Annotated in this window: 51 protein-coding genes, 4 pseudogenes and 1 other annotated feature (1 of these 56 cut by a window edge); of the genes and pseudogenes, 24 read left to right on the forward strand and 31 right to left on the reverse strand. The window is 60.2% G+C overall.

What is annotated here, in order from left to right; all coding sequences use genetic code 11:
- Window positions 1–31: 31 nt before the first annotated feature.
- Window positions 32–280, forward strand: a pseudogene (locus C1T17_RS15705) (SDR family oxidoreductase); the annotation flags it as partial.
- Window positions 281–581: 301 nt separating this feature from the next.
- Here C1T17_RS15705 and C1T17_RS15710 read toward each other — a convergent pair.
- Entirely contained in the window at window positions 582–1,367 is a 786-nt protein-coding gene (locus C1T17_RS15710) for an alpha/beta hydrolase (RefSeq protein ID WP_104954246.1), read from the reverse strand.
- Window positions 1,368–1,395: 28 nt separating this feature from the next.
- Window positions 1,396–2,223, reverse strand: a complete 828-nt coding sequence (locus C1T17_RS15715; protein ID WP_104954247.1) for an alpha/beta fold hydrolase — start codon at window positions 2,221–2,223, stop codon at window positions 1,396–1,398.
- 125 nt (window positions 2,224–2,348) lie between these two features.
- Between C1T17_RS15715 and C1T17_RS15720 the strand changes: the two genes are divergently transcribed.
- A complete protein-coding gene (locus C1T17_RS15720; RefSeq protein WP_104954248.1) occupies window positions 2,349–3,338 on the forward strand; it encodes a GlxA family transcriptional regulator in 990 nt (329 codons plus the stop codon).
- A gap of 449 nt (window positions 3,339–3,787) precedes the next feature.
- Here the strand turns inward: C1T17_RS15720 and fixJ are convergent, their stop codons facing one another.
- Window positions 3,788–4,453, reverse strand: a complete 666-nt coding sequence (fixJ, locus tag C1T17_RS15725; protein WP_223262643.1) for a response regulator FixJ — start codon at window positions 4,451–4,453, stop codon at window positions 3,788–3,790.
- Window positions 4,389–5,936, reverse strand: coding sequence for a sensor histidine kinase (locus tag C1T17_RS15730; RefSeq protein ID WP_104954250.1), 1,548 nt, complete (start codon window positions 5,934–5,936; stop codon window positions 4,389–4,391). Before C1T17_RS15730 ends, fixJ begins: the two co-directional genes overlap by 65 nt.
- A gap of 79 nt (window positions 5,937–6,015) precedes the next feature.
- Here C1T17_RS15730 and C1T17_RS15735 point away from each other — a divergent pair, with 79 nt between their 5' ends.
- The 6 genes and pseudogenes from C1T17_RS15735 to C1T17_RS15760 all read left to right on the forward strand — a co-directional run bounded on the left by C1T17_RS15735 (window position 6,016) and on the right by C1T17_RS15760 (window position 9,856).
- Window positions 6,016–6,705 (forward strand): alternative oxidase, encoded by a 690-nt coding sequence (locus C1T17_RS15735; RefSeq protein WP_104954251.1) that lies wholly within the window; start codon window positions 6,016–6,018, stop codon window positions 6,703–6,705.
- A gap of 25 nt (window positions 6,706–6,730) precedes the next feature.
- A complete protein-coding gene (locus C1T17_RS15740; RefSeq protein ID WP_104954252.1) occupies window positions 6,731–7,090 on the forward strand; it encodes a histidine kinase in 360 nt (119 codons plus the stop codon).
- Window position 7,091: 1 nt separating this feature from the next.
- Window positions 7,092–7,474 (forward strand): annotated as a pseudogene (locus tag C1T17_RS21755) (group III truncated hemoglobin).
- Entirely contained in the window at window positions 7,471–7,764 is a 294-nt protein-coding gene (locus C1T17_RS15750) for a DUF1971 domain-containing protein (RefSeq protein WP_223262644.1), read from the forward strand. Before C1T17_RS21755 ends, C1T17_RS15750 begins: the two are co-directional and overlap by 4 nt.
- A gap of 62 nt (window positions 7,765–7,826) precedes the next feature.
- Window positions 7,827–8,276, forward strand: coding sequence for a globin domain-containing protein (locus C1T17_RS15755; protein ID WP_104954253.1), 450 nt, complete (start codon window positions 7,827–7,829; stop codon window positions 8,274–8,276).
- A 461-nt stretch (window positions 8,277–8,737) separates the two neighbouring features.
- On the forward strand, window positions 8,738–9,856 hold the full coding sequence (locus tag C1T17_RS15760; RefSeq protein ID WP_104954254.1) for an amidohydrolase family protein: 1,119 nt from the start codon (window positions 8,738–8,740) through the stop codon (window positions 9,854–9,856).
- A 225-nt stretch (window positions 9,857–10,081) separates the two neighbouring features.
- On the opposite strand, the gene C1T17_RS15765 is transcribed toward C1T17_RS15760, so the two are convergent.
- Both C1T17_RS15765 and C1T17_RS15775 read right to left on the reverse strand, forming a co-directional pair.
- Window positions 10,082–11,563 carry a SulP family inorganic anion transporter gene (locus C1T17_RS15765; RefSeq protein WP_104954255.1) on the reverse strand — a complete coding sequence of 494 codons (1,482 nt, stop codon included), beginning with the start codon at window positions 11,561–11,563 and terminating at the stop codon, window positions 10,082–10,084.
- Between the two features lie 64 nt (window positions 11,564–11,627).
- Window positions 11,628–11,683 (reverse strand) — a sequence feature (sul1 is cis-regulatory element that is thought to sense ions involved in sulfur or methionine metabolism; They are found in Alphaproteobacteria).
- Window positions 11,684–11,964: 281 nt separating this feature from the next.
- Complete coding sequence (locus tag C1T17_RS15775) at window positions 11,965–12,750, reverse strand: hypothetical protein (RefSeq protein ID WP_189338373.1); 786 nt, start codon at window positions 12,748–12,750, stop codon at window positions 11,965–11,967.
- Window positions 12,751–12,924: 174 nt separating this feature from the next.
- On the opposite strand from C1T17_RS15775, the gene C1T17_RS15780 reads away from it, so the two are divergent.
- Entirely contained in the window at window positions 12,925–14,241 is a 1,317-nt protein-coding gene (locus C1T17_RS15780; protein ID WP_104954258.1) for an SLC13 family permease, read from the forward strand.
- 456 nt (window positions 14,242–14,697) lie between these two features.
- Here the strand turns inward: C1T17_RS15780 and C1T17_RS15785 are convergent, their stop codons facing one another.
- Window positions 14,698–15,423, reverse strand: a complete 726-nt coding sequence (locus tag C1T17_RS15785) for an SDR family oxidoreductase (RefSeq protein ID WP_104954259.1) — start codon at window positions 15,421–15,423, stop codon at window positions 14,698–14,700.
- A gap of 146 nt (window positions 15,424–15,569) precedes the next feature.
- Here C1T17_RS15785 and C1T17_RS15790 point away from each other — a divergent pair, with 146 nt between their 5' ends.
- Window positions 15,570–16,466, forward strand: coding sequence for an AraC family transcriptional regulator (locus tag C1T17_RS15790; protein ID WP_104955286.1), 897 nt, complete (start codon window positions 15,570–15,572; stop codon window positions 16,464–16,466).
- A gap of 618 nt (window positions 16,467–17,084) precedes the next feature.
- Entirely contained in the window at window positions 17,085–17,339 is a 255-nt protein-coding gene (locus C1T17_RS15805; protein WP_104954260.1) for a hypothetical protein, read from the forward strand.
- Window positions 17,340–17,558: 219 nt separating this feature from the next.
- Here the strand turns inward: C1T17_RS15805 and C1T17_RS15810 are convergent, their stop codons facing one another.
- Window positions 17,559–17,960 carry a hypothetical protein gene (locus C1T17_RS15810; protein ID WP_104954261.1) on the reverse strand — a complete coding sequence of 134 codons (402 nt, stop codon included), beginning with the start codon at window positions 17,958–17,960 and terminating at the stop codon, window positions 17,559–17,561.
- 8 nt (window positions 17,961–17,968) lie between these two features.
- Complete coding sequence (locus C1T17_RS15815; RefSeq protein ID WP_104954262.1) at window positions 17,969–18,787, reverse strand: TIGR02587 family membrane protein; 819 nt, start codon at window positions 18,785–18,787, stop codon at window positions 17,969–17,971.
- Between the two features lie 385 nt (window positions 18,788–19,172).
- On the opposite strand from C1T17_RS15815, the gene C1T17_RS15820 reads away from it, so the two are divergent.
- Both C1T17_RS15820 and C1T17_RS15825 read left to right on the forward strand, forming a co-directional pair.
- Window positions 19,173–20,054 (forward strand): diacylglycerol/lipid kinase family protein, encoded by an 882-nt coding sequence (locus tag C1T17_RS15820; RefSeq protein WP_104954263.1) that lies wholly within the window; start codon window positions 19,173–19,175, stop codon window positions 20,052–20,054.
- Window positions 20,051–20,884 carry an inositol monophosphatase family protein gene (locus tag C1T17_RS15825; RefSeq protein WP_104954264.1) on the forward strand — a complete coding sequence of 278 codons (834 nt, stop codon included), beginning with the start codon at window positions 20,051–20,053 and terminating at the stop codon, window positions 20,882–20,884. The genes C1T17_RS15820 and C1T17_RS15825 overlap by 4 nt, the downstream gene beginning before the upstream one ends.
- A gap of 324 nt (window positions 20,885–21,208) precedes the next feature.
- Here C1T17_RS15825 and C1T17_RS15830 read toward each other — a convergent pair whose 3' ends face one another.
- Complete coding sequence (locus C1T17_RS15830) at window positions 21,209–22,309, reverse strand: App1 family protein (protein ID WP_104954265.1); 1,101 nt, start codon at window positions 22,307–22,309, stop codon at window positions 21,209–21,211.
- Window positions 22,310–22,600: 291 nt separating this feature from the next.
- Here C1T17_RS15830 and C1T17_RS15835 point away from each other — a divergent pair, with 291 nt between their 5' ends.
- A complete protein-coding gene (locus C1T17_RS15835) occupies window positions 22,601–23,104 on the forward strand; it encodes a ferritin-like domain-containing protein (RefSeq protein ID WP_104954266.1) in 504 nt (167 codons plus the stop codon).
- A gap of 192 nt (window positions 23,105–23,296) precedes the next feature.
- Here the strand turns inward: C1T17_RS15835 and C1T17_RS15840 are convergent, their stop codons facing one another.
- The 4 genes from C1T17_RS15840 to C1T17_RS21760 form a co-directional block, all read right to left on the reverse strand.
- On the reverse strand, window positions 23,297–25,987 hold the full coding sequence (locus C1T17_RS15840) for a PAS domain-containing sensor histidine kinase (RefSeq protein WP_104954267.1): 2,691 nt from the start codon (window positions 25,985–25,987) through the stop codon (window positions 23,297–23,299).
- A 336-nt stretch (window positions 25,988–26,323) separates the two neighbouring features.
- On the reverse strand, window positions 26,324–29,728 hold the full coding sequence (locus C1T17_RS15845) for a glycosyltransferase (protein ID WP_104954268.1): 3,405 nt from the start codon (window positions 29,726–29,728) through the stop codon (window positions 26,324–26,326).
- An 851-nt stretch (window positions 29,729–30,579) separates the two neighbouring features.
- Window positions 30,580–31,422, reverse strand: coding sequence for an alpha/beta hydrolase (locus tag C1T17_RS15850; RefSeq protein ID WP_223262948.1), 843 nt, complete (start codon window positions 31,420–31,422; stop codon window positions 30,580–30,582).
- The gene (locus C1T17_RS21760) at window positions 31,341–31,700 is read right to left on the reverse strand and encodes a hypothetical protein (protein ID WP_223262645.1); all 360 of its coding nucleotides are present in this window, start codon (window positions 31,698–31,700) and stop codon (window positions 31,341–31,343) included. Before C1T17_RS21760 ends, C1T17_RS15850 begins: the two co-directional genes overlap by 82 nt.
- A 618-nt stretch (window positions 31,701–32,318) precedes the next feature.
- Here C1T17_RS21760 and C1T17_RS15855 point away from each other — a divergent pair.
- Both C1T17_RS15855 and C1T17_RS15860 read left to right on the forward strand, forming a co-directional pair.
- The gene (locus tag C1T17_RS15855) at window positions 32,319–32,684 is read left to right on the forward strand and encodes a DUF6152 family protein (RefSeq protein ID WP_104954269.1); all 366 of its coding nucleotides are present in this window, start codon (window positions 32,319–32,321) and stop codon (window positions 32,682–32,684) included.
- Between the two features lie 4 nt (window positions 32,685–32,688).
- A complete protein-coding gene (locus C1T17_RS15860) occupies window positions 32,689–33,159 on the forward strand; it encodes a hypothetical protein (protein ID WP_104954270.1) in 471 nt (156 codons plus the stop codon).
- 86 nt (window positions 33,160–33,245) lie between these two features.
- Here the strand turns inward: C1T17_RS15860 and C1T17_RS15865 are convergent.
- The 3 genes and pseudogenes from C1T17_RS15865 to C1T17_RS15875 form a co-directional block, all read right to left on the reverse strand.
- Window positions 33,246–33,751: pseudogene (locus tag C1T17_RS15865) on the reverse strand (AIM24 family protein); the annotation flags it as partial.
- 38 nt (window positions 33,752–33,789) lie between these two features.
- The gene (locus tag C1T17_RS15870; RefSeq protein WP_104954271.1) at window positions 33,790–34,101 is read right to left on the reverse strand and encodes a hypothetical protein; all 312 of its coding nucleotides are present in this window, start codon (window positions 34,099–34,101) and stop codon (window positions 33,790–33,792) included.
- Window positions 34,102–34,105: 4 nt separating this feature from the next.
- Window positions 34,106–34,603, reverse strand: a pseudogene (locus tag C1T17_RS15875) (heme NO-binding domain-containing protein); the annotation flags it as partial.
- 502 nt (window positions 34,604–35,105) lie between these two features.
- On the opposite strand from C1T17_RS15875, the gene C1T17_RS15880 reads away from it, so the two are divergent.
- Entirely contained in the window at window positions 35,106–36,896 is a 1,791-nt protein-coding gene (locus C1T17_RS15880; RefSeq protein ID WP_104954273.1) for an EAL domain-containing protein, read from the forward strand.
- A gap of 831 nt (window positions 36,897–37,727) precedes the next feature.
- Here the strand turns inward: C1T17_RS15880 and C1T17_RS15885 are convergent.
- On the reverse strand, window positions 37,728–38,462 hold the full coding sequence (locus C1T17_RS15885) for an SDR family oxidoreductase (protein ID WP_104954274.1): 735 nt from the start codon (window positions 38,460–38,462) through the stop codon (window positions 37,728–37,730).
- A gap of 130 nt (window positions 38,463–38,592) precedes the next feature.
- Between C1T17_RS15885 and C1T17_RS15890 the strand changes: the two genes are divergently transcribed.
- Entirely contained in the window at window positions 38,593–38,904 is a 312-nt protein-coding gene (locus C1T17_RS15890; protein ID WP_104954275.1) for an ArsR/SmtB family transcription factor, read from the forward strand.
- A gap of 457 nt (window positions 38,905–39,361) precedes the next feature.
- Here C1T17_RS15890 and C1T17_RS15895 read toward each other — a convergent pair whose 3' ends face one another.
- From C1T17_RS15895 to C1T17_RS15950, 13 genes are all read right to left on the reverse strand, one after another.
- Window positions 39,362–39,682 carry a MerR family DNA-binding protein gene (locus tag C1T17_RS15895; RefSeq protein ID WP_223262646.1) on the reverse strand — a complete coding sequence of 107 codons (321 nt, stop codon included), beginning with the start codon at window positions 39,680–39,682 and terminating at the stop codon, window positions 39,362–39,364.
- Window positions 39,683–40,073: 391 nt separating this feature from the next.
- Complete coding sequence (locus C1T17_RS15900; RefSeq protein WP_104954277.1) at window positions 40,074–40,403, reverse strand: hypothetical protein; 330 nt, start codon at window positions 40,401–40,403, stop codon at window positions 40,074–40,076.
- A gap of 3 nt (window positions 40,404–40,406) precedes the next feature.
- Window positions 40,407–40,787 carry a hypothetical protein gene (locus C1T17_RS15905; RefSeq protein ID WP_104954278.1) on the reverse strand — a complete coding sequence of 127 codons (381 nt, stop codon included), beginning with the start codon at window positions 40,785–40,787 and terminating at the stop codon, window positions 40,407–40,409.
- 140 nt (window positions 40,788–40,927) lie between these two features.
- Window positions 40,928–41,101 (reverse strand): hypothetical protein, encoded by a 174-nt coding sequence (locus C1T17_RS21380; protein WP_189338374.1) that lies wholly within the window; start codon window positions 41,099–41,101, stop codon window positions 40,928–40,930.
- Between the two features lie 112 nt (window positions 41,102–41,213).
- Complete coding sequence (locus tag C1T17_RS15910) at window positions 41,214–41,513, reverse strand: hypothetical protein (RefSeq protein ID WP_189338375.1); 300 nt, start codon at window positions 41,511–41,513, stop codon at window positions 41,214–41,216.
- 246 nt (window positions 41,514–41,759) lie between these two features.
- The gene (locus C1T17_RS15915) at window positions 41,760–43,061 is read right to left on the reverse strand and encodes an aminotransferase class V-fold PLP-dependent enzyme (RefSeq protein WP_104954280.1); all 1,302 of its coding nucleotides are present in this window, start codon (window positions 43,059–43,061) and stop codon (window positions 41,760–41,762) included.
- 46 nt (window positions 43,062–43,107) lie between these two features.
- Window positions 43,108–43,572, reverse strand: a complete 465-nt coding sequence (locus C1T17_RS15920; RefSeq protein WP_104954281.1) for a RidA family protein — start codon at window positions 43,570–43,572, stop codon at window positions 43,108–43,110.
- Window positions 43,573–43,581: 9 nt separating this feature from the next.
- Window positions 43,582–44,313, reverse strand: coding sequence for an amino acid ABC transporter ATP-binding protein (locus C1T17_RS15925; protein WP_104954282.1), 732 nt, complete (start codon window positions 44,311–44,313; stop codon window positions 43,582–43,584).
- Window positions 44,310–45,305 (reverse strand): amino acid ABC transporter permease, encoded by a 996-nt coding sequence (locus C1T17_RS15930; RefSeq protein WP_223262647.1) that lies wholly within the window; start codon window positions 45,303–45,305, stop codon window positions 44,310–44,312. Before C1T17_RS15930 ends, C1T17_RS15925 begins: the two co-directional genes overlap by 4 nt.
- 83 nt (window positions 45,306–45,388) lie before the next feature.
- A complete protein-coding gene (locus C1T17_RS15935; protein ID WP_104954284.1) occupies window positions 45,389–46,510 on the reverse strand; it encodes an amino acid ABC transporter permease in 1,122 nt (373 codons plus the stop codon).
- The gene (locus C1T17_RS15940; protein ID WP_104954285.1) at window positions 46,510–47,550 is read right to left on the reverse strand and encodes an amino acid ABC transporter substrate-binding protein; all 1,041 of its coding nucleotides are present in this window, start codon (window positions 47,548–47,550) and stop codon (window positions 46,510–46,512) included. Before C1T17_RS15940 ends, C1T17_RS15935 begins: the two co-directional genes overlap by 1 nt.
- 4 nt (window positions 47,551–47,554) lie before the next feature.
- On the reverse strand, window positions 47,555–48,739 hold the full coding sequence (locus tag C1T17_RS15945; RefSeq protein ID WP_223262648.1) for a trans-sulfuration enzyme family protein: 1,185 nt from the start codon (window positions 48,737–48,739) through the stop codon (window positions 47,555–47,557).
- Between the two features lie 71 nt (window positions 48,740–48,810).
- Window positions 48,811–49,704 carry a LysR substrate-binding domain-containing protein gene (locus C1T17_RS15950; RefSeq protein ID WP_104954286.1) on the reverse strand — a complete coding sequence of 298 codons (894 nt, stop codon included), beginning with the start codon at window positions 49,702–49,704 and terminating at the stop codon, window positions 48,811–48,813.
- Between the two features lie 174 nt (window positions 49,705–49,878).
- Here C1T17_RS15950 and C1T17_RS15955 point away from each other — a divergent pair, with 174 nt between their 5' ends.
- The 6 genes from C1T17_RS15955 to C1T17_RS15980 form a co-directional block, all read left to right on the forward strand.
- Window positions 49,879–52,503: a TonB-dependent receptor plug domain-containing protein gene (locus C1T17_RS15955; protein ID WP_104954287.1), complete on the forward strand. Its 2,625-nt coding sequence runs from the start codon at window positions 49,879–49,881 to the stop codon at window positions 52,501–52,503.
- Window positions 52,504–52,511: 8 nt separating this feature from the next.
- On the forward strand, window positions 52,512–53,963 hold the full coding sequence (locus tag C1T17_RS15960; protein ID WP_189338376.1) for a M20/M25/M40 family metallo-hydrolase: 1,452 nt from the start codon (window positions 52,512–52,514) through the stop codon (window positions 53,961–53,963).
- Window positions 53,960–54,337 (forward strand): hypothetical protein, encoded by a 378-nt coding sequence (locus C1T17_RS15965; RefSeq protein ID WP_104954289.1) that lies wholly within the window; start codon window positions 53,960–53,962, stop codon window positions 54,335–54,337. The genes C1T17_RS15960 and C1T17_RS15965 overlap by 4 nt, the downstream gene beginning before the upstream one ends.
- A 48-nt stretch (window positions 54,338–54,385) precedes the next feature.
- Window positions 54,386–54,721 carry a hypothetical protein gene (locus tag C1T17_RS15970; RefSeq protein WP_104954290.1) on the forward strand — a complete coding sequence of 112 codons (336 nt, stop codon included), beginning with the start codon at window positions 54,386–54,388 and terminating at the stop codon, window positions 54,719–54,721.
- 66 nt (window positions 54,722–54,787) lie between these two features.
- A complete protein-coding gene (locus tag C1T17_RS15975) occupies window positions 54,788–56,029 on the forward strand; it encodes a TolC family protein (RefSeq protein WP_104954291.1) in 1,242 nt (413 codons plus the stop codon).
- Window positions 56,030–56,033: 4 nt separating this feature from the next.
- Window positions 56,034–57,052, forward strand: partial view of an efflux RND transporter periplasmic adaptor subunit gene (locus C1T17_RS15980; RefSeq protein ID WP_104954292.1) — the 5' portion only. 169 nt of this gene lie beyond the right edge of the window; the window shows 1,019 of its 1,188 coding nt (coding positions 1–1,019); it begins with the start codon at window positions 56,034–56,036; its stop codon lies beyond the right edge, outside the window.

Raw genomic sequence — 57,052 nt, forward strand, 5'->3', positions numbered from 1 at the left:
TAGTCTCTAAAATGTTTGGTCGCTCACCTCGTTTACGCGCGGACTATCGCGCGAGCTCGGACCGAACGGCATCACCGTCAATCTCGTGCAGCCTGGATCGGTCGACACCGACGCCAATCCGGCGGACGGCCCCGCGGCAGATTTTCAACGTAGCCTGACCTCCCTGGGGCGTTACGCCAAGCCGCGCGAAATCGCGAATGCGGCGGCTTTTCTCGCAAGCCCGGCCGCGAGCAGCATCACCGGTGCGACGCTGACCGTCGACGGTGGCGCCATCGCCTGATCATGGGCGCAATGAGGATAGCGTCTTGCTACCGAGATCGGGCACTCCCTTATCCTAGATGGACGGCCGTCCTCGTGACCGCTTGCCGGCTTCGACTTCGAGATCAAGGTCATCGCCCGCATACCAGATGGTCCGCTTCATTATCACGGAAGTCGGCTCTTTTCCGTCTAAGACGTTCGCATCGGCCGGGCGAACGTCTTGATTTGGTCGCCTGCTGCCGGTTAGCGGACGGACCGCCTCTAGGAACGTAAAATAGGCAGCTGAATGGCGACAAAGGGTCGGTTTGGCCTAGCTGGCTAGACTATCGCTGATGGCGTTCCGCCCAATCCAGGGCGAAATCCGCCACCTCTTCCCAACCGGCATCCAGCAACGTCCAGTGTGACCGGTCCGGAAATTCGCGATATTCGGTGAAAGATGGCGCGCGCTTCTGCCGGGCGAAGATCGCGCGTGTCATTGCCGCGTCGGCGATCAAATCCTTGCCGCCGCCGATCAGCAGCATTGGCGCCCGGCGGGGATTGCGCCAGTCAATCTTCATTGGGTTGATGATGCCATCCCAATAGACGCGCCCCGGCGTCGGCGCGATATAGCGTTCGTAGAGGGCGCTGGCGCGCGCCGCAGGCACCGTCTGGGCAAAGCGGCGCGCGAAGAAGCGGTGCGACATATGCTTTACTTTGTTCCGGCTGAAGAGGTCGAGGAACACGGGCAGCGCGGAGACGATCGCATGGGGGTAGAGCGGCACGCCGGGTGTGGGCGCGGGATCGATCACGACGCCCGAGACGCCCAGACCCCGGTCCATCAGATGCTGGACGAACACGCCGCCTACCGAATGGCCGATCAAAATGGGCGCTTCGGGCAGGGCACGGATGATCGCCTCATAATGGGCGACGATCTCCCGCTGGCCAAGTTTCCTGAGATCGGGATGGGGGCTGGCGCGCAGATCGGCAGGATCGCGCTCGTCGAGAGGCCAGTCAGGTGCGATCACGCTATAGCCGCGCGCTTCATAGCGGGCCTTAACTCCCTCCCAGCTTTTGGCGTTCAGCCAAGCGCCGTGGACGAGGACGATGGTTTTGGTCGGGGTCGTGGTCATGACATGTCTCCTTGTTTCGGGCGTGGCCTCAGGCGCGGATGAACGCGAGCAGGTCGGCGTTGAACCGGTCCTGGTGGGTCTGTGTCAGGCCATGGTCCGCGCCCTCGTAGATCGTGAGGACAGCCTGCTTCACGATCTTGACGGTTTCGAGAGCGGAGGCACCGATGGGCACGATCTGGTCGTCGTCGCCATGCAGCACGAGCGTCGGCACGTCGAACTTCGCGAGATCGGCGTGGAAGTCACTTTCGGAGAAGGCGCGGATGCTGTCGAGTTGGCCCTTGAGGCCGCCCATCATGCCCTGCCGCCAAAATTCCTGCTGAACCCCCTTGGAAATGACCGCGCCTTCTCGGTTGTAGCCGTAAAAAGGAATGGAGAGGTCGCGGAAGAACTGGCTGCGATTGTCGTAGGTGCCCTTGCGGATCCCGTCGAAGGCGTCGATGGGCAGGCCGCCGGGATTGGCCTCCGTCTTGAGCATCAACGGCGGCACCGCGCCGATCAGCGCAACCTTGGCGACGCGTGCCGTGCCGTGGCGGCCGATATAACGGGTGACTTCGCCGCCGCCCGTCGAGTGGCCGACGAGGATCACCTTATGAAGGTCCAGCGCCTCGATCAGTTCCGCGAGGTCGTCGGCATATTGGTCCATGCTGTTATTGTCCCACACCTGATCCGAGCGGCCATGGCTACGGCGGTCATGGGCGAGGGTGCGGAAACCCTGATTGGCGAAAAAGACCATCTGCGCGTCCCAGGCATCTGCGCTGAGCGGCCATCCATGGGAGAAGAGGATGGGCTGGGCATCCTTAGCGCCCCAGTCCTTGTAGAAGATGCCGGTTCCGTCCGTGGTGGTGATGATGCTCATTCCCTGTTCCCTTCGCTCAACGGCGCGGTTGCGCTCCGTGACCAAAGGGATACACTTGTTGCGTGGCCGTCAGGATCGGCAGTTCCGACAATAGGCAGGCCAAAACTGACAAACGGGGGTTCGGCATGGCAGAGAGGGTGCGCATCAGGGCCGAGATCGGCCTCATGCTCTATGATAACTGCCAGTCAGCGATGGTCTATGGCATCACGGATCTTTTCTCGATCGCTTCGCAATTGGCCACTGACCGGGGAGGGTTGCCGCTGCGCGTCAGTCACTGGGCGCTAGGCGACAACGGCGGCTTTTCTCGCCTGTTCGATACGCACCCGGATCAGGCGGGCAGCCCTGAAATCCTGATCGTGCCCGGCCGCCTGACGGGTCCGGCCGGTGCGGAGGAAGCGGCCCCCTATGCGCGCTGGCTGCTCGACCGGCACGCGCAGGGGGCAACGCTCGCGTCCAATTGCGGCGGCGCGTTCCTGCTCGCCGCGACAGGCCTTCTTGCCGGGCGACCCGCGACGACACACTGGCTCTTTGCCGACCAGTTTCGCGAGCGCTTCCCCGACGTCCGCATGGAACCCGACAAGATGGTGATCGAGGATGGCGATATCATCACTGCGGGCGGCCTGATGGCGTGGACGGACCTTGGCATGCGGATCGTCGACCGGCTATTGGGGCCGACGGTCATGATCGAGACCGGCAAGTTCCTGCTCGTCGACCCCTCTGGCCGGGAACAGCGTCACTATAGCAGCTTCGCGCCTCGCCTAACCCATGGCGACGGAGCCATATTGAAGGTTCAGCACTGGCTGCAAGGAAGGGCGGAAAAGACAGTGAGCGTGCCGGAAATGGCCAACACCGCCGGGCTTGAGGAGCGAACCTTCCTGCGCCGGTTTAAGGCGGCGACCGGCCTGAAGCCAGTCGAATATGTCCAGAACCTGCGCGTCGGCAAGGCGCGGGAACTGCTGGAATTCACCAGGAGATCCGTGGAGCAGATCGCCTGGGCCGTCGGCTATGAGGATGCGACGGCGTTCCGCCGTATCTTTCACCGCATTCTGGGGTTGTCGCCGGGCGAGTATCGTAGCCGCTTTTCCAGCAAGACGGAACTTCAGGTGGCGGCCTGAAGTCCAGTCCTGCGAACGCTCCTTCGTTCTACTAAGAGGAAGGAAAGAAGAGCGGACCGTCTGCTCCCCAAGAGAAAAATGTGGGCTCAGAGCGACCGGAATGGGTCGACCTCGGTAGACGGCGGTTGGGATGAAGCAGTTTTCCAAGCAGTATCCGCTGAATTGGGGTATACCGTCGGTCGATACCCGCTTTCAATCCTGCCGCCCGTTCGGAGTCTGAGAAAGGCGTTTTTAGCCGAGGCTCGCCATAGCCCACGCAACGAGCAGCAGAGTGACGGCCCCAATGCGCCACTGATGTTATGCAGCTTTCTCTATTGCGCCCACTCGCTGGGCTTTTCAGGCCTACCTCGTATTCTTGTATCGCCATCAGACCCTTTTTGATCGCAGAGATGACGAACACTGTGATTGGCCAGCATGCGAAAGCAACAGAGTATCTAGCCGGCCAACAATTATGCCAGCCGCGCTATGGTTACCATTCTCACCAAGTCCGACAGGGTTTTGGCGTGCATTTTCATCATCACGTTGGCGCGATAAACCTCAATTGTCCGGGCGCTGATTTCCAGATCGTAGGCAATCGCTTTGTTGGCTTGTCCTGCAACTAGGCCGTCCATAACTTCTCGTTCCCGGGGGCTCAGGGTGCCGATGCGGTCGAGTACAGCCTGCCGTTCGGCGATGGCCGTTTCCTTGTCGTTGTGCCGCGCCAAGGCATTGCGAATGGCGGCGAGCATAACCTCATCGTCGAACGGTTTCTCAATGAAGTCAGCGACGCCCGCTTTCATCGCCCGAATCGCCAGCGGCACGTCGGCGTGGCCAGTCACAACGATTACGGGGACGCGAGCCGCTTTGCCCCCTAAATTCTCGGCGAGCTCGACGCCACTCATACCGGGCATGCGCATGTCGGTGACAACGCAGGCTTCGGCGAGCGGAGGCGATGACTTGAGGAAGGCATCAGCCGAGGAAAAGGAGCGGACGCGAATGCCGGCAACATCAAGGAGGAATTCGAGCGAATGGCGGACGCTTTCATCGTCGTCGATGATGTAGACGATAGGATCACTCGGCATCGTATAGCCCTTCCTCGCTAACGCGCGGCAGCGTAAAACCCAACACTGCTCCACCTCCTTGCTGCGGTTCCGCCCAGATGCGCCCACCGTGAGCCTCGACAATAGTGCGAGAGATTGAGAGGCCGACCCCCATCCCTGTGCGCTTGGTAGTGATGAACGGCTGAAACAGTCGGTCGGCAACGTCTATGTCGATACCCGGGCCGGTATCGCTCACCGTCACACATGCCATTTCCGCTTCAGCAGGTTCGATGCGCACCGTGAGTTCACGTTTAACCGATGTGGACGTAGTCATGGCGTCGACGGCATTGCGCACAAGATTTAGCACCACCTGCTGCACTTGGACCTTGTCTGCCAGCACCAACTCTACCTCTGGGCTGAATTCATATTGCACACGAATACCGTGTTCCTTTGCTCCCACAAGCGCTAGCGCGCTCGCCTCCTCCACCAGCTTGGGCAAGCTCTCGATCGCTCGCTCTGTTTCACCGCGAGCAACGAAATCCCGCAGGCGGCGAATGATGTCGCCTGCGCGGAGCGCTTCCGTGGCGGCTCGCTCCACCGCATCGATGACGCGCGAATTTGGAACCTCGTCTCGCTCAAGCAGCATCTTGCTGCCCTTCAGGTAGTTGGCGATCGCTGAAAGCGGTTGGTTCAATTCATGCGCCAGAGCAGAGGCCATTTCACCCAACGCGGTAAGGCGGGAGACATGGACCAGCTCGTTCTGGAGCTCCTGGAGCCTCGCTTCGGCATGCTGACGTTCGGTCAGGTCCCGGATAAACCCGGTGAAGAAGCGCTGGCCGTTCGCCTGCACCTCGCCGACGGCAAGCTCCAGCGGGAACGTGGAGCCGTCGCGCCGTGTGCCGACCACGATGCGGCCTTGGCCGATGATCCGCTTCTCGCCCGTCCGATAGTAGCGCTCCAGGTATCCGTCGTGCGCTTCGCGATAGGGCTCCGGCATCAAGACCTTCACGTTCTTGCCAGCCACCTCGGCCGCAGGCCAGCCAAACATCCGCTCGGCGGCAGGGCTGAAGTCACGGATCAAACCTTGCGCATCGATCACGACCATCGCATCCGGAACAGTGTCGAGGATTGAATGGAGATGCGCCTCACGGCTCGCCAGTTCGGCGGCGGCGGCCTCGGTGTCCGTGCGTGCCCGCTGGAACCACTCGCCGCCAATCGCAATGGCGAACCCGATCGCAACGAACGCGGCGGCTGCGATCACACTGCCACTCTCGACCGGACCCGCCATGCGATCGCACCACAGCCCTGCGGCCGCGCCGATCAAGGCCGCCATAGTGCCGGCGCGCAAGCCCGACAGCGCGCTCGCCACCACCACCCCTGGAACGAAGAAGATGAAGGTTGCCCGCGTTCCGAGAACTTCTGCGAAGACTATCCGGATTGCCACACCGGCGGCGATCGCAACCACCGCCACCGCCAAGGCGACGGGTAGCGAAAGTCGTGGCAGGAAGCGGCTGGAGAAGCTGCCGTGGCCGACCTCCGGTAAGCCCCTTAAGGGACGCGCGGTAGGGACATCATCCAAATTTCGGGTCTCTCTTTCATCGCCTAGTTACGGCCCATCGGCGGCACACTGTCAATCGCGCCGCACTGGAGAAGTTTCAATGACTGCACCGTTGATCGATCTTGGCGTCCATCACAAGGCCGGCGGCCTGTCAGACAAAGTAGCGCTTGGCTTTACCAAGGTGTTGCGCTGGTGCGCCGACACCTTCTTCGCCCAGCGCTACGGCCACCGCGCGGTAGTGCTCGAGACCGTCGCGGCAGTGCCGGGCATGGTTGGCGCGACGATCAACCACCTCGCTTGCTTGCGCCGCATGTGCGACGATAAAGGGTGGATCAAGACGCTCATGGACGAAGCCGAAAACGAGCGCATGCATCTGATGACCTTCATCGAGATTTCGAAGCCCACCTGGTTCGAGCGGACGGTGATCATCGGGGTGCAATGGGTCTTCTATCTGTTCTTCTTCGGCCTCTATCTAGTCAGCGCCAAGACCGCTCACCGGGTGGTTGGCTACTTCGAGGAAGAGGCAGTGATCAGCTACACGCACTATCTCGCCGAAATCGACGAGGGCCGCAGCGCCAACGTGCCGGCGCCCGCGATAGCCAAGCATTATTGGGGCCTACCCCAGAACGCCACGCTACGCGATGTGGTCCTGGTGGTCAGGGCGGATGAAGCGCACCACCGCGACGTCAATCATGGCTTCGCCAACGAGCTCGCCGGCCTGCCGGTCGGTCCAGTAGCCCACTGCCCGCCGCATGCCGAGCTCGTGCCGAACTGGAAGAAGGCTGCCTGATCGCCGCCCGCAACGAGGACAGGACATGCACAAGGATCGTCTGGCCCTACTTTTCGTGGATGACCAGCCTGTCCTGTCCTCGTTGCAATTTGCTCTGACCCTCCAGGGTTTCATGCCTGAAGACGGCGATGCCGAGGGAGCGAGCGTCTGGGCGGCAAGTTGCCTGATTATCGACCAGCGCTACGGTCCGGGCGGTCTCAACTTTCTTCAGGAGCTCCGGGTCGCGGGCATTGGGGTGCCAGCGATTCTTCTGGTGACCAATCCCACGGAGCGACTACGCCGCTGCGCTGCTTCGCGCGGAGCGGTTGTCATCGAAAAGCCTCTACTGGGTGATGAGCTCGCCGAAACCCTCCACATTATCCTCGACCACAGCAAGGCCGCCTGAGATGACCGAAAACCCGCTTAGCGAACAGGATATCGCCTCGCTTGTACCTGCGTTTTATGCACGTGTGCGACAGGATCCGCTGCTTGGTCCGATCTTCGATGGCGCTATCGACGACTGGCCGCATCATCTGGTGAAGCTACAAGACTTTTGGTCATCTGTGATGCTGACCACGGGGCGCTACAAAGAGCAGCCCATGCCGCCCATGTTCGCCATGAGGAGAGCCTCACCGTTGAGGCCTTCGACCGTTGGCTCGACCTTTGGCGGCAAACCACGAACGAGCTTCTCGAGCTGGCGGCCGCTACGGCACTCCAGGAGAAGGCGAGCCGTATCGCCGAAAGCCTTCAGCTCGGGGTACGCTTTTACCGCGAGAGGAAAGCCGCATGAGCGCAATGCCGCGGACAACCGCCACGCCGTACAAGCGGACGCCGACCTTCACCGAGGCAACGATCCCTCAAGGCCTCCTCAAGGATCACTCGACGAAGGACGGCACCTGGGGCTTGATCCACGTCGAACAGGGCGCGCTTCGGTACGTCGTGACCGACACTCGGCGACTATCGACCGAATGCATTCTCACTGCAGATGGCAAGCCCGGCTTGGTTGAGCCGACGATCCTGCACCACGTGCAGCCGCTCGGACCGGTGCGGTTTCACGTCGAGTTTCTGAAAGAGCAATAACTGCCAGATGCTTCGCGTCCTGCCGCTTATCCTACCAAACCATCAACCGAAGGATCATTCACATGCGCACCGCCTCTCCTGCCGCCATCGCGATCGTCAAGGCCACTGCCCCCGCAATCGAGAAACATGGCGTCGAAATCACGACCGCCATGTATGCACGCCTGCTGCAGGACCTGGAGATCGCCGCACTGTTCGATCGTGCCGCTCAGGAAAGCGGCGAGCAGCCGCGCCGGCTCGCTGGCGCGATCCTGGCCTATGCCAGGAACATCGACAAGCTCGAGAACCTTGGCACAGCCGTGCAGCGTATGGTTGCACGCCATGTGGAGACAGGCGTCAAAGCCGAGCACTACCCCCACGTCGCCGCCGCGCTCCTTCCGGCAATTCGCGATGTGCTCGGCGCGGAGATCGCGACGGATGACGTCTTGAACGCTTGGGGTGAAGCCTATTGGATGCTGGCAGACATCCTCATTGCCGCTGAAGCACAGGCCTATGAAGCGGCCCAAGCTGCGTGAGAGCTCCCAGCTTTTGGAGCTGATCCTTAAGCTTTAGTGACACAAACACGAGTGCGCGCTGCTCTATGAACGAATAGTTGGTTTCGCAAATGCTGCAGTCGTGTTCGCCGTTCTGAATGGGATAGCCCACAAATAATCCATCGTTGTCACGTCTATGGATGTCGGCTTATGGGATCAGCATCGGGGTGCACCAACGGCAGAGATTGCGGATGCACTGCTGCCTCGCGGTTAGTTGTTCGCTGAACGGCCGCTTTGGATAGGAGCGGTCGTACCTACCGCGCCGGTGAACGGCTGAGGCTGGTCGCGAGTTGACGGAACCGGACCGTCTGCAGCTGGACAGCAAAAATCGTGGTCTGAATGGCGTAAAAGGGTCGCCTGCTGCTGTCTAAGCAAGCTAGCCACTGCAAGCTGACCATTCTGCTTAGCGAATTAAGCTTGTAGGTAAGGCGAGGAGGCTGACCATGAGCACGAGTCGTCGAGATTTCCTGGCCGGATCATCCGCGGGGATCGCGGCCACGGCGCTTTCCGCTAAGGTGCATGCACAAACACCTCGGGTACCGATCCGCAAAATCGCTACGGAAGAGGCGTTTGCAACCGCTGAGCTTGTAAAGGCTTGGCTTGAAATCGCTCGTGCGCAGCCCTCGTCGAGCCTTGATGTGCAGACCGGCATTCTTTCTGTATTCGAAAATCCTCGGCCAGGTTCCAACCAGAACAGGTTTCGGCGGCAATTGCTCGACTTGGACGCTGAACGACTGGCCAACATGGATGAGGCGGGTGTCGATGTGCAGATACTATCCGTCACCATCCCGGGCGTTCAGATGTTCGCGCCAAGTACTGCAAACGCGGCGGCCATCGCTACTAACGACCATCTCGCTGCCGCAATCGCGCGGCATCCTAAGCGCTTTGCCGGTCTTGCCTGCTTGGCCCCACAGGATCCGACCGGCGCGACCAAAGAGATGGAGCGCGCCATCACCAGACTTGGTCTGAACGGCTTCATCGTTAATTCGCATACCAAGAATCTCTATCTCGATGATCCGAGCTTCGCGCCAATCCTGGAGGCAGCGGAGGCGCTCGACCGCCCGATCTATCTCCACCCGCGTGCGCCATCGAACGGGATGGCGGAGCCGTTTCGCGACTACAGCATGGGCGGATCGATCTGGGGCTTCGGCGTCGAGGCCGGAACGCACGCCGTACGGTTAATCCTCAGCGGCGTGTTCGATCGCTATCCGCGCCTGCGCGTTGTCCTCGGCCACATGGGGGAAGCGCTGCCATTCTGGATGTGGCGGCTCGATCACATGGCGGCACGACGGGCGAAGGACGGGCGCATGAAGCCGCTCTCACTGGCTCCAAGTGAGTATTTCAAGCGTAATTTCGCGGTGACCACCAGCGGCTTTGAAGCGCCGGAGATTCTCGAACTAGTGATCAAGACCGCAGGAATCGACAATGTGATGTGGGCGATCGACTATCCCTATGAGAGTTCGCTGGATGCCGTCACCTTCATGAGCGCCGCGAAGTTGACAAACGATCAGCGCGCCAGCATCTTCCACCGGAACGCCGAACGCCTGTTCCACTTGGCTTAGCGCGATGAGCGCCATGGGTGTTCGCCGTAAGGATATTCGACTCAAACTTTTCGAGCAGCGGCTTTGTACACTTTGCTCCTGACACTGCCGGTCTTCAGGCGGACACTCTCGGGCGCACCCGGTGGAGAAGCAGACCGGCCGGACCTGGGAACTAAAAATTGGAAGCTAATCGGCCGGAGTGGGTCGAACATCGAGATTCATAGTCCTTTATACCCCCTTTATAGATCAGGAGGATGCGTGCCCCACCGCCGGAGCGAGTTGGTCCACCAAGATCGCGCTGGCCTGATTAAGCCCGATGACCTCTATCGCGATGCCATGATGCCGCATCTTGGTCACGACGTCCTCTAATGCGCCGACCGCCGTGACATCCCACAAATGGCTGGCGGTGAGGTCTATGCGAACCTTCGCCACGGTATCGCGCAAATCGAACCTGTCGGCGAAGATGTCCGCGCTGGCAAAGAAGATCTGGCCTGACACGGTGTAGATCCGCATGTCCGTCGCCTCGTCATAATCGATACGAACATCCATCAAGCGCGTCACCTTAAAAGCGAAAAACACGCCGCTCAACAATACCCCCACAGCGACACCTGCGGACAGGTCGTGAGTGGCGACCGTGACAACGACGGTAGCAACCATGACGATGCCGGAAACCTTGGGATGTCGAGCCAGATCGCGGATCGAGGTCCATGAGAAGGTGCTGGCCGATACCATGATCATGATCGCAACGAGCGCCGCCACAGGCACCTGCGCGACCCATGGCCTGAGGGGAACCATCACCAGCAACAGGAACACGCCAGCGACCAGGGTGGAGAGCCTGCCTCGCCCACCATAGCGCACATTACCGACCGTCTGACCGATCATGCCGCAACCCGCGATGCCCCCGAACAGCCCGGCGGCGACGTTGGCGAGGCCCAGCCCTGTGCATTCGCGCGCTTTCGAACTCGTGGTCTCGGTCAGGTCATCGACCACGCTGGCGGTCATCATGGATTCAAGGAGGCCAACCGCCGCGATCGCGAGCGCATACGGCGCCACGATGCGCAGCGTCTGCCAGTCGAATGCCACTGCGGGGAATGTGAATGAGGGCAGCGATGATGGCAGCCGACCAAGATCGGAGACGGTGTGGATAGGCATGGGAAAGGCAATGCTGATCGCCGTCAGGACAAGAATGCAGATCAAGGGCGAGGGGATGGCCGTCGTCATGCGCGGCAGCAGATAGATAATTGCCAGACCGCCCGCGATCATTGCATAGCTGTGCCACGTCACCCCCAACATCTGTGGCACCTGCGCCGAGAAGATAAGGATGGCGAGCGCATTGACAAAGCCCGTTCGCACGGACTGCGAGACGAACCGCATCAGCACATCGAGCTTCAGGAGGCCAAAGACGATCTGGAACAGTCCAGCCAGCAGTGTCGCGGCAAGCAGATATTGCAGGCCATGGGCATGGACCAATGCCGCAGCAACCAGCGCCACCGATCCTGCCGCGCCGGAAATCATCGCAGGACGGCCGCCAGCGAAGGCAATGACAATGCCGATCACGAAGGAGGCGAACAAGCCCACCTCCGGGTCTATTCCCGCCACGAAGGAAAAGGCGATGACTTCCGGGATCAGCGCAAAGGTGCCGACCATGCCGGCGAGGATGTCACGTCGGGCGTTTGCCCCGCCGTTGAACCATTCGGTGCGATAGCGCGAAAGAGCTGTGTTGTTCATGTTGAAAACCGATGATTGTCGCAAGGCGCGGAGCGGCAGCAAACAGGCGGAGCGCTGCGACATACATTGTCCGGCGGATCGGCGGCCGGAATAGCCACCCGGAATCTCACCGGGTCCTTGCGAATGCCCGCTTCGTAGTGCGACGGTTTGGCAACGGCAAGGGCTAGCGACCAAGCGAAATCGCTGGCTTGGTGCAGGATGAACAACTGCCGCTCCTGGGAAGCCGGACTTTGTTGATGAGTGGCCGGCCAGGATCAAGTGTGGTCGATGATTTCGGCTTTGGCGGGATATGCCATTTTGGGAATGGCGCGCTCAGGTGCGGGTGGTCGGCACCACACCTTGTAGAGTTCTGACGTGCCGTGAGCGAACTTCTCGATTAAAAGCCGAGGAGTAGCGGCTTCCTAAAGAGCCCATTCCGAAAGATTGACGCCGCTTTCCGGGTCATCGAATGCGACACGGGTGAGTTCCACTGCGACCAGGCAGACAGGCCGGACTTCCGCATCGGCAGCTGTGCAGTGAATGGGCTGACGATCCGAAAACGCACCGATCCTGCCACTGATCGACAGCTGATACCCTTGAGCGCCGGGGTGCGCACCCTCATCCAGCTTGATGGTGGCGGCATAGGGCCTTCCGCCGCGTCGCAAGGTTCTTGGATCGTCCTTGCCGAATAATTGTACAAACCCCACCGTTTGCCGATCAGGCTGCGTAACGGCAGATGGGCTTGACGATAATCTCGCATTGCGAGGGCAAACCTCCTGGCTCGTCCATGGCCGCCGGATCCAGAAGCCTTCGACAGCATCATAACTATCAGCCTGCACCAATTGCGCGAGCATAGGCAGCGCCTTGGTGATCTCTACGCGTGCCGTGAGCTTGAGGGCTCGTGTCCTGCTGTCATAGGACCATCCCGCCCAATTGCTCTCCAGTTCGTCGGAAGGTCCGTTGCATCCAAAGGGCAGTTTGATCTGAAACGGCCGACCTGCAAGGGCCACAACATCTTCAGGAACCGGCGACCGGCTTGCGAAGGCGTCGGATGAAGCCCCGATCGCGGCGAGCAATTGCTGGCGATCGAGCGGAGGTATAGTCGCGGGCACAATGCGTGGCGGCGGGACAGCGGCATTAACGGCCGATTCATTCACGGGTGCCTGGGCAGTCTCGTTCTGATCTGGCGCTTGTGGAGCACAGGACATGAGCGAGGCGGTAGCGGTGGACAAGGCGCATGCGTGCAGTAGCTGCCGAATGAAAGACGGGCTGGCCATCTGCCCTGTCTAGCATCTGCTGGTGGAGATTGAAGGGAAAAGCTTGGGGCCCGGCGCAACGATCCGCTCTCCACCTGCGCGCGCAATGTGCTAGGCCTGTCTCCAATGACGGCTGAACAGATACTTACCCTGCTCGTGCTCGCCGGTGTCGTCGGCGCACTGATATGGGACAAGGTGCGCGCCGACGTTGTCGCGCTCGCCGGGGCGGCCCTGCTGCTGATTACCGGCGCGGTGCGGCCCAGCGAGGTGCAAAGCGCCTTTGGCAGCCCGGCGATCATCACGCTCGCTTCCCTGTTCGTGATCGCCCATGCGCTGGAACTTTCAGGGCTGCTCGATCGCCTGATCGGCAAGGCTGTGGCGCTGTGCCGTCGCATAGGATCGGCAGGCATCTGGATGCTGATCGGCCTGTGCGGCGGCGCGTCGGCTTTCCTTAACAATACGCCCATCGTCGTGCTGGCAGCGCCAGTGGTCCGTGACGTTGCAAACTCGCTGAAGCTTGATCCCCGCCGCTTTCTTATCCCTTTAAGCTATGCCGCGGTGCTTGGCGGATGCTGTACGCTCATTGGCACATCCACTAATCTTCTCGTCGATGATATGGCCCGCAGTTCAGGGCAGGCACCCTTCAGCATTTTCGAGATCACGCCAGTCGGTGTCCTGGTTGCACTGGCGGGCGGCGTGTATCTGTTGTTCGCCGCGCGCTGGCTTGGACGTGGCAGCGAAGAAACGCATTCCGAACCGCCAAGGGCTATCGAACATCATGTAACGCATCTGGAGATCGCCGGCGACATGGTCGGTGACCTCTCCGATTTCGGCGAGGACCGCCGCCTGAAGCCAGTGCAGGCGATCACGTCCTCGCTTGTGTTCTTCGGCGTGGTGCTGCTTGCCGCGCTCGACGTCGCCCCCATCGCCGCGACCGCATTCGCTGGTGCGGTGCTGTTGATCCTGCTGCGGGTCATCAGTCCAGAACAGGCCTATGGCGGGCTTCGTCCCGAGATCCTGCTCCTCATCGCCGGCATGGTCGTCATCGGCATTGCCCTTGAGCAGACCGGACTAGCGTCAGCGGCAACGGACAGGCTGGTAGGGTCTATGGGCGGAACAGGCCCGCTGGCGGCACTCATCTTCTTCTATGGCGCAACGATGGTGCTGACCGAGCTGCTATCCAACGCCACCGTCGCGGTCCTGGTTACGCCCGTTGCAGTGGCACTTGCAGAAAGCCTTGGTGTCAGCCCCCGGCCCTTTCTGGTCGCGATCATGATTGCAGGGAGCGCCGCCTTCGCCACGCCCTTTGGCTACCAGACCAATGTGCTCGTCTTCCAAATGGGCAAGTACCGGTATACCGACTTCATCAAGATCGGGCTCCCGCTCAATCTCGTCACCTGGGTTGTTGCGGTCGCCGCCATCACATGGTTCTTTCCCTTCTAGCAGCCGCTAGAACATTGTTCGCCCTTGGTGGAAGACAGCGATGTCGCCGTCCTAAAATCGACTGAAGCAGCGTCATAAACGTGACCGGCAGGGCCGCTGGCGTTACCTGCTCTAATGATTGCGCGCCAATGTGCTGTGGCGCCAAGGATCGTCTAAAAGGGCACTTACGTTCGGGTGCTGGTGCTGCTGAAGGGGAGAGCCTGCGCTCGCTTCTCAAAGGAACAACGATTTCGACACCGGCCGTTCATACTAATGCCATTAAACGACCGGATACGCTCGCCAACTGCCGGAATAGCAGCCAGCTGCACCTGGTGAGAGAAAATTGGCCGTTAAGAGGCCGATTAGGGTCGGAGTTCCCTCATGGACGGCCAAGATTGACAGTGCCGCCCTGCACCCACTCCCGGCATTGTTGGCCCGGGAAGCCAATGCCGGGAGTGGGTGTTGGGCGGTACATTGTCACATATTGGCTGCGGTGGGTCGCACGATCACTTCGTTGATATCGACGCCGTCGGGCTGCTCAAGCGCAAAGCGGATCGCCCGGGCAATGGCGTCCGGCGTGAGAGACTTCTGCCGCCACTCCGTCAGCGCTGCGGCCGTCGCGGTATCGGTGATGTCGTTGCCCAGTTCGGTTGCCGTCACGCCAGGCGAAATGAGTGTGGAGCGGATGTCGTCATGCTCCTGCCGCAACCCTTCTGTGATCGCGCGGACGGCATATTTGGTGCCGCAATAGACCGCTGCGGTCGGCAGCACGATGTGCGCAGCCACCGAGGCGACGTTGACGATATGCCCGTTCTTCTGGGTGATGAAGCGCGGCAACACTGCAGCGATGCCGTTGAGGACGCCGTGAATGTTCACGTCGATCATCCGTTTCCATTCATCGCGCTTGAGTGCTGCCAGCGGCGATAGCGGCATCAGGCCCGCATTGTTCACCAGCACGTCGACCCGCCCGAACCGTGCTTCCGCCGCATCGACAAAGGCGTCAAAGTCAATCGGGTCGGTCACGTCCAGCTTGCGCCCTGCGACGTGCTCGCCCAGCTCGTCCGCCAGCGCCTCCAACCGGTCGGCGCGGCGCGCGCCTATGAACAGTTGCATGCCCGCCGCTGCCAATTCGCGCACCGTGGCTTCGCCGATACCGCTTGAGGCGCCGGTGATGAGCACAACCTTATTTGCAAATCCCGTCATGATCGTTCCTTTCCATTGGATGACGGGCCTCAAATGGCGCATTCGCATAAGTAACCGGTAGAGCGATAATCCAAAGGCCTTGCATGATCCTCCAGAATTGGGTTGGCGAGCTTGCAAGTCCGGCCGTAATCGTCAATCAGCATAGCATGGAAAAGATCGCCGAACTTGCGCAGGTCATTGACCGTCACATTGCAAAATCGGGCATTTCGCCTACAGCGATGCCCCGTTTGTCACTGATCCGCGCCGCCCAGCCCAGCATACCGACGCCTGCCGTTTATGAGGCATCACTTTGCCTGATCGCCCAGGGATCGAAGCGGGTTTCGCTTGGAGAGCACAGCGTCGTCTATGATGCCTCTCGCTATCTGCTCGTCTCGGTAGACCTGCCGCTCGTTGGCCATATCCTCGAAGCGAGCGCACAAACGCCGTACCTGTGCTGCAAGATCGATCTCGACCAAGCTGCGCTTGCCGAGCTGATCGCCGCACAGGGCGGCGGCGTGCCACATGGTGACCGTCCGGTTCTTGCAGTCTATCCCAGCGATCCCGATTTAATCGACGCCGCGTGCCGTCTGGTCAAGCTGCTGGATCGGCAGGAGAGCATCGCCACGCTTGCGCCCCTTATCGAACGGGAAATCCTGTACCGCCTGCTAACCGGCCCACATGGCGCGGTGCTGCGGCACATCGCGACGGCAGGCAGCCACCTGAACCAGGTAACACGCGCCATCGCCGCGATCCGCAAGCGCTACGACACTCAGCTTCGCATCGAAGATGTTGCCGCCGAGGCCGGCATGAGCGCATCGTCGCTTCACGCCCATTTCAAGGCCGTGACGCGGATGACACCTCTGGACTATCAGAAGCAGCTTCGTCTGCAGGAGGCGAGGCGGCTGATGCTGACGGACGGCGCCAGTGCAGGATCGGCCGGCTTCGCAGTGGGATATGAAAGCCCTTCGCAGTTCAGCCGTGAGTATCGTCGGCTATTCGGTGCCCCGCCACGCCAGGATATTGAGCGCATGCAAGCCGCGCCGGTTACCAGGATCGCGCTCTGAAAGGCTTTGAGTTTTTCGACACGTCGGCAAAGCGGCTCGTCCGCACTTGGGGATAGAAAATCGGTCTCTGAGCGGCAAAGAAGGGTCGAATTCTACGATAGTTATGCCTCAGTGAGGGCTTCCATTACCGCATCGATATCGCCCTTCACGACGATGTAATTTCCCTTTTCGAAATTCACCGCGCTGGCTTATTTCCGCCTCTATATCGCCGGACGAAACTTACACGATCCGCATTGATGGCGACCAGATCGCCATCGGGCGTTTCGAATTTGACGTAGCCGTTCATGGCAACCTACGCCTGAGAGGCGGTAGCATCAGGAGCAACGCCCTTTTTCGCTGTGTGCTTCGCAAGTAGTCTGTCCAGTTCCGCTATACGGAGGCGCTGTGGCGTGCCTTTGGCAAGACCTTTCAGTCTGCACTCTGCCCAAAGGCTCCGGCGCTCTGACTCCAATGTTTTGCGGTATAGATCAGCCATGCGTTCTCCAAGTCACGGATAGATGTTTCGCGTCGGTTCAATGGGCTACCTTAGCAGATCATCCGCTGGTGCGGCCATAGTCGGGCTTCGACTCATCCGCAGAAAAGTCTATTGTCGGCGATAGCGAGGGAAAAGGAGAAACAATGGCCGCATCAATTTCGATGGACGAGCAACGTGAGCACTTTGCTTATTGCGTTCAACTGTTTGGGGGCACCACCGCCTTCTCGCGGCGCCTTGGCATCGACGAGCGGGCCGTACGCCGTTTTATCAATGGTGAGCGGCCTCTTGGTGCTGGACTTCTGGAAGACACCGCGAAGGCGCTACGCCTGCTTATTCGACCTAGCTCCGCGCCTAATGCCTTCAAAGAGCGGCGGCTATCGTCGTCTAGCTCTCAATGAATTGCTATCCGGCGCTTCGCTTAGCCTACGCCCGCTATCTCCTCGAACCAACAGAGCAAGAGGTGTTCCATAAGCCCGGCGTATCGAACAGGGGGCATGGCCGCTTGTGGCTAAGCAACTGACAACAGGAGGAGCTCTTAACGGATAACATGGTTGGAAACCTGCGGTCTTTCCGCCGTGATCCGGGCCATAGTCAATGAGACTTTCTCAGGACCTTTATCATGGCGCTTGATAGCCCAAAGGTCGCAACTTCAACGTCAGGCTGCTGGGATCATGTTCAAAGTACAGGCCGCCTTCTGCGGTGCCATGGCCTGACACATAATCAATCGTGCTGCTGCTCGTCTCAATCACGCGGCCTTGATCGGTAAGTTGGCCCTCGATTTCAAGCGCTGCGGCAGACGCTCCACCTCTATTGCGGACATCGAAGGTCACCAAATATCTCTCGCCCGCCTTCACGCTTGCGTGGACGCCAATGTGAATGTCGGGGGGAATACGTGATCCCCCCTGCAACACGTCAAGGCCTATCGCGCCCAACAAAAACAGCAGAAACAATAGACCCGTGGCGGCAGCGATCCATTCGAGGACGGGGGGCCGGGAGACAAGCGAAGAGTGAACTTTCATTGGCTACTTTACACAACAAGCCGGGCTATCGCCGCACCGATGGATGCGGGAAACCCGAGCACAACCATACTGCCGACAATGGCATGAACCGCTTGGCCATCTACGCGGCCGAACGTCCAGAGTATGTAGAGACTGACCAGGGCAGCGATCGCATATCCTGGAATGGTATAGGCTATAAACAGCCTTAGTTTGCGATATCCCTCCGGCGCGCGTTCTTGACCCGGCAGGCCCACCGCAAACACCAAGGCATGCAGTGCGAATAGAGATACGGCGATAAGCGCCAGGCTATGCCACGGCGTCATTTTGAGCCCGATCAGAATAACCTCTTCGGTGGGTGCGACGTTGAACGCCAGGAATAGCGAACCGGCAAGCATCAGGAATAACTCACCAGCATACCCCTCTGACCTTGAATTCTGTTCGTCCGACTTTTCACTCTCCCCCTCCCCTAGCTGCTTGCGCGCCAACATAGCGCCAAAGCTCGTTGGGATAGACTGTACCACGATCATGCCCGCAAATTCGCCGATCGGCATGGTAGTGTATAGCAAACCGAACAAGCCTAGGATCAGAACCGATGCCGCTATCCCCACTGCATAGGCACCCAGAGCGTCAAGCAGGTCTTCACCGATGGAATTTGTCGGTTCAAAGCCCCCAAAGCGCGAAAGAACGACAAGGACGCCGAAGTTCAGACAAACGAAAAGTAGCAGCCGGGCAGGATGAATATCGAGACCCAACGACCACATTTCCATGGTCATAAGCAAAGGAAGCCCGAAGATAGTTGCCCCGCCGAGCGCGCGTGCCAGTCCGAGCGCATAATCCTTGTTCGACATGGTGGAACGGGTTGCTGGCATTTAGTTACAATTGCTTCATGTTGCAGGTCCGAGTGAAGGGCCGAACGTGGCGATAGGACGTCGGCATGGATGCATATCGGGCAGAAGGTCAATAGCTGTCGCACAGGCGATCATGTGTGTGAGCGCGCTGGCGATAAGTTATCCAGGTCGGCGCAATCAAATCCCAATGAGCTGCAGGAGGTTCGAATGGCAATTGGCGCAATACAGCTAGGAACGCCTCCAATGTTTATTGGTTTAGCCTTCGAGCAAGCACGCCACATAAGGAGACCGATGTCATGGCAGAACCAAACGGTCCCCTTCTCTATCGCATGGTCCTGCCCGCCAATGGCGTTCAAAGCCATGATCCTGCGATGTGTTTTGTTGCATGAAAACGCTGTTGGTGCACAACCCCAATGCCGGGACTGAACCCGCGCCAGCGGCACCGTTGATCGCCGACCTGGAAGAGGCAGGATACACGATCACCTATTGCGAGCATGGCAAGGACGGCATCGCTCGCGCATCAGCCGAAATGGAGTTGATCATTGCAGCAGGAGGCGACGGAACGGTCACGAGCGTTGCGAGCGAAATACCCAATCGCGATATTCCCATCGCCATCCTGCCTCTAGGGGGTTCCAATAATATCGCACGTGCGCTGGGCATTCGACAGTCGACCTGCGACATTATTGCTGGACTTGCCAAGGCTCATGAGCAGAAATTGACTATTGGAACTATAACAGGGCCGTTCGGCACGCGCGCCTTTGTAGAGGCGATTGGCTTGGGCGCTCTTAACGACGCCATCGAGACGGTAGACGAGGATCCTGACACGCCTGAAGAAAAGCGGGAAAACGGGCGGGTTGCATTTCGAAAGGCTTTGGGCGACGCGGCGCCGTTCGATTGTGACGTGGAGATCGACGGCACGCGCTTTGCAGGCCCATGGCTACTTGTTGAGGTTCTTAACATCACAGCAGTCGGGCCGCGCCTGCCCTTCGCGCCGCGTGCCGATCCGGGGGACAGCGTGCTGGATGTCCTGCTCGTCAAGGCATCAGACCGCCAAGCCATGACGATTTGGGCCGAGCATTTTTGCGGCCCGCCGCCCGCGCGGCTCGAGGCGGGATGCCACATTAGTCTGACAGGGCAAGATATGTGCGTCCGGATCGATGATCGTCCGCTTGATCTGCCCGATGACAGGTGGACGCTTGAATTGCGCCTAGATGACACGCCGGTGACGGTCTTGGTTCCCAGCGGCAGACAGGAAAATCCAGCATGACGCGGGTTCCTGCTAATCTCGATCCCACCCTTCTTGCAGAGATGGAAACCTTGGCAGTGGAGCTTGCAACACTGGGCGGAAAGGAGATACTCGCAGCCCTGGGCACTATCCTTTCGGTTAAATACAAGGGTCAGGGAGCTGCAGCTAATTTACTCAGTGACCCGGTGAGCCAAGTCGACGGTGCCGTCGAGGCTCTGATCCGCGCACGAGTGGCGGGCCGGTTTCCCGGGCACGATATCATTGGTGAGGAGATGGACGAGAGGCCGGGTCGTGGCCATGATTTCGCTTGGGTGATCGACCCGATCGACGGGACCACGAATTTCGTCAATGGTTTTCCGCTCTTTGCCTCTTCAGTAGGAGTCCTTTATCGCGGTGTGCCCGTCGCGGGCGCTTTATGGTGCAGCACGAGCCATCTTCTCACACCGGGCACCTATCATTGTAGCGCCGGAAATGGCCTCCGGTTCGAGGGCACGGCATTCTCCCGCCAACCCAACCCCGAAGTCCGGCGGCGGCTCGCTGGCGAACCTGATCTAGGCAACGGCGCAGGCGTTTGGGACGTGCGCAAGACGGGTTCTGCCGCTATCGAATGTGCCTTTGTCGCTGCAGGTCTGCTGCAAGTCGCTCGCTTCGCCACGCCCAATATTTGGGACGTGGCTGGCGGCATCGCCTTGGCCTGGGCGTCTGGCGCAACTGTCCTGGAGAAGCATAGCGAAAGCTGGCGGCCATTCGTTGGTTTTGGAGAAGATATGGACGATCTTAGCCAGTGGAGGCGCCCCTTGATATTGGGGGGCGCGGACGCGGCCGATGCAATGGCGCAAATTCGGGAATAAACCGGCCCTACACAGGCCACGGCAAATGCTCGCTGTAAGAACTCGGATTCGTGATCTTCGCAGTCTTACAGAAGAAAGCTGCTCATCAAACACTCTCTCTGATGGGATCTTTCGCCCCCGTTGTGCAAGGGGGCGTCTCTACTTGGTGGCAGCGGCCGGGGGCAGCCACCGCCGAGACTATAAAGAGGCTGAATTTATTCTGTGGGCGAGTGTCAGCGATCGCTGGAGCCAACTTGATGCAACTATTGTCGCACTTAGCCTGGTGCATTATCTTCCAATGAGCTGGCTTCGCGGCTCGGGTGTGGGTGTAAAAGTCGGAGGCGCTCACTTGTGAGCTGGCTCGATGACAGCCTGTGCAGCTTCAAACGGGCGGTCTAGGTCGAGCGATTTGACTACTGCCAGAGCATCCTCGAACCCAGCGCCACAAAACGTCCGGACGCCACGTGCTTCAATATCGGCGAGCATAGCTCCTTCCGGTCCTGAGCGGCACGAGCCGTCAACATCCCTAATGAATACTCCTGCCACACGTGTCCCGAAATCGTGGACAACTTTTGCATAGATATTTACATCGCGCTGACCGTTGTCGCCGATCAATAGAAAGCGCAAATCCGGATAAAAAGCGAGAATTGTCTCAATGGCAGCAAGCTTGTGCACGTCGTGACCGCCGTCGATCAATTTGTCGTAATCAATTCCGTAGTCTTTGAGAAACATCGGTCCGTGCGGGATCGCATTTAGCTCCAGGAATTCCGTGACGAAGCCGTAGAGGTTCCATGGCGACGAAGACACGTAGAAAAAGGGTCTGGCCGGAGCAATATGATCCCGTGCGATCATCTTGTAGAGCGAGGCAGCACCGGGCACCGACAGTCGATCTTGCGGCCGTTCTAAAAGCACGCGGCGCCAGTTCTTGACGAAGTCGGTGGCGCCCGTCTCGACCACAGTGTCGTCGATATCCGAGATGATGCCCCAATGCTGATCGGTTCCAGGGGCCATGATCGGCACTTGCACGCTGGGCTGCTGCGCCTCGCGGCCAGGAACAGATAATGTCACGTACTCCCACCCGGTCTTGTCAGGCAGGGGTTGATCGATGGGCAGCTCCAATTCGAAATAGCCTTCCTCATCGCTGGCCACGTCGCATGACTGGCCATAACCTTCGATCCGGACGGTCACGCCGGGAAGTTCCCTACTGTTGTATATTGCCAACATCGCCCGCAGCCGCACCAACATGCCTTCGTCGGCATCTAACGGCTTGGCGAAGCGTACAACCCTGCCTTTCAGACGTACCGCCGCGGCGTTCCTGTAGCCAGCATAAGCGAGAAGCCGCACCTTGTGGTTCCCCTCGTCGAACATGCTTCCAATGGTGTCGACGTCGCGCTCCAGATCAGATATCGCGGCGAGAATGAGTTTACGAAGCGAGGGGCCTGCCATAGTAAAGGAACGGCGGAACAGCTTCAGTGTTCCTGACAGCGCTTCACGCCGGAGGTTTAAGACTTTCGTTCAACCTGCAGCAGGAGCCAGATCACCCCTCTCGCACCGATTGTTAAGTAGGAGTTTGGCTACACTGCGTCAGAAAGAGTCCGCTGGCATGCGCCAAGCCTGCCGCCACTCCAACTAAGCTGCAATTTCCCAGAATAGCGCAGAATGGCCCTATCCTCATGCGACTTTCCCAGGAACGGGGCGTTCCTCACTTCTGTGCATCATTCTTTGATAGGAACAGCTATGTCGACGCCAGAAGACTTGAAGGATTTATACATTGACGAGCTCAAGGACCTCTGGTCCGCCAACGATCAGATGGCCCGGCTCATCAAGAAAGTTGCCTCGAAGGCCAGCGACCCTAAACTGAAAGACATGCTTGGCGCATCTCAGGAAGGCATTTCGAAACATACCGACATCTTGAAAGAACTCATCGTTGCCCAAGGTGAGAAAGCGTCGAAGGACCATTGCAAAGGCATGGAAGGGCTCGTGACGGAAGCCACCAAGCATATTGTTGAGGAGGGACCGAAGAAGGGGCCGGTACTCGACGCCGTGATCATAGCGCAATATCAGCGAATGTCGCATTACGGCTTGGCCAGCTTCGGTACGGCGGCGTCTTACGCCGCCACATTGGGTCTGAAGGACGACAACAAAAAGCTCAAGCAGGCGACAAAAGAGATATACGGCGCCGACGAATACGGAACTAAGCTGGCGGAGACGACGGTCAACATCGACGCAAAGGACGAATAAAGGTTGATACGCAGTCAGGCGGGATTGCAGTCCCGCCTGATCGGCCATGCGCGGCGCAGTAGGTTGGAACATGGCGCCGTCGGCAGCGGCGATGCGCTACCCCGCCACCAGCATTAAACCTGCGCTGTGCCATCTTCCTTTCATCGCCTGCGGGATCGATCAGATACAAAATGCGCGATGAAGTAATCTGGATCAGCCGTTGCTTGGCACAAGGCGAGCAAGGCTCTCCGCCAGTTCTGCACTTCTGAAGGGCTTGGCCAGACGCGGAAGGCCCGGTGCAATTCCTTCTACGTCCGCATAGCCCGACACGATCAGCACCGGCAATCGGGGAAGCAAGCCCTGAAGCGTTTGTGCAAGGTCTGTTCCGCTCATACCCGGCATCAGATGATCGCTAATTAGTAAGTCTGGTGTGAGGCCCTCCGCGACGAGCTGCAAAGCAGCCTCACCGGATTCCGCTTCGTGCACCTGGTAGCCAAGTTCCTCCAATATATCTGCTGTGCTTGAGCGGACCACTTCCTCATCGTCAACGAGCAAGGCCACTCCCAGAATTTTGCCCTCGGACCCTGTGGGTATGGATATCACTTCGGTACCTACCGCCGTCGCGCTAATAGGAAGCCATAGTTCAACATTCGTGCCCACGCTCCTTCTGCTCTGGATGGTCAGGGCGCCGCCCAGTTGTGCCGCCAAGCCATGCGCCATCGACAGCCCAAGACCTGTGCCCTTGCCGATGCCCTTTGTCGAAAAGAACGGCTCGACGGCCCGGGCCAAGGTTGCGTCGTCCATGCCGATGCCTGTGTCGGCTACGGAGAGCTTAACGTAGTGACCGCGCTTTAAAGTGCTGCTTGCGCTGCGGACGCTGCTCCGCGTCGCACTGATCCTGAGCGTCCCTCCCTCCGGCATGGCATCGCGAGCATTTACGCCAAGGTTTAGCAGCGCCATCTCCAACTGGTTAGCATCAGCCTTGGCCGGCGGCAGATCGTCGCCTATATCCACAACGACATGAATTTGCGGACCAGTCGTGCTGGCGAGTAGGTCAGCCATACCTGCAACGAGTTGACCGACATCGACTGCAACTGGCTGTAGCGGCTGACGGCGCGCAAAGGCGAGCAACCGCTGAACAAGTATTCTGGCGCGATCTGCAGACTGGATTGCGCCAGCGATTAGCCTCTGCTCGCGTTCGCCCCCGACGCCCTTGCGTTGGAGCAGGTCGAGACTGCCGACGATGGGGGTAAGCAAGTTATTGAAATCGTGCGCCACGCCACCTGTCAATTGACCCATCGCGTCCATTTTCTGGCTCTGGCGAAGCGCTTCCTGCGCACGCTCCAGTTCCTCAAGAGCCTCCTTTTCCTGCGTTACGTCCCGTCCTACCGCATGGAACTGGTCGCCATCTGGTACGAGCGTCCAGGATATCCAGCGCCAGGAACCGTCGGCGTGACGCAACCGATCCTCAAAGCGTTTGACTGTCTCCCCTTCGCTCAGCCGCTGCATTATTGCTTCGACAGCAGGATGATCGTCAGGATGGACCTGCTCTGTGAAAGACAAAGCGAGCAGGGTTGCGACGTCGCGCCCCAGCGTCGTTTCCCATGCGGGATTGATAGCCTTGAGTCGACCATCGAAGCCCATAATCGCGAAGAGATCCCGGCTCATCTCCCACACACGGTTTCGCTCGGCAGTCTTTTCGGTGACCTCCTGTTCGAGCCGTTCCTTCAATTGTAAAAGGCGCATCTCGTCCGCCTTGCGGGCTGTGATGTCGATGGCAGTCCCTATGACGCGGAAGCAGGCCCCGTCGGAGTTGAAGAGGCCGCGACCTTTCGCCGCGACCCAGCGGATAAGACCATCTTCCCTGCCGATCGTCCGATATTCAACATCATATAGCGCCCTTAGATCGGGATCGCTCGCTGCATCATAGGCAGCCCGTGTCTTCTCCCGATCTTCCGGATGAACACCATAGTAGAAGTCGTCCAGCGTCACCGGCACATCGGGAGAGATCCCGAACATTGCCTTGACCCGCGGTGGCCAGAACATGGTGCCGGTAAAAGCATCGACATCCCACTGGCCAATCTCGCCTACCTCTGTTGCCAGCCGCAGTTGCTCCTCGCTCAGCGCCAGCCTGGTCTCAGCCTCCCGGCGTTCGTCGATGTCGATGACCGAACCGACATAGCCCAGATATTCCCCGTTATCAGCGAACCTTGGCACTGCAGCATCAATAGTCCAGCGGTACACGCCGTCGAACCGACGAAGACGAAAGTCGACGCGATAGTCGCGCCGTTCGGCATTTGCGGATACATACGCCTGCTCTGCTACGGCACGATCGTCTGGATGGACGGCATCAAGCCAGCCATAGCCTTCACCGGCGCCCGGGTTTTGCCCTGTAAATTCGTACCAGCGGGCGTTGAGATGGGTGCAGTGTCCGCTCGCGTCGGTGACCCACATCATCACCGGCGCGTGATCAGCCATATTGCGGAAACGGCTTTCGCTTTCTTCCAAAGCGGTGTCGCGCGCCTTTTTTGTGGTGAGGTCGCGCGCTTCGATAATGGTTCCGGTCGGCTTGCCATCGTCCCCGACGATTGGCGAAGCCGTGAATGCCACGGGATAATAGTGCCCATCCTTGTGAACGAACACTTCTTCTCCCTGCATGCGATCCTGCTCCGGGAACGCTCGATCAATAGGGCATTCTTCGAGCGGGTATATACTGCCATCGGGCCGTTGATGGTGCACGACATCGTGCAGCGGCCGACCGAGCGTTTCCTCCAGCCGGTATCCGGTTAGATTCTCCGCAGCCTGGTTCATGAACACGCAATGCTGCTGCTGCTCATCCATCAGGAAGATTGCCATCGTGGAATTGTTCACGATAGCGTCGAGGCGGCGCTCGATTGAATTCACGTATCGCGTCCTCAGTTGGTGTTCGGCTTAACGGGCCTTGTAGCGATCCATCGCAACATCATCCACCTGAACCAGCGGCAAGAAGCAGGGCGCGGCAGGCTAGCATCAGCATTGGGAATGCTATCATTCGTAAGGCATCAGGATCGCCGCCTCATGGCCAAAGATCTAGCCTTGCGCGCCAAACACGCCGCCGCCGGCATTGGCCGAAAGCTTGAGCACAGCAGTACTACGCTGACGAGATCACCAACTAAGTTGTTACGTTCGCGATCGGTAACGAGCCATGTTAGCCTAAGCTGGCAAGAACAAGCCGACCGCCGCGAGTGCTGCGATCGATAGTTAGGCCGCTGCCTGAATGTCGGCTCTTCGAATGGCAGTGCCGCTACGACTTGTCTCGCTATCTTCTACGATGAAAGAGGGTCGTAGAATCGAGCAGGTGTCCACGCTGCCGCTGCGGTCCAGCTTCCCCCACCCTACCTTTGGACCGGTCATTGCGGCGAATATTGCGCGTAGCACGACCAGATAGAGCAGTTGCCGGTACCCAACTCGCTGCATCAACATGCGCATCGCGGGAAAGCGTTGCTCACGCGGGTCGAGGCGAAACGCGCTCCATCCGCAGGCGAGATCTACGATTGTAAACGAAAGCCAGAAGCCTGCTATAGTCACGACATCTCCACTCACGCGATCCCAACCCCCGTTGGCTAATCGTAGGAGAGTGCTAAAAATGCTGCCCAGCAGCGCAAGATCGATGAGTGGCGCTGCAAGTGCGAATAGGAGTTGGAAGACAATCGCTTGCGGTAGCCCGATAAGCGCTAAGCCACGCGGCTTTCCACGGCCGATCAGCACGCGGTGCTTCCACAGACATTGCAAGGTGCCATAAGCCCAGCGGAAGCGCTGCTTGAAAAGCGCGCCTACGGTTTCGGGTGCTTCGGTCCAGGCGACTGCGTTGATATCACATGCGACCTGCCATCCTGCCCTTTGGATGGCGATCGTAAGATCCTGATCTTCAGCCAGCGTATCGAGCGGGTAGCCGCCTACCTGATCTAACGCGGTGCGCCGCCACGCGCCGACCGCACCGGGTACGACAGTGATGGCTCCGAGTGCAGCAAGCGCCCGCCGTTCCAGATTTTGGGCCGTCACATATTCGATGGCCTGCCACCGCGTGATGATATTGATGGCATTGCCGATTTTCGCATTACCGGCGACCGCGCCGATCGCGGGATCGGCGAACCAGCGAGCGAGTTTGGCCACAGTCTCCGGCTCGAACTGAGTGTCGGCATCCAGTGCGATGATGATATCGCCGCGGGCGATGTTCAGGGCAGCATTGAGGGCACGGGCCTTCCCGCCATTCTCCAAAGTCAGCAGGCGCACGCGCGGGTCAATGCCGAATGCTTCCCGCACGACTTGCGTTGTGCCGTCGCTCGATCCATCATCGATCACGATAACTTCGATCCGGATATCCGTACTCGCCAGAATACGTCGGATGGAGGATTCGATAACGCGTGCCTCGTTAAAGGCCGGAATAAGCACCGAAACGAACGTGGGAACGAGATGCGACGGCGCAGCCGGTGGCGTGTCCCGAAGGCGGCTGGCGAAGGCCAGTGCGCTAAGCGCCAGCGCCCGCACCATGCCTGTTGCGATCACCACCACGAAAAGGAGGGTAAGAATATCGGCTGTGCTATCGATGCCGTCGAACAGTGCGCGTGTGCCATGAGCGGTAAGGCGTTCGCTATCGTTCAACAGCGGCATTGCTTCGTCCGGCTCAAGCCCGGCAAGACGCGAGGCAGTCACGAAGTCATAACCTCTAGCGCGCAATGCGTGGATGATGAGGGGCAATGCAGCAATCGTCTGGTTGCGGTCCCCGCCTGAGTCATGGAGCAGAATGACCTGGGCAGGCCGCTCGGCGGTACCGGCCTCCACTTGCGACACCGCGCGCGCCACGATGGCATCAACTCCCGGTGCTTTCCAATCGAGCGGATCGACATTGAGGCCGACGGTCAGATAGCCCATATCAGCTGCAATGCGCGACGCTTGCAGTTCATCGCGTCGATCCGGGTCGGCGTCGCCCAGAAACGGCGGTCGGAATAGCCGCATGGTATGCCCGGTATAGGCTTCCACCAACCGCTCGGTGGCATTCAGTTCGAGTTGGACGGCCTGGCGCGATTGCCTGCTCATGTCGGCGTGCGTCGTGCTGTGGTTGCCCAGTTCGCTTCCCTGCGCAATGATGCGACGTAGCAGCGGACCTTCGCCCAATGCACTTGCGCCAGTGACGAAAAACGTGGCGGGTACACGCTCGCGCTTGAGTATGTCGAGCAACTTGGGGGTCCACAGTGGGTCCGGCCCATCGTCGAAAGTCAGTGCCACCCGCCGCCGGTGCCCACCGACACGCTGGACGACATCTGCGCTAGGCAGGTGTCGATAGGCTGCGGAACGGATCGTGCCGTCTCTGGCATGGTTCACGATGCGAACACCCTCTGCTGCGTGGCTATCGATGCGCATGATTTCGCCGGTGCCGTTCACCTTGACGCCCGGCAGCGCCGCAATATGGGAAAGGTTAGGCTGCCTTGTGCCCGCTAGCACCGGCCAGACACCGGGATCTTCACTGCCCAATCGCCACAACGCGACACCCGCAGCCCCGGTGCGATCGATGGCCTGACGCTGGTTCGCTGCACTTACCGCATCCAGCATCCACACACTATGGACCTTTTGAAATTTACGGTAATCGAAGTGGAAGTTCCCGCTCGATGTGTCGAATTGTGGTTTGGTGTCGGCCTGTTGCGCAAGGTGCCATGCATCGGCAACGCTCATCGGCGCCGTTCGGCCTTCGGACCAATCATAGGCATAGCTTCCGATGGCCACGATCGCCTTTTCCGGACTTGTCTCGGCAACAGCCTTTGCCACCACCTTCGCAAACCAGGGTTGCGAAGCGATCGGACCGGGCGTGCCGCCCATCCAATGCTCGTCATAGGCCATAAGGACGACATAGTCCGCTGCCCGCGCATAGGCTTTCAGGTCCCAATCCGGATCGGCAACAGGCGCCGCTAGCGCCACTTTCCAGCCTCGCCTGGAGAAGCGCGCGCGCACGTCCGCCAAGAAGTCGAGGTAATCACGATGCGCACCGATGGGTAGCGCTTCGAAATCGAACATGATGCCGTGACCACCTTCCGCCGACACCATCGCTTCAACCTGATCGAGAAGGCGGCGTCGCGCGATGGCATCGGCCAGCAGACGCGCGGTTTCCTGTCCATCCCACTGTCCATCCGCGCGCGCGTTCTGCACCATGGGCATGAGCCGGGGGCGTCTTTGCGCGCTGCCCAGTACCCTGTGCATGGCTGCATCTCTTTCATACGCAAACCGGTGATCCTGCCCGGTTACCGTTGCGAGACCGGGCGCTAGCCAGTCGAGCACTTCTGCATGCTCCTCCAACGAGCGACGTGAGGGCGCATCCCACGGCATGTAATAACCGAACACGAGAGGCTTGCCGGAAGCAGGGCGCACCGGCATTGAGGCAGGCAGCCAAGGCCCGGAGGGTTGATCCGAACCTGACGTCTCGGCAGGCGCGATAAATCCGCGCGGGCGCTCGGCATCTTCCGGCAAGCGGACCGGCGGCTCGGCCGTAACGTTCATGAGCATGAAAAGCAGGAATCCCAAACCCGTCACGACGGCCGCTGTGATCAGGGCCATGCCGGCACGGACCCAGCGCCCCCGATTACCGCTAACGTCGTAGAAGACCGGCCTAGCCATATGCTTTCTCCAGGGAACCTGCCCGGCTTGCTAAGCAAAGATGGCAAACAAGACGTTAATCCTGTTCCAGATAGCAAGCTGGCAGTTCATGCCACGAGCCCGAGTACAGCGGCGTGCCAGCCGATTGTGTCTGTGGCCATACCGGGCCGCAGCCGCAGCGTGGAGAAAGGTCGTAAATGGGGAGCTGCACTGATCTGCCCCCCGCTGACTGGCCCAGAGACTATGATAGTCTGGACCATGATGAGGAACATCAAACGCCGAGCAAGAAGCACATGCCGGAAACGGTTATCGGCAAGCTGCGGAAAATTTCAGATCGTGCTGGCGAAGCGAGCATCGACTGCAAAGGCGTGCCGCCGGACGCGGTCAGCGGACAAACCTATGGATGCCTATGGCTGATCCGAAACTCATCATTTACGACTAACAGCACGAGACGGGGTTTGTGCCAACGCTGTCAATTTGATGTGTGTATTGCATGCAACTATTGATGTGGAGAATTATCACCATTAAGCAGGCTCACCGTTTACCGTCCGAAATTGGACGTTGCATCCGGCAAATTGTCGGCAGCTCAAATCTATTCAAGTTTGCCATATGGATCTATCACAAGCCGCGTTGCGGGCGTGAACAAATGGCGGCTTCTAGGGAGCGTCCCGCGCCGAACGTCCGCAGTGTCGGCAGCTTCCGCCGATCTGTCTGGCATAGACCGAAAGACGGATCTTACCAGATTTCGACGTTCGCGACGCCAGAAGCAAACGTCGAAGTCTGGTTGATAGTGGCTGGAAACCGAACGGCCAGGACCGCAGAGTAATAAGTCTCGCTGAGCGGCCGATTTTATTCGAGATCGCTATGAGTGGCTAGGGCGCGACGTCCCCGGCTTGCGCCGCAATAGGCCGCGCCTCTGTCACGAGTGTCGTTAGCAGCTTGCCCGGTTCCTCGCTTGTAATGTGATGACCCGATCGCTCAAACCACACCAGCCTTTTGGATGGCACTTGAACGCGCGAGAACCATTCAGCGGCCACCTCGCTCGACACGTTCACGTCATGTCGGCCAAGCAGCAGCAAAAGCGGCACCTTCAACTGCTGGATGGTCGCCAAGTTCGTCGCCAATACTTTTGGCAGCAACGCTTCGGTGACGGGCGCCTGACCCTTGAAAGCATTGCGCACGTCATCATCGCTATATTCCGGCGCTAGCTGGAAAGCCGCGGCCTCGAAGTCCCCACCATACCGTCGCCACGCAGCGCCGCCATAATGATTGAGCCATTTACGCTGTGTCAGGATGGCAGGCACCGAAAGGGGACTGCCTGGCCTTCCATAAGGTGCAATCGCCTCGAGGTCACTAATCGCTTGGGCGTTACCATCAGCTCGCGCCTTGGCCAGCGTCCATTCCCATCCACGACGCTCACTTTCCAAGCCATCGGTCAGCTGCCCCATTCCTATATAAGCGTGTAGCCACTCCGGGTGTGCGGCTGCGAGTTTAAGCCCCAGCATACTGCCCCAGCTATGCCCGAGCACGAACAGCTTACGCTTGCCGAAGCGCTTCAGGGCCCACTGTACCACTTCCTCGGCGTCGGCCTGGAAACGTTCAGGCGTCAGCGTCGCGGGATCGTTCGCACCGCTCAGGCTATATGTCTTGCCAGCGTTGCGCTGGTCCCAATGAACAACAGTGAAATATTCGTCCCAGCCGCGGTCCCACCACAGTCGAGGGGCATCTCCACAAAGCCAGGTCCGCCATGAAAATAGACGAGGACTGGGTTTCGCAGATCCTGGCTTCGGATCGACACCACCTGCCGGATGCCGCCGATGGGAACTGTCTCGATCGCTTGCAACCCTTGCGGGCTGACGATTTTGCGCAGGTCTGCGATGATGCTGACCGCTTCGGCGCGGCTGTGCGGGCCGATCGGCGCGTGTATGGTGGCAGGCGCCGTAGCTGCGGACAGAGCAATGGCAAACGCGATCAGCGCGACGATCCTCTTCATACGCTCTCCATTCAGCAGCAAGCCTTACATCTGTTTGCCGAACGTCATGGCATTTTGTCTATACCGAAGAGGATGTGTCAGATTTGGCCTAGGTGAGCTGAGCAACGGATAGAAGGACTACCTAGACAGCAACATGTCAGCTTTCAGAAAAACAGGCAACGAATACGGTCCACTAGCAACGGTCGGTGGACGGTTGTCCGGTAGCTTTCCGTCGCCTGCTGTACGATGAACGTCCGCTGCGGGAGAGGGAATCCGTTCTGCAACGGCAATAAATGGCGCGAGGCAGGCCGATGAGTTGGAGTTAGGCGAGCGGCAGGTTTCAACACAAGCAGCCATTCACATGGCGACCGCCAAGCGGCTCAAGTTGGTCGGCAGCCGCCCGAATAGCTGACTATGCACTCGAGAAGCAAGACTTTGCCGCTGGGCGTCCCACTAGGGTCGTGAATGACATTGATCGTCATGGAGATGGGTCATCAATGAGTGATGCGGAGACGTGTCGATGATGCTCTGCGACGCTGCGTAATCACCGAATGCTGAGTACCTCCTCGCCAAGGCTTAGGCATACAGCGGATATACTGCTATGGAAGATGCGGAGCATCCTACCGGCAGGAGTAGATCATGCAGAAATTCTTCACCGCAATCTTCGCATTTGCAGGGCTTGCAGCACCGTCCGTCGCTGAGGCCCATCACGGGTGGGCATGGACGACGGGCGAGAATATTGAAATCTCTGGCAAGATCATCGAGGCAAAGCTCGGCAATCCCCATGGTGTCGTCACTGTCGACGTAAAGGGGGCACGTTGGACCATCGAGGTCGGTCAGCCTTGGCGCAACGAAAATGCAGGGTTGAAAGATGCCGACTTCGCCAAAGGCGCTACGATGCGTTTCGTCGGTGAACCATCCGCCGATCCCGCCATCAAAAGGATGAAGGCCGAGAAGATCCTGATCGGCAGGCGCAGCTTCGTGCTCTACCCCGAACGGGACTGACCGGATGGAGGACGTCTGGGTCACGCTGGCAAAGACCGATATTGCCAGCGCGTTGCGCATGTCGCGATGGGGCTATGCTGCGGTTAACACCGCCCATATCGCAGCAATCGGTATATTGTTCGGTTCGGTGATGGTGTTGGATCTGCGTCTGCTCGGGTTCTGGCGCTCAATAGCCCTCGCAAATCTGGCCCGGCCCCTCGTCACGATGGCCGCCATAGGGCTCGCCATCGTAATAGCGAGCGGGCTGCTGCTGTTTGTAACGCGGGCTGACGAATATGCTGCGCTCGGCATTTTTCGCGTCAAGCTTGCGCTAGTCACTATCGGCACGGCTTCCGCCCTTGCGCACCATCTGCGCTTTGGCTGCACACTGACTGGTGCTTCGACTGGCGTCTTGCGGATTGCGGGCATCACATCACTTATATGCTGGGCCGGCGCTCTGCTGTGCGGTCGCCTTATTGCCTTCATGGGCGAATGAGGCGACGCAACTACTGAACGCAAGATGGGTTTGCCTCCCGGGATGGGCTACATCAATGCCAATAGAAGACCATGTCGTGGCCGGACTCAGTTGTTTCCACAGATCAAATCGCCGAGCCGCAAAGAACAGAACCCTCACTGCGATGCTGTCCGCTCGGCTGTTCGCCGCGGCCAAAATGCCGCCGGCCAGCCGCGAGAAAGGCAGCGATTGAATCCAGACTTTGCCTGGTTCCGTCAATCACGCGAAGAAAAGCCCCTCCCCACCGAACAGACACTTTTGACACCGCCAGCGCGCTCGAGGTCAAAGTCGATCGTGTCGGTGTAGGCCGCCATGCAGCCTATATCGACATTCAGTTGCTGGCCAGCGCCAGTTCGCGCGCGACTACGGCACCGCCAATCTGCACGAACACCCAGCCATACCTTTCGAGCTTCTGCATGATAAAGCCTTCGCCACCAAACAGACCCGTCATGATCCGCTGTTGGAAGTGAATACCGATCGAAACCCCTTTCGCGGCCGCCAGGAAACTGTCCTTCTGGCAGATGAGACGGCCGCCATAGTCGCCGAGCCGGATCGGCAGGATCGTGCCGGGCACGGAGCCTCTGTCACGGTGCGGCTATTTTCGATTGAGCCTCAACTTGTGCGTCTTGGCGACACAATCGCTATCGATGCCGAACTCGTGTCGATCGTTTTTACTATGCCGGAAAGCTGGCTCAAAGTTTCTTCCAAGTGAACCTTTTGGGCATGAAGCTCGTGCTGGTACGCTAGGGTCGATTCCACCTGCGCCTCAAGCTCGCCATTCACCTGCGCGAGGCGCTGATTGGCAGAAAACAGTTCAAGGCTCTTGCTTTCAATAAGTTGCTCGGCCTCGGAGCGGGCACGCCGTTCCCGGTCCAGCTTCTTCTTCAGCCGTACAATAACTTCTTGCGCGTCCGCGATACTCATCGCGCTACCCAACCCGTTCAATCTCGAACCGCACGTATGAGCCCCCGGGCATTGACTGAGGGCTATGTTGAACACTCACAGGTGAAGCCAGGTGAACTGACGCACCCTTGATCACGCCGCAGGCAAGGTCTGCCAGGGGCTTACAGCTGTGATAGGCGAGCACTAATCTAGTGTCACTTCGGCTTTCCACCTTGAACGAAGGCAGCTCCGCATCTGGATAGAGCTTTCGTACTTCTTGCTCATGAAAATCATCGACGCGTTCCAGCACGTCGAACAAATCTTTGTTCGCGACGCGGGCTGGAGCATAGGACACCCACTGGCCGAAGCAGAACGTGCCAAAGCTTTCCATCAACTCTGGCATTTTCATGTCAGTGAGCTTGACCGTCGTCGTCATGAGCGAGACCATCTCCTCAAATGGGTATGTCCCGACGCTTGTGTACGCCCCGCCATTAGGAACGCGTGACGCCTCAATGACGTCCTCTAGAAGATCCTCGCCGAACTTCTGCTCGCAGAGTCACAGAATGTATTGAAAACGAGGCCATTCATATTTTTTTCCTTGGGAAGCGACTTCGCCGCTCTATGGGCCACGAGGTTCTAACGCCGCGTTCCAGTACGTGAAAGATCGGTCGAGGTGGCGCGTGCGTTGCAGGAGATGCACTGGCTAACGCGGGCAACATCTAGTGGCACGAGTGCAAGCTATGATGAGCACCGGTGATGAGGATGTGCTTGCGCACCGGACGATGATCGCGGCAAAGTTGATGTAGGTTTGGTTGCACGCTTGCTCACGGATATCTGTTTTCTCGCCCGGTCGATCGCAAGGCCATGACTGATTGGCTTTTACGGGATGCAGAAAAAGCCAGGAAAGCTTCACGCCCGCGCACCGCAGCTGCAAAGGCTGCCTGCTGAGCAGTTTGCCACTCCCAGCCACGTCAGTTTGGTGGTGCCAGCCGTCGAGCATGAATAATTAACGCCGTCGAGCTAGGGTCAAAGCAAAAGGAGTATCGATGAGGCGATCGAACGAAGCTGCCCGCCTGAGCGCGCTAAGACAACTTAACCTCCTGGACACGCCCCCGAGCGAGAGTTTCGACAGAATCACGCGCATGGCGGGCCAAATCTTTGGGCTGCCAATCTCCGCTGTGTCCCTGACTGACGAAGATCGGCAGTGGTTCAAGTCGAGATTGGGTGTGGACCATGATTCCATCCCCCGGGACAAAGCACCTTGTGCCGCGGTCGCTGAAAGCGCCGTTCCCATTGTAGTACCCGATCTTCTGGCAGATCCCTGTTATGCGACCAGTGTGCTCGCGGGCACCGGAGCGCGATTCTATGCGGGCACTCCCCTTGTCACGCGTGAGGGGCATGGCCTCGGCGCTCTTTGCGTAATCGGCACCGAGCCCAGAAACGCGACTGCAAAGGAGATGGCTGCCTTGACCGACCTTGCGGCAATGGTGATGGCGCAGATTGAATTGCAGCATGCCTTCGGGCGAGTGGAACCTGTCAGCGGCTTGCCTAATCGAAACCAGTTTTACGAGGACCTCAGTGACAAGGCACGGGATCATCCGGGTGAACCGGTGCTGATCGTACTTGTGGATCTCGCACGCGCCGAGCAAATCTCAAACATGACCGGGGTGCTTGGCTCGACCGAAGTGGACGAGATGATAAGGCATGCGGCGCGCTGGCTTCGGGAGATGTCTGCTGTCCAGCACGCGGCTTACCATGTGAGTGCTACGCAGTTCGCCCTTATCGTTCAATCCGATACCTCAGCAGAAGGTTTTGGCATTATGTTGATGGAGCGCCTCAACGCGCTTCGTGCCGGATCCGGCTTACGGTTCGTGACAACGACAGCCATAGGCATCTCCCCTATAAGCCTGGGCTTATCCTCACCTGAGGACGCTCTGCGTATGGCGCACAGCGCGGTTATCGATGCCAGGGAAACACAGCGGGGTGTCAGCATTTACTCTCATGTGACTGACCAGGCCCACCGGCGCCGCTACCGTCTTCTCGACGACTTCGGCGCAGCATTGGACAAGGATCGTGACCAGCTTCGCATCGTCGTACAACCGCGGATCGATCTTCTCTCGGACATGTGTGTGGGCGCTGAGGTTCTACTGCGTTGGCGTCACCCGGAATTGGGTGACGTGTCGCCTGCGGAGTTCATCCCTGCAGTGGAACGATCCGCTCTCGCAAAACGAACCACCGAATGGGTCCTACAAGCCGGCCTGATGCAAATAGCGGAGTGGCAGGCTGTTGGCTTGGATGTACCGCTTTCCATCAACATTTCGGCAGCCAATCTGGAAGAGCCCGATTTTGCGATGCGGGTGCAACTCTATCTTCTTAAGCATAACGTCCGCAGCGAAATGCTGGAACTGGAGCTTACTGAAAGTGCAATAATGGAGCACCCCGAGCATGCTTTGCAGCAGATGAACGCCCTTAAGGAAGCGGGTGTGAAAATCGCCATCGATGATTTTGGGACAGGTCATAGCAGCCTTGCCTATTTACAGCGGCTGCCGGCCGATGTCGTGAAGATCGACCAAAGCTTTGTGCGCGACATTACGAATGGTGAGCGGGAAGCGCAGCTCGTTCGCTCGATGATAAGTCTTTCCCATGGCCTTGGCTTTCGTGTCGTGGCCGAAGGTGTCGAAACAGCCGGTGTGTTAGACGCCCTGAGAGGCATGGATTGCGACGAGGTGCAGGGGTATCTGTTCGCTCGTCCAATGGAGACCGCGAGATTTGCCCCATGGCTGAAGGAGCAACGTACGGCTGGGATGCAAGGCACGTGCATGCTGCAGGCGGGGTAGAGACTGGTGTGGAACGTCTTTAGCTATTTCGCTTCGCTCGCACGCGGATGACGAGAAGCGGGTATCCCCTTAACCTCGACAATCATGACTTGCCCGATAATTGCTTGCTGCGCGTCTGAGCAAAAGCTTCCCTCCCGCGCGGCCAGATTGCTGCGAGCGGGTCCCTTCCCTGATGGCCCGCCGCCTTTCCAGCTACCCGATCCGCAGAGCTGATCGAAGGGAACCCAGGACTTTGCTGACGTTGTCGGGATCCCCTACAATGTTGCATCTTCGAAGCCACACACCAGCCTGGGATTGCGCCTGACTGGTTGCCATCACCAACGGGATGGAAAACTATTGCAAGCGGGCAAGAACACCGCTTGCCGATTATGATCCATTTTCTCATCGAAGATAGCACCGCATCAACGTACGAGCGCCTGAAAAAAGGGACTCGATCGCCTCCCTGGCGGCCGACTGCGCATTCCCCATCACGGGCACCATCAATTCAATGACTGCGGCTCAGTGCCGCGGGTATAAATTGCACAAACGTTGAGCTACCGTTCCGCAGCTGGGAACAACCAAAATGCAAGTGAGTGGTCGGCGTGGGTCGTGAGACGTCGTAACCGCACGATTTGGCTTGCCGGAAAAGCAATCGTAATCAAGATGTTAACAATCGATAAATGACGCTCGCTCGGCTTTACAGCCTGGAGGCTACCGAATTCGAGATGAAATGGGCGGCAGGTCTGGAGCAGCGGAGAGGTGCGCTTGGATGTCGTTAATTAGTACTCCTCGCCTCATGCGTGTTAAAGTCACCGGCCCCTCCAGCTTTGCGGAGGGGCCGGTCGCTCATTCTTAAGCCGCCGCACCTCCGTCGACATTGAGCGTGGTGCCGGTGATGTAGCTCGCGTCTGGTCCAGCCAGGAACGAGACCGCCCCCGCAATCTCCTCGACCCTGCCGTACCGGCCGAGTGGGACGAGCCCGGTCATCTGCTGCGCGAACTCGCTATCGGCAGGGTTCATATCGGTATCGATCGGTCCCGGCTGCACTGTGTTGACCAGGATGTTGCGCGATGCGAGGTCCTTTGCCCAGCCGCGTGCAAGTGCCGCCACTGCCGCCTTTGTCGAGCTGTAGACCGCGGTTGCGGGGAAGGCTAGCTCGCCCGAGACACTGCCTATCAATATGATCCGCCCGCCATCGCTGAGGTGCGGCAGCGCCGCGCGAGTGCCAACGTGCAGGCCTTTCACGTTGACGCCGAACTGGCGATCGAAGGTCTCGTCGGTATCTTCGGCGATAGTGGAAAATTCGGCCACTCCGGCATTGTGGACCAGGATGTCGATCACGCCCAGCGCCGCTGCGGCTTGCTTGACGCCCGCGCGCTGAGACGTAGGATCGGCAGCGTCCGCCTGAAACGCAAAGGCGGTGCCGCCTGCACTCTTGATCGCCGCCACAGTGGCGTCGGCGGCGGCCTTATTGCCGGCATAGGTGATCGCAACGGCCGCACCATCAGCGGCCAATCGCTTGGCGATCGCCGCACCAATGCCGCGCGACCCACCAGTAACGAGCGCCTTCTTGCCTCGAAGTGACATGTCAATCCTCCAAAATGTGGCCCGCGATCACGCGGTCGTGCGCTGTGGGCAAGCCGAAAGATGGGGTGTCACTTCGATAGTTCAATATTTCCGAACTATTAAATTTGTTTAGTCTTCCTATATCTAGGCGATGCCCCGCTTTACCCATCCCAGGCTGGAGGATGTTCCACTCGATTTAGCGCTCCACGCGCTGGCCGACCCTAATCGGCTGGGCATGGTTGCGCGCCTGGCCGCAACTGAGCGGCTGAGCTGCACCGGCGCAGCCCCGTGTGAGTCGATCCCCAAAAGTACGCTGTCCAACCACCTGAAGCTGCTGCGCGCCGCGGGGCTGATCGAGACTTCACAGGCAGGGCGCGAGATGATCAACACGCTGCGACGCTCCGATTTCGATCGGCGCTTCCCAGGCCTGCTCGAGGCGGTGCTCGCCAATCGGCCCGCCTGACGCATACGGCCGCATTGGCATGAACGTCGGCTTGCCGGTGCTCCTGGACGGCGAATTGCTGCCGCAGGGCGCGCGGGCTGACTGTCGAGCGAGGGCATAACTAGCGGTAGGTTCTGCCGCCCCGCCTCTCGACATCCGAAAATGAACGTCGGCGACGCGTAGGCGCCTCATCGGCCTAGAAGGTCCGCTTGTGGATCTTCGCGGATCCAGTAGCTGCCTGAACGAGGTCCACTTTCACATCACGGCACACAAAAAACTGCCAGTCCGCTCACCGCCATCTTGATCGAACGTGATGGAAAAACTGCCGGTCCGTACCTGAGAATCGAAAATGCGGGCCTAAATGGCGACAATGGGTCGAAATCGGTAGGCAGAATCGGGGGGCTTTACAGCCGTACCCGAGCATGAAGACTGACGATTGGTTACGACACCAGACGTCCACGCGCTGACGTGCGGCGGATCAAACGTCGAACGACGCGAGAGTGGGGCAAGGGCCCTTATCTCCCGCGCAGTATTCTGCAGCCAGTTGTTGGAGCGCGTCGCGGGCGCGACCGAGCTCTACGATTTTTGCATCCAAAGCTTCGACCCGGCTCTTCGCGAGCTCGCGGGCGCGGCTGCGATTCTGGCCCGCATCCAACTTCAGAAGTTCACGGATTTCCCTAAGGGTGAAGCCCCCTTCTATGACCCCACGGACGCGGGTATCAAGGAGCTCTATCGCGAAGCCGAAAAGGTCGAACTTCAGTTTCCCCTGACCCCTACTCTTCTTTTGCGAGGATCGCACCGGCTGCGGTCGCTCGGGTCGATACCGGAGTTCGTGACGATGACGGATCAAAAAAGGTTCTGGCCATCAATCGCATCACGGCGCGCTTTGCTATAGACTGGCATTCGCGGTTGATCGATCGCACGAAGCGCTCATTCGGCGCCATGCAGCGACGTCACCCGTTTTGAAGGCAAAGGTCATCCGGAAGCCAAAGGAGCTTCGTTTCCATATCGGCCACACATTTGGAACCCGCCCCTTCTTGCCCAAGTTCAGGCCCGAAGCGTGCGAGGATGATCTGTGGCCTGAGGATTTCGACCAATGAGATGTTTGGCCATCTCCCGCACTGCCAGTTGTCCTCGATCAACAGCTCGGCCGATCAGCGTAGCATTCGGAAGGCGTCGCCCGCAGCCGTTCAGATGATGATTGCCTGGGCTGCGTTCAGGACGTCCACGGTCGTCTGCACCTCGGGGTAAAGCTCCGCTTCCACCCCTTGTGTGTCGATTTCGACTATGAGGGCGAAACGGACCTCGGGCTCGGCTTCCTGCAACAATTTCCTCGATTTCCACCATCCGGCAACGGGATGAATGGCCAGGAGATTGCGGCGAGCAAGGTTGGATGCCTTGCATGTCAACTGGTCGATATGGAGAGACCCGACGTCGCGCCGATCGCTCCCATATTCCCAAAGATCGTCTTCATCGATCTGGGGACCGACGGGTTCGTCTGCTTTGCTGATACGGGCCATGAACTACTGGGCATTCTCGCCGCCGCGGTTCAGCTTGAAGCGCAGATTATGGGAGGCGTATCGATATCGTGACCCGCGAGAGGCTTCGGCAGGATTGGGAGCGATGAAGGAACTGAGGGCGACCCTCAAGGTCACGTTCACATTGCCGAGTTTGTGCAGTTCCTCGACAGGCCATGGCAGCGTGAAGAGTCGCATCTCCTTGTGAACGTCCCCGCCCGTTTTCTCCGAGATGCCGTACGAAATGATGACGTCCTGGACGATCAGCGAAAGAGCGTTGGAAGCGCTGCGACGGGCTCGCTCGAGGTCGGGGACGCCATAACCGTAGCGCTGGAACAGGCGCGCATAGCTACCCTTGCTCGGCTGCGCGGGAAGATCCGAGCGCATCTGCGGCGTCCCGCAGGCGGATGCCACATAGAGCGCCCGGATGGTTTCGGGCCAGAGCAGCGGATATTCGGACCATAGTTCGGTAATCTGCTTCGCCGCGATTCACGTTGCTGCGCTGGTGTCGAAAGTGAAGCTGAAGCTCACCGTAGCGCTGCCTGCGCCATGGCTGGCGTTTCGAAGGGAGAAGGCGCTTCGTTAGCGAGCGCATCACCAGCCCGGAACAACAGGCAGGCGGCGATCAGCAACCAAGCGGAGCGACGGACTTGCCGCAACCATGACAGAAAGGCGCTATGCGACCGCGTCAGAGCATACATGAATAACCTCGTAATACCGCGTCACTCCATTGGTGGAGTGGCAAAGCACATGCGCAAAGGCATGTGCTGATCAGCGGCAAACGAGGAAAACTCTATCTGCCGCGCGAGCCTTTCAGACGCGCGCGGGTGGTCCCTGGGATGGGGGCGGGGGCGCCGCCAGACGGTGCACGGTAAGGTGGGCGACGGCCTGACTTGTCACGAGCGGAGCAAACAGCGGCCGCGTTGCGTCCAGCGCAGATGGTAGTGCTGTGACCATCCCGCCGCCTAGCCCATTGGCAAAACTGCATTCACTGCCTTTGGTCTTATCACGATCGGATGGCTCACCGTCCTTCTGGATCGGAAGGAAGGCCTTTACCGCGCCTTGGCCAGTGCAGAGCGAAATGACGACATCATGGATACTTTGTGTCGGCATAAAGCCAGTCGGGATGGCAACGCGGATCGAGAGAGCACAGAGGATCAGCAGGGCAAAGAGCCCGCGACCTGTCTGCGACTGCCTGATCCAGTTGTTCATCCGGGCCGGATTACCTCCCCCTCACCCCGCGTCCATAGGGCATGATGTCCCATGGCTGAGCATCGATAGAGCGCTCAGCCCCCCAGATCAATCATGCAAGGGTGCCGGCATGGCAACATGCTGTCATACAGGCTGCCGTGCCGGGGCTCATGAAAACATATTTCGTTCGGTCTGAATGGCGGTCACCAGACGGTCCAGTTCCTGGGTGGTGTTGAACAAGGCCGGGGTGACCCGCAGCAACGGCCCGGACGCAAGGCCAGCCTTCGCGACGACCAGCAGTTTGTGCTTGCCCAGAAATTGCGCCTGCGCGCGCTTGGTGTCTTCTATCGTCTTCATGCCAGGCAGGCGAAATGCGCTGATCGCCCCATAATTGTCTTTCTCGGGCGGAAGCATAAGTTCGATTCCCTTGATGTCACCGGCACGGCCATACCAATGTTCGCGCAAGGCGCGCAGATGAGCAAATTTGCGCTGGATGCCGATATTGTTCTGGACCTCGATTGCCGCTGGAATGGTGAGCCGGGCCGCGAAATCGACGGTGCCGGTCGGGATACGCGATCGGATGTCATCGGCGTTGTGGATGCGATTGCCCAGCCAGGGGAGGATATCCTTCTGCCGGTCCTTGCGGATGTAGATGGCCCCGGTGCCAAGCGGCGCTGCCAGCCATTTATGGAGGGAGAAGCCGATGAAGTCGGCACCGGTGTCGGTGACGTCGAAAGGCATCTGGCCGACAGCCTGTGCGCTGTCGAGAATGACATCGACACCGCGCGCCTTGACCATGGCGACGATTTCCCTGACCGGCGGGATCAGGCCATTGCGGTTCGACACATGGGTGAGCAACAGCAACTTCGCCTTGGGCGTGTCCTTGAGGATTTTCTCGTAAGCAGCCAGGATATTGGCGCGCGTGTGGGGCTCAGGCAGCGAGAAGCGAACGACGTCGACGCCTCGGCTCTGTTCCAGATAGTCCATCGCATATTGCATCTCGTCATAATCGACGTCGCAATAGATGACTGCATCACCCGCCTTGAGCAGGCCATAGTTGACGATCAGGGCGTAAAGCGCCTCCGTCCCGCCGCCAGCAAGCGCGATCTCGTCGGGTTGCGCGCCGATCATCGCGGCTACCCCATCGCGCGATTTGTCGAGTTCCGGGTCGCGCGGCGCGCTTTCGACAGCGCTGCGCAGGAAGGTCGAATTATAGCGGTTCACCCATCCGGTCTTGTCCAGATAGGTGGCATGGACAGATTTGGTCATCGCCCCATAATAGGCGGCATCGAAATTGACGATCGAACGATCAACGTCATAGAGGCTGGCAAGGGTTCGTTGCAGTCCGGCGAAATCGAGCTTGGCAGGAAGCGCCGGGAAGGTTTCCGCGGCGAACGCAGGCTTTACCGTGATCATGGCAGCGACAGAGGCTGCGCCGGCCCCGGTTATAAATTGGCGGCGATTGGTCATTGAATAATACTCCGGATGGGAATGTCGTGAAGAAAAACGGAGGGGATCAAGCTGCGATTTCGATGACGGCGTCGACTTCGACGGCGTAGCCAAGGGGAAGGCGGAATACGCCTACCGCCGAGCGCGCATGACGTCCGCGGTCACCGAACACGTCGACCATGAGGTCGGAGGCGCCATTGATGACAGCAGGGATCGCATCGAAGCCCGGGCCGCCCTGGACAAAGCCGCCAAGCCGCAGGATGCGAACGACGCGATCCAGATCGCCGCCGCAGGCGCTGCGAAACTGCGACAGAAGGTTGATCCCGCAGAGCCTTGCGCCTGCTTTTGCCTGATCGAGCGTCAGGTCGATCCCGACGACCCCCTTCACGCCAGTCGAAGCACTTTTGGAGAGTTGGCCTGAGACATGGACGATCCGGCCCGATCGTGTAAAAGGAAGATAATTGGCGATGGGGGACGATTGTTCGGGCAGTGCAATGCCGAGTTCGGCAAGGCGGTTGGCGATACGAAGCATGATGTCCTCTTAGCGAACGATTTGGCGCAGGAAGGCGCGGGTGCGCGCATGCTGCGGCGACGAGAAAAAGGACGAAGGCTGGCTCACCTCGATGATCTGGCCTTGGTCCATGAAGACCACGCGGTCGGCCACCTCGCGCGCGAAGCCCATTTCATGGGTGACGCACAGCATCGTGATGCCATCGCGCGCCAGGCTCTCCAAGATGTCGAGTACCTCCTTGACCATTTCGGCGTCGAGGGCGGAGGTCGGTTCGTCGAACAGCATGATTTCCGGCTGCATGCACAGGGCGCGGGCTATGGCCGCGCGCTGCTGCTGCCCGCCTGACAACTGGCCCGGATATTTGTCTGCCTGATCGAGGATGTGGACGCGCTCTAGGAACGCCAGCGCGAGATCGCGCGCATTCTCGCGCGAGAAGCCTTTGACCTTCATAGGCGCGACGATGCAGTTTTGCAGGATCGACAGGTGCGGGAAGAGGTTGAAGCTCTGAAACACCATGCCGACGCGTGAACGGATATGCTGCAGGCTGCGGGGGTCGTCGCGTACCGCCTGTTCGCCGATGAGGATCTGGCCTTCGTCGTGCAGCTCAAGGCCATTTATGCAGCGGATCAGCGTGGATTTGCCCGAACCGGACGGCCCGCAGATCACGATCTTCTCGCCGGGCGCCACGCATAGATCGACATTGCGCAGGGCGTGATAGTCGCCATACCATTTATGGACGCCCGACAGCCTGACCGCGCTCATCGACCGGCCTCCTTCAGGGTTCGTTCCAGATGCAGGGAATAGCGGGCGAAACCGTAGCAGATCGTGAAATAGAAGAGGGCGATCGCCAGATAGGTTTCGGCATAGGGTGTGGGCCATAGCGGGTCGCTCAAGGCCACCCTGCCTGCGCTCAGGAGATCGAAAAGGCCTACCACCAGCACCAGACTGGTATTTTTGATAATGACGACGATGGTGCTGGTGAGCGGCGGGAGTACCTTGCGGATCGCCTGGGGCAACATGATCGCGAAAAGCGCGTCGGTGCGCCCCAGTCCCAGCGCTCGCGCCGCTTCTTCCTGTTGGCGAGGGATCGCCTGCAGCCCGCCGCGGATCACCTCCGCCAGATAGGCCGCCGACGACAGGGTGAAGGCGATGAGCGCCCGGATGAGATTGTCGATGGTCCATCCGTCCGGGAGCAGCAGCGGCGCCATCAGCGCGGCGATGAACAGCAGCGTGAGCAGCGGCAAGGCTCTTGCGACCTCGATAAAAGCTGTCGCGACCCAACGATAGACAGGAAACCGCGACCGACGGGCGATCGCCAGCAGGACGCCGAACGGAAACCCCAGCGCCAGCGACAGGATCGTCAGCAGCAGCGTGATGGGCAGGCCGCCCCACGCACCGGTCGGCACGAACCGCAGACCGGCGATGCCGCCGGTCATCAGCACGAGGCAAAAGGGCACAGCAAGCAGCCAGCCCATCAGGGTCGTGCGCGTCCAGTTGCGCGGGGGCATCGACCACAATGTCAGCGCGATCACTATCGCGACGACTGCTATCGGCCTCCAGCGTTCGGCTTCGGGGTAGAGGCCCAGCAGGATGAAGGGGAGCTTGACCCGGAGAAAGGCCCAGCAGGCGCCGGCGTCACGGCAACTTTCGCCATCGCCGCTCCAAACGCCATGGACGAAGGCCCAGGAAAGGAAATGCGGCAGCGCGGTCCAGGCCATCAGGAGGATGAGCAGGCTCGTCAGCATGTTGGCCATATTGCCGAACAATATGGGCGCAAGGGCCTGGCGCGGCTTTGACGGCGCAGGTCGGACAGGCTCGATGGCGGTGCGGACGTAGGTCATCGTTCCACCAGCGCCACGCGCGCGTTCAGGCGGTTCATCGCATAGGCAATGAGGCCTGCGGTGCCTAGAAAGACCAGGATCAGGATGGCGATCGCCTCGATCGCCTGCCCGCTATGGTTCATCGCCGTGTTGGCGATGAAATTCAGTTCAGGATATCCGACCACCAGAGCGATGGTCGAATTTTTGAGGATACTGATGAACTGATTGGTCATGGGCGGAATCATGACCCGCAAGGCCTGGGGCATGATGACGAGGCGCAGGCATTGCCGCTCCGTCAGGCCAAGGGCGGCGCCCGCTTCCCATTGTCCTCTCGCCACAGCGTCTATACCGCCGCGGATGATCTCGGCGGCAAAGGCGCTGGCGTAGAGGGTCGATCCCACCATGACCGCGACGAACTCCGGGGTCAGCGTGACGCCGCCGGTGAAATTGAACCGGCCAAGCTGCGGCGTGTCCGGCGCGACGCCCAGATCGAGTGCGACCCAGGTCGCGCCGCACGCCAACACGGTCGCCAGCGTAGCGAGGCTGGCCAGATGCAGCCTGCCATGCCATGCCAGCGCCGCGATCAGGATCAATCCGCCGCTCGCCAGAAGCAGGAGCGGAAGCACGGTGCCGGTAATGCCGAACGAAGTGAAATACAGGCCACGATCGGTCAGGAAAAAACCCGAAAGGGGCTGGAGCGCGTGCCGTGACGTCGGCAGGCTGACCGTTATCAGCCCGTACCAAAAGAGGAGTTGCACGACGAGCGGCGTATTGCGCACCAGTTCGATGATGCTGCCGGAAAGATGTTTCGCGAGCGGATGGCCCGATCGCCGCGCCAGGGCGAGCGGCAGGCCGAACAGCGTCGACAGCAGTAGTATGGAGACAGTGAGAAACGCGGTATTGGCCGTTCCCACGATGAAGGCCCAGCCCAGACTGTCGTTCGACGCATAGGGCAGGATAGTCTCCGAAATAGGAAACCGCGCCGCGCTTGCGAGGAAATCGAATCCGGTCATGATGCCGCGCTGCATCAGGTTGCGCACAAGATTGACGCCGAACCAGGCAAAGGCCAGCCCAAGCGCGATCAGCAGCGCAACCTGCGGCGCCCACCAGCGCCAGGTGCGGGGCGCGCGCCTGCGCATCAGTAAAAGCCGATCGGAAGCATCAGGCCGCCATCGCGTTGAAGCCTGTTCAGCCCGCGCGGAATTTTGAGCCGACTGTTCACGCCCAGATTGTTATCGTAGATATCGGCATAATTGCCGACCTGCTTGACGATCTGGTAGGCGAAATCCTCCCTCAGTCCCAGGGCGCGTCCGTTGCCTGGCTCTATGCCCAGGAAGCGCTTGACGGCGGGGTCGTCCGACATGCGCATCGCATCGACATTGCGCCGGGAAATGCCCAGTTGTTCGGCGACGATCATTGCATCGATCGCAAATTTCACGATGTCGAACCACTGGTCGTCGCCATGGCGCACCGCCGTGGTCAACGGGGCGACCTGATCGTCCGCGCGGATGATGACATAATCGTCGGGATGGGTGGACCGCGTCATCCGCACCGACTGGAGCGCCGACGCGTCCGTGACGAGCGCGTCGCAGCGTCCGGCGAGGAACGCCTGACGCGTCGCGATGACATTGTCGAAAATGACCGGGCGCAGGTTCAGGCGATATTTGCGGGACACGTCGGCGAAGGTGATTTCGGTCATCGACCCGGTCTGGACGCAGACCGACGCGCCTGCGAGGTCGGCTAATTTCGCTACGCCGTCAGACTTGCGCGCCATGAAGGCGGTGTAGTCGTAATAATTGGGGATGGTGAAATTGACCCCGTTGGCGTCACGCTGGAGGGTCCAGGTCGTGGTGCGAGGCAAGACATCGATTTCCCCGGTTTGCAGCGCGGTCAGACGTTGCTGGCCAGTCAGCGGTGCAAAGCGCGTCTTTTCCCGGTCGCCAAAGATAGCGGCGGCGATTGCGCGACAGACATCGACGTCGATGCCGCGCCAATAGCCCTTTTCATCGGGTGCGCCAAAACCGATCGTTTCCCGATTGGCGCCACACAGGACGTAGCCGCGCGCCTTGACGGTCGCAAGCGTATGGCCGGGCGCCGTCATGTCGGGCGGCGGCGCAGGCGCCGTACATCCTGGCTGGAACAGAATGCAGGCGGCAAGGAAAGATAGCCCCCGTAACATGGGGTCAGCCGCCAGAACCGGCTGGGACGAGAGAGGTTAGAAGCCGACTCAAATCGTCCCAGAGGTCAGCCGGATCTTCCAAGCCGATGCTGATGCGAAGAAGTCGGCCTTCATGCAGCCAGGGCGTGACCGTTCTTGCTCGATCAAGCGACATGGGAGCGATCAGGCTGCGGCTTCCACCCCAGGAGGCGCCTATCGCAAAGACGCGCAAATCGCCAAGCGCCGTGTCGAGTGCGCCATCGCAGCCAGGCTCAAGAACAATGCTGAATACGCCGCTTGCGCCTGCAAAGTCCCGCTTCCAATGGTCGTGACCAGAGCAATCCGGCAGCGCGGGGTGCAGAACCTTCGCCACAGCCGGCATGGACTGCAGCCGGTGCGCAAAATCCGTCGAAATCCTGCCGATATGGCCGATGCGCACGCCCATCGTTTCGATGCCCCGCAGCGCCAGCGCGCAATCTTCGGGCGAAACGCCGATGCCGAGCATCCGCATCGTGGATCGGATCCGCTCATACCAGCTTCGGTCGCGCAGGCTGAGCGAACCCAGCAACAGGTCGGAATGGCCTCCCACATATTTGGTGAGCGCCTCCATCGCGACATCGATGCCGATGGTGAGGGGCTTGAAGAGCAGCGGCGTCGCCCATGTATTGTCGCAACCCGTCAGCACGCCGCGCACGCGGGCGGCCCCGGCAATTGCGGGCAAATCCCCGACCTCCATCGAGGTGGAGCCAGGCGACTCAGTCCAGATGAGCCGTGTCGAAGGGCCAATCATATCACCGATCCCAGCGCCGATCATAGGATCGTAAATGCGATGGCCTATCCCGCGTGGGGCCATATAGTCTTCGCAAAAACCCCGAACGGCGGGATAGGCATTGTCCGGGATCAGCACTTCGTCGCCGGCCTGACATATGGTGAGAAACAGGATCGCAATCGCTGCCTGGCCTGATGGTAGGATGACCGAATGATCGGCCTGTTCAAGCGCGCTAAGCTGCGCTTCGAGCATTTTGGTCGTCGGCGTTCCGTGCAGGCCATAACTATATCCGTCCGGGCCGCGGTCCTTGCGATCGGCATAGGCCTGCGCACTATCGAATATGATAGTCGAGGCACGGTATACAGGCACGGCAAGGCTTGCGAAGCCCTGCTCGCTTACCTGCGGATGGTGTACGACTTGCGTCAGGTCCCTCATCATCATCCCTTTGTGACTGACGCAGAATGAAGGGCAAGCGGTAGAAGTTCAATTGCCCATCAGGCACGACTCTATAATCAGATTTTATAGATTGCCTGCCGCTCTTCCAGCAGCGCGGCGGTGAAGTCCTTGACGATCTGCGAGCGCTGCGCGTCCGGGCGAAAGACCAGAAGCGTCTTGAAATAGATCTCCGGTTCGAACGGCTTGAGAATCAGGCCGCGTTCGGGAAATCCGTCGATGGAGTTGGGATTAACGATGCCTAGGCCAACGCCCTCAAGGACCAGAGCGCAGACCGTGATGGAATAGGGCGTTTCGACGATGATCCGCGGCTTGGCCCCTGCTTCGTCGAGCGCCCGCGTCAGGCGCGCCCTGGCCCGGTCTTCGGGCGATAGGGCGATGAAGGCCTCTCCGTCGAGATCGCCGGGTACAATGACGGCCTTGTCCGCAAGCCTGTGGCCGGCGGGGACGGCGCAAAGCGCCCTGATGCTTTGAAACTGACGATGATCCACGCCGGACATATCGATCTCGTCGGCGGCAAGGCCGATATCGAATTGTCCGCTGGCGACAAGATCGCGCACCGCTGACGAAAAGCGCACCTGAAGCGTTATCGCGATGTCGGGATGCTGGCGGTTGAAGCGACTGATGGCGCGCGGAACCAGCGTCGATCCGAGCGCGGCAAGGCTGGCGACCCGGATGCTGCCCGACCCGAAATCCCGAATACGGGCGGCCGATGCGCGCAGCGTATCAAGCCCGACAAAACTTGCCACGACGTCGGTGAAGAACATCTGTCCTTCAGGCGTCGGCACAAGGCGACCGCGGACCCGGTCGAACAGGGAGAAACCCATAGCCGCTTCAAGTTCAGCGATAGAGCGGCTGACAGCGGGCTGCGTGATCTCGAGCAATTCCGACGCGCGCGAAGCGGAGCCGCTCATCATGACAGCGCGATAGATTTCCAATTGCCTGAAATTCATGCTTCCCCCTAGCTATAAGTTTTGTGCATGGACTCGTGCCTTTACGTCAATTGTATTTTTAGGTCGGCAGAGCATGATTATGACAACGAGGTGACGCGGGCTTGACCTGATCGCCGCCATGAGCGGTCGCGACCTCGACGCAGGAGGCTTCACGCTTTTCCATTAGGGGGTTTCATGTTTTTGCCGTCACGCAAGACTATTCATGCCGGTGTGTCCGGCGCCGCGCTTGCACTTTCCATGCTTTGGTCTGGAACCGCTCTGGCCCAGGGTGGAGAAGCGCAGGCCGAGCCGGCCGAGGAGATTATCGTGACCGGCAGCCGTTTTGGCGGCCGAGTCGCCACGGAGTCGCTCAGCCCGGTGGATTCCCTCTCGGCGGACGACCTGCGGTCTTCGGGCAAGACCGAACTTCAGGATATGCTGAAGGTCGCAGTGCCCAGTTTCAGCACGCCCCGGCCCACGGCCGCCGGCGTTCTCGATTTCCTCACGCCGCCGACGATGCGCGGATTATCGACTGGTCAGATGCTGGTGTTGGTGAACGGCAAACGCCGCCACACATCTGCCTCTCTCAATCTTGGTAATCAGATCGGGCGCGGCGACGTGGCCTATGACTTCAACGCCATTCCTGCAGGCGCCCTGGGTCGGGTGGAAGTTTTGCGCGATGGTGCGTCGGCGCAATATGGTTCCGATGCGATTGCGGGCGTCATCAATCTTCACCTCGACGATCGGGTGGGCTATGATGGCGCCGTCACCTATCGGCAGACGACGCGCGGCGATGGTGAAACCGCCGTGGCATGGGTCGGCGCGGGCTTCGCCATCGGCGACGGCGGCGTGATCCGCGTCACCGCGCAATATCAGAAACAGGCAAAGACCGACCGGGCGGCCCCCGATACCCGTCAGCAATATTTCGGCACCAACGCCGCGGGCAGGCCCGTCGCGCCATCCGGCAATTTCGGTTCGGGAACGGGCCTCACCCCTTCGAGCGGGACGCTCGATCCGCGAGAGGCGAGCTTCGATCGGGACATCTGGGTATTTGGACAACCCAAATACGAAAACAAACAGATCTTCGCTAACCTGAAGCTCCCGGTCGCCGACGAAACGCAATTCTATGCGTTCGGTGGCTACAGCAAGCTGGAAGGGACGGCGTACAACTTCTTCCGACGGTCGGGCCAGGACGAAAATGTCCGCGCCATCTATCCCGACGGCTTCCTGCCCCTCCAGGATATCGGGATTGAGAACTGGTCGGCGGCGGCAGGGGTGAAGGGCATGCTGGGCACATTCGGCTATGACCTGTCTTCCGCCTTCGGGAATTCACAGGAATTTACCGGATATAGCAATTCGCTCAACACATCGCAGGGCGCGGCCAGCCAGACCGTGTTCGATCGTGGCAGCAACCGTTTCCGCCAGTGGACGAACAATCTCGACCTCACCAAATCGTTCGATCTGGGCGATGGCGCGCCGCTGGAGGTCGCCTTGGGCCTAGAATATCGCAAGGAATATTTCCGCATTTTCGCGGGCGAACCGGCCAGTTATGCCGATGGCGGCATACCGATCCTCGATGGTCCTAACGCAGGCCGCCCCGCCCCCGTCGGCGCGCAGCCCGGCGGCGGCACGGCACCCGAAGACAGCGCCGAAGCGAGCCGCAACAGCAAGGCCGTCTATGGCGAAATCCAGAAGACCTTCTTCGATCGCCTGACGATCGACGGCGCGGTTCGCTATGAGGATTTTTCCGATTTCGGGGATACGTGGAACTGGAAGGTGGCGGGTCGCCTGGAACTGGTGAAGGGTCTGGCCCTGCGCGGTTCCTACAATACCGGGTTCCGCGCGCCCGCGCTCCAGCAATCCAACACCAGCAACACGAATATCAGCTTCGTGAACGGCGAGCCGCGCAAGATCCGCACGATCTCGTTGCAGGATCCGATCGCGTCACTGGTCGGTGCGACGCCGCTCAAGCCTGAAAAGGCGGAGAATTTCACGCTTGGGGCGGTATTCAGCCCGCCGGGCACCGGCTTCACTTTCACCGCCGACTATTTCAACATCCGCATCGACGACCGCATTGCCCTGTCGTCGAACTTTTCCGGCACCGCGCTCACCACTCTGCTCGCCGCCAATGGCCAACCCGGCATCCAGTCGGTGGCCTATCTGACGAACGCCGTGGATACGACGACCCAAGGCGTGGATTTGACGGCGACCTGGAAATTGCCGTTAGCGGGCGGCACGCTGAACGCCACGCTGGCTGGCACCTTTACCGAAACCGAATTCCGCCGCATTGCCGGCACGCCAGCAGCGCTTCAGGCGATGGGTATCTCCACGGTGCTGTTCGACCTGACCCAGCAGGTTCGCTTCACCGACTCGATCCCGCGCGACAAGGTGACGCTCAACCTCAACTGGAAGTCGGGTCGCGTCGGCCTGAACCTGACCAACAGCTATTATGGCATGGTGTCGCAGGTTGCGCTGACCGGTCGTTCCGCAGCGCAGGTCGCCGCGCTTATTCCCGGCTATGACGTCACGGTCACGCCCGCCAATCCCGCTGGCACCAGCTTCGACATCATTCAGCATTTCAAGGGCCAGATCATAACAGATCTGGAGGCGAGTTACGACCTCACCGACAATGCGACCATCGTTCTGGGGGCAGACAATATCCTGGACGTGTTTCCCAAAAAGCAGATCGCCTCGACCGCGGCGAGCGTTGCGGCGGGCACCAACGGTGCGGACAATGCGGGGATTTTCCCCCATGCCTATATTGCGCCCTTCGGCGTGAACGGGGCCACGCTATATGCGCGGTTGAAGGTACGCTTCTGATGCGTTGTATGGGGTTTGCCATCTTGCCGGTGCTGCTTTGTGCAGCACCGGCGCATGCGGAGGATCGTGAAGGCGATCGGACAGCGAAGCTGCTGGCCGATCTCGTTCGGATCGATACGTCCAACCCGCCAGGCGATACGCGGCCGATTGCCGATCATCTCAAGCGCTTGTTCGATACGGCCGGCATCGCCAATGAAATTATCATCGCACCAAATGGCAAGGCTGCCCATTTTATCGCGCGGTTGAAGGGTGATGGAAGCAAACGCCCGATCCTTCTGGCTGCCCATACCGATGTAGTCCCCGCAGATCGCATGCGATGGACTGTCGATCCGTTCGGCGGCGTCATCAAGGACGGCTATCTCTACGGTCGGGGCGCGCTGGATAACAAGGGCGCGGTCGCCGCTTTCGCGCGCGCCATGCTGCGGATCACGGCGGACAATGTGCCGCTTGCCCGCGACATCATCTTTTTGGCCGAAGCGGATGAGGAACAGGGCAGCTACAACACCAACTGGCTGGCCGCCCATCATTGGGACAAGATCGACGCCGAGTTTTCGCTCAATGAGGGCGGGTCGATCCGGGGGGTCGATGGGCGCGTGAGCGAAATCGCCGTCAGCTATGCCGACAAGCTGACCGTCAATCTCACATTGCGGGTGGAGGGGCCGGCCGGCCACAGTTCCCGCCCGCTTGGGCAGGACGTCAGCGCCAACGATCAACTGGTCGCCGCCCTCAATCGGCTGGCATCCCATCGGGAGCCGATAGCGCTGACGCCGGCCACCAGGGATTATCTGACGGCGCTGGCCGGCCTGCATCCGCGCGCACTGCGCCAACCGGTCGAACGGCTTTTGTCCGCAACCACGGTGGCGGCACGGGAAGACGCCGCGGCCGCTGTCATCGCCGCAGGCGACACCGTGTCGGGGTGGGGTATGGAAGGGCTGCTGCGCAACACGACGGTCCTCACGATGCTGCAATCCGGGCTTAAGCCCAACATCATTCCGGGCGTGGCCGAAGCGACATTGAACGCCAGGTTGATGCCGGGCACCGACCTCGACGCCTTTCTCGCCAAGCTTCGCAAGGCGATCGGGAATGACCGGGTCGCCCTCACGGTGCTGGAAGGGGAGGAGCGTGCGAGGCTGATCCGGGACCGGTCGGCGATAGCCCCTTCATCGCTGGACTCGGATCTTTACCGGCTGATCGCGACGACGGCAAAGACGCATTGGCCCAGCGCGGTGATCATGCCGACGCTGCTTGTCGCCAGCACCGACGCGACGCCTTGGCGGCAACGCGGGGTGCCCGTCTATGGCATTTCGCCCTTCCCGGTCAGCGGCGCCGATGCTGCGCGCGTTCATGGCGACGACGAACGTGTCTCGCTCGAAGCGATCGGGCAGGGCGCCGCTTACATCCACGATCTCGTTCAAAAGGCCGCTCAGAAGGCGGGACCAGCCAAAGGAAGCCGACCATGATTTTTCTCGCCATGTTTCTTGCTCAGGCCGCCACGCAGCCTGCACCGCTGACAGGCGTCTGGAGTGTCGGTGAAACGCGCAGCTGCGACAGCGGCGAGGCGTGGGTGTTCACGGCGGACGGATATTATGTCGAGGTGGACCTGCCTTCATCGCCGATCGGCGCGGTGGGGGCCTTCATCGATAAAGGGAATGCGATAGAATATACGCACTCGCATATGCCCTTCGCATCAGCAGACACGCCTCAGGTTCGGCGCAGCTATACCATTACGAACCGGTCGGCAGATCGCATCGACGCGCTGAACTATAAAGGCGAAAAGCGCTTCTTCCACAAATGTCCGCTCGATGCCCTGAAGAAGCCAGAAGGAAAACATTGATGCGCGCAGTGATGACAGGCCGCTGAAGTGGTGTTAGGCAGCAGACCCATGCGTGGATGGATATCCTTCTTGGCAATGATGGGGCTGTTCTTTGCGCTGGGAGCCGGCGCACTTGCCCATGCCAAAGAAGGTTTCGGCTGCCAATCCGCCGGGACATCCCTGTCAGCGGGTCACTCTGATGGCGACAGCGATGAGGTTCCTGCCGATGCGGATAATGGCATGCCGCATCATCATGGCGGCTGCCATGGCCATCATGCCAGCACCGACGCCGCGCGTGCGCCTCTGGCTTCTCCGGAGTCGCTGAAAGATCGGCATGGGATGCCGCGAAGCGCTCAACTGGCGACTATTATCATCGATCCGGGATTGCGCCCACCCATCGCCTGAAGCCGATAGACCTGCCCGCCGCCTGAGCGGCTTGGCGCCTGTCATCGTCTTCAGGAGTTTTCCATCATGTATCGCATTTTCGCGGCCCTGCTGGCCGTGGCCCTGTGCGCCCCCGTGCGGGCGCAGGAAGGGTCACCGCCCTTCACCCTTGCGCGCGCGCTCGAAATGGCAGGTGCTAAGTCGCCCGCCACCCAGGCCGGGCAGGCCGGCGTCGCATCGGCGCGGGCCGCCCGCGCCGTCGCCGCCCTGCGCCCCAACCCCGAACTCAATCTCCAGACCGAAAATGTCGGCGGCAGCGGCGCGTATAGCGGCTTTGGCAGTGCGGAAACCACCGCGCAGGTCACGCTGCCGCTGGAACTGGGGGGCAAGCGATCGGCACGCATCGCCGTTGCCGATGCCCAGCATGAAAGGGCGCTGGTCGAACGCGCGGTGATCGACGCCGATCTTGGCCTGTCAGTCACCCAAGCCTATGTCGCCGCCGTCGCTGCGGCGCGGCGCGAGGACGTCGCCGCCCGGCAACTGGCGATTGCGGCCGATGCGCTGAACGCTGCGCGGGTCCGCGTGCAGGCCGGCCGCGCCTCTCCCCTTGAGGAACAGCGCGCCGGGCTGATGCATGTCAATGCGCAGGCTACGCAGCAGCAGACCCGCCGGCTGGCCGACGTCGCCCGCGCCAATTTGTCCAGCCTGATCGGCGCGCCGGTGGAAGGGCTGCTGGACCAGCTCTGGTTCGACGCGCTGGCTGCCGCCGGGCCAGTCGATCGCGCGCCCGTGGCCACGATGCTCATCGCGCGCGCCGCCGCGCTGGATGTCGCCACCGCGCAGGCCCAGGTCCGTCTGGCCGGGGCGCAGCGCACGCCCGACGTGCAACTCTTCGCCGGGCCGCGGCGCCTGTCGGCGACCAACGACACGGCGGCCCTGTTCGGCGTCAACATCCCGTTGCAACTGTTCAACAACGGATCGGCCGCTCTGGCGCAGGCGCGCGCTGAGCAGCAGAAGGCGGACGCCACCCGGCGCATGACCGAAATCCAGCTGACGCAGGCGATAGCGTCCGCCGATGCGGAGGTCGCGAACGCGGAAACCGCCGCGCGCATCGCTGCGGGGCCGGCGCTGGCCGCCGCCGAGGAAGCTGCCCGCATCGCCCGCATCGGCTATCGGGAGGGGAAGTTCGGCCAGATCGACCTGCTCGATGCCGAACGCTCGCTGGCCGACACCCGCCTCGCAGCGGTCGATGCGCTCGCCACCTACCATGACGCCATGGCCCGCCGGGCCCGGCTGACCATCCCCGCGCCCCGCGATTTTGGGAATTGATCCGATGAAAAAGACATTTGCGACGCCGCTTGCGCTCGCCCTGCTGCTGGCCGCCTGTGGCGGCGGTGATACGCCCCCCGCGGCGAAAGCCGACGCCCATGGGCAGGAGGGCGGCGATGAAGACGGCGAGCATGAAGAGGGCCATGAAGAGGAAGGCCATAAGGCGGAAGAAGGCGTCGTCGCCATGACCGACGACCAGATTCGCGCCGCCAACATCACCCTCGTCACCGTCGACGCCGCCGGAAGCGGCGGCGCGCTGACGCTGCCCGCCATGGTGGAAGGCGATCCGCAGGGCATCCAGGTTGTCACCGCCGCGATCGGCGGGCGCATCGTCGCACTGAGCCGCAATCTGGGCGAATCCGTCCGCGCCGGCGAGACGCTGGCCGTGTTGGAAAGCCGCGAGGCCGCGCAGATGCAGGGCGAGATCGAGGCGGCATCGGCTCGCCTGGCGCTGGCGCGCAGCAATCTGGCGCGCGAACAGCGCCTGTTCGCGCAGCGTGTCTCCCCCGAACAGGATTTGATCGCCGCCCGCACCGCCGCGACCGAAGCGGGCATCGCCCTGCGGCTGGCGCGGCAGCAACTGGCCGCAACGGGCCGGGCAGGCGGTGGCCTCAACCGCGTCGCATTGCCATCGCCTATTGCCGGTCAAGTCATTGAAAGAAAAGCCATGTTGGGGCAGGTTGTGACGGCTGACGCGGAACTGTACCACATCGCCAATCTCTCACAACTGTCCATCTCGCTGTCTCTTTCCGCATCCGATGCAGCTCGGCTGCGGCCCGGCGCAAAGGTAACGGTGAACGGGCAGGGCCGCACTGCCACCGCCAGCATCCGCTTCCTCTCGCCAATCCTTGACCACCAGACCCGGCTGGTCCCGGCCATCGCCACGCTGGACAATGGGGCGGGCCAATGGCGCATCGGGGAAAGCGTGACGGCGGTGGTCGCGCTGCCCGCCGCCAACGGCGTGCGCGCGATCAGCGTGCCGCAGGCGGCCGTTCAGACGGTCGAGGGGCAATCGAGCGTGTT

The sequence above is a fragment of the Sphingobium sp. SCG-1 genome (assembly GCF_002953135.1).
In the GTDB taxonomy this organism is placed as follows: domain Bacteria; phylum Pseudomonadota; class Alphaproteobacteria; order Sphingomonadales; family Sphingomonadaceae; genus Sphingobium.

Bases quoted from the DNA above. Each gene is read 5' to 3' on its own strand.
- C1T17_RS15710 (WP_104954246.1), bottom strand. From the start codon at position 1,367: ATGACCACGACCCCGACCAAAACCATCGTCCTCGTCCACGGCGCTTGG.
- C1T17_RS15715 (WP_104954247.1), bottom strand. From the start codon at position 2,223: ATGAGCATCATCACCACCACGGACGGAACCGGCATCTTCTACAAGGAC.
- C1T17_RS15720 (WP_104954248.1), top strand. From the start codon at position 2,349: ATGGCAGAGAGGGTGCGCATCAGGGCCGAGATCGGCCTCATGCTCTAT.
- C1T17_RS15735 (WP_104954251.1), top strand. From the start codon at position 6,016: ATGACTGCACCGTTGATCGATCTTGGCGTCCATCACAAGGCCGGCGGC.
- C1T17_RS15740 (WP_104954252.1), top strand. From the start codon at position 6,731: ATGCACAAGGATCGTCTGGCCCTACTTTTCGTGGATGACCAGCCTGTC.
- C1T17_RS15750 (WP_223262644.1), top strand. From the start codon at position 7,471: ATGAGCGCAATGCCGCGGACAACCGCCACGCCGTACAAGCGGACGCCG.
- C1T17_RS15755 (WP_104954253.1), top strand. From the start codon at position 7,827: ATGCGCACCGCCTCTCCTGCCGCCATCGCGATCGTCAAGGCCACTGCC.
- C1T17_RS15760 (WP_104954254.1), top strand. From the start codon at position 8,738: ATGAGCACGAGTCGTCGAGATTTCCTGGCCGGATCATCCGCGGGGATC.
- C1T17_RS15765 (WP_104954255.1), bottom strand. From the start codon at position 11,563: ATGAACAACACAGCTCTTTCGCGCTATCGCACCGAATGGTTCAACGGC.
- C1T17_RS15775 (WP_189338373.1), bottom strand. From the start codon at position 12,750: ATGTCCTGTGCTCCACAAGCGCCAGATCAGAACGAGACTGCCCAGGCA.
- C1T17_RS15780 (WP_104954258.1), top strand. From the start codon at position 12,925: ATGACGGCTGAACAGATACTTACCCTGCTCGTGCTCGCCGGTGTCGTC.
- C1T17_RS15785 (WP_104954259.1), bottom strand. From the start codon at position 15,423: ATGACGGGATTTGCAAATAAGGTTGTGCTCATCACCGGCGCCTCAAGC.
- C1T17_RS15790 (WP_104955286.1), top strand. From the start codon at position 15,570: ATGGAAAAGATCGCCGAACTTGCGCAGGTCATTGACCGTCACATTGCA.
- C1T17_RS15805 (WP_104954260.1), top strand. From the start codon at position 17,085: ATGGCCGCATCAATTTCGATGGACGAGCAACGTGAGCACTTTGCTTAT.
- C1T17_RS15810 (WP_104954261.1), bottom strand. From the start codon at position 17,960: ATGAAAGTTCACTCTTCGCTTGTCTCCCGGCCCCCCGTCCTCGAATGG.
- C1T17_RS15815 (WP_104954262.1), bottom strand. From the start codon at position 18,787: ATGTCGAACAAGGATTATGCGCTCGGACTGGCACGCGCGCTCGGCGGG.
- C1T17_RS15820 (WP_104954263.1), top strand. From the start codon at position 19,173: ATGAAAACGCTGTTGGTGCACAACCCCAATGCCGGGACTGAACCCGCG.
- C1T17_RS15825 (WP_104954264.1), top strand. From the start codon at position 20,051: ATGACGCGGGTTCCTGCTAATCTCGATCCCACCCTTCTTGCAGAGATG.
- C1T17_RS15830 (WP_104954265.1), bottom strand. From the start codon at position 22,309: ATGGCAGGCCCCTCGCTTCGTAAACTCATTCTCGCCGCGATATCTGAT.
- C1T17_RS15835 (WP_104954266.1), top strand. From the start codon at position 22,601: ATGTCGACGCCAGAAGACTTGAAGGATTTATACATTGACGAGCTCAAG.
- C1T17_RS15845 (WP_104954268.1), bottom strand. From the start codon at position 29,728: ATGGCTAGGCCGGTCTTCTACGACGTTAGCGGTAATCGGGGGCGCTGG.
- C1T17_RS21760 (WP_223262645.1), bottom strand. From the start codon at position 31,700: ATGAAGAGGATCGTCGCGCTGATCGCGTTTGCCATTGCTCTGTCCGCA.
- C1T17_RS15855 (WP_104954269.1), top strand. From the start codon at position 32,319: ATGCAGAAATTCTTCACCGCAATCTTCGCATTTGCAGGGCTTGCAGCA.
- C1T17_RS15860 (WP_104954270.1), top strand. From the start codon at position 32,689: ATGGAGGACGTCTGGGTCACGCTGGCAAAGACCGATATTGCCAGCGCG.
- C1T17_RS15870 (WP_104954271.1), bottom strand. From the start codon at position 34,101: ATGAGTATCGCGGACGCGCAAGAAGTTATTGTACGGCTGAAGAAGAAG.
- C1T17_RS15880 (WP_104954273.1), top strand. From the start codon at position 35,106: ATGAGGCGATCGAACGAAGCTGCCCGCCTGAGCGCGCTAAGACAACTT.
- C1T17_RS15885 (WP_104954274.1), bottom strand. From the start codon at position 38,462: ATGTCACTTCGAGGCAAGAAGGCGCTCGTTACTGGTGGGTCGCGCGGC.
- C1T17_RS15890 (WP_104954275.1), top strand. From the start codon at position 38,593: ATGCCCCGCTTTACCCATCCCAGGCTGGAGGATGTTCCACTCGATTTA.
- C1T17_RS15900 (WP_104954277.1), bottom strand. From the start codon at position 40,403: ATGGCCCGTATCAGCAAAGCAGACGAACCCGTCGGTCCCCAGATCGAT.
- C1T17_RS15905 (WP_104954278.1), bottom strand. From the start codon at position 40,787: ATGCGCTCGGATCTTCCCGCGCAGCCGAGCAAGGGTAGCTATGCGCGC.
- C1T17_RS21380 (WP_189338374.1), bottom strand. From the start codon at position 41,101: ATGTATGCTCTGACGCGGTCGCATAGCGCCTTTCTGTCATGGTTGCGG.
- C1T17_RS15910 (WP_189338375.1), bottom strand. From the start codon at position 41,513: ATGCCGACACAAAGTATCCATGATGTCGTCATTTCGCTCTGCACTGGC.
- C1T17_RS15915 (WP_104954280.1), bottom strand. From the start codon at position 43,061: ATGACCAATCGCCGCCAATTTATAACCGGGGCCGGCGCAGCCTCTGTC.
- C1T17_RS15920 (WP_104954281.1), bottom strand. From the start codon at position 43,572: ATGCTTCGTATCGCCAACCGCCTTGCCGAACTCGGCATTGCACTGCCC.
- C1T17_RS15925 (WP_104954282.1), bottom strand. From the start codon at position 44,313: ATGAGCGCGGTCAGGCTGTCGGGCGTCCATAAATGGTATGGCGACTAT.
- C1T17_RS15930 (WP_223262647.1), bottom strand. From the start codon at position 45,305: ATGGCCAACATGCTGACGAGCCTGCTCATCCTCCTGATGGCCTGGACC.
- C1T17_RS15935 (WP_104954284.1), bottom strand. From the start codon at position 46,510: ATGCGCAGGCGCGCGCCCCGCACCTGGCGCTGGTGGGCGCCGCAGGTT.
- C1T17_RS15940 (WP_104954285.1), bottom strand. From the start codon at position 47,550: ATGTTACGGGGGCTATCTTTCCTTGCCGCCTGCATTCTGTTCCAGCCA.
- C1T17_RS15945 (WP_223262648.1), bottom strand. From the start codon at position 48,739: ATGATGATGAGGGACCTGACGCAAGTCGTACACCATCCGCAGGTAAGC.
- C1T17_RS15950 (WP_104954286.1), bottom strand. From the start codon at position 49,704: ATGAATTTCAGGCAATTGGAAATCTATCGCGCTGTCATGATGAGCGGC.
- C1T17_RS15955 (WP_104954287.1), top strand. From the start codon at position 49,879: ATGTTTTTGCCGTCACGCAAGACTATTCATGCCGGTGTGTCCGGCGCC.
- C1T17_RS15960 (WP_189338376.1), top strand. From the start codon at position 52,512: ATGGGGTTTGCCATCTTGCCGGTGCTGCTTTGTGCAGCACCGGCGCAT.
- C1T17_RS15965 (WP_104954289.1), top strand. From the start codon at position 53,960: ATGATTTTTCTCGCCATGTTTCTTGCTCAGGCCGCCACGCAGCCTGCA.
- C1T17_RS15970 (WP_104954290.1), top strand. From the start codon at position 54,386: ATGCGTGGATGGATATCCTTCTTGGCAATGATGGGGCTGTTCTTTGCG.
- C1T17_RS15975 (WP_104954291.1), top strand. From the start codon at position 54,788: ATGTATCGCATTTTCGCGGCCCTGCTGGCCGTGGCCCTGTGCGCCCCC.